We start from the raw sequence: 57,444 nt of genomic DNA, 5'->3' as shown, positions 1-57,444 counted from the left end.
ATAGTTCATCGGAACCAGTCGATGAAGACCAGCAAGAAGAGTTTGCGCCGCGCCGTGAAGTGAAGAGCTCGGCATTGGCTGCACGCGTTGAACGTTTAGAAGAAGACCTGGAGAATGCAGAAAATGACCCAATTCGAATTGGCGGTGCGGTTCGTACGCAATATGTTTGGGAAGACTATAACGATCCGATAAAAGATCGTGGCGGTGATTTCGATTTCGATTTAATTCGTCTCGATTACAGTGGCGAAATTGGTGATGTTGTTTTATCAGCTCAATATCGTTGGTTCCAATATATGGACGTAGTGCAGCACGCCTGGGTTGGCTACAACTTCACCGAAAACTGGCAGGGCCAACTTGGTGTCACCAAGGTGCCATTTGGCAATACGCCTTATAATTCGAACAGTTATTTCTTTAGTTCTAACTTCTATGTTGGGCTTGAGGATGACCACGATATGGGCGCCAAAATGCGGTATCGCGATGCCGACTGGGATTTCGATATAGCTTTTTTCAAGTCGGATGAACTTGGTGGTGCGGATGGCTTAGCTACCAATAAATCTGATCGTTATGCGTACGATGCCGTCGGGCTGAGAGTTGCCGGTGAGGGCACGTATGATAATCCAGCAGCACTGGCGGCAGAAACGAATAGCTGGGCAGTGCGTGGCGTTCGAAAGTGGACCATGGATGAACTTAGTTCGGCCGAGTTCGGCGCGTCATTGCAATGGGGCGACATGAACGATGGCATTGATAATGTTGGTGAACGTTCAGCTTGGGCAGTGCATGGGCTTTATAACTATGATCGCTGGACCTTTATGGGACAAGTGTCCCAGTATGACTACGACATGGACGTATCAGATATAGGTATTGTCGTTGGTGCCTACAACTACTTTGATACGATACCGAGCAAGGCAACACTCTATACGGCGAATATTGCATACAGCATGCCAGTAAAATGGGGGCCTGTGACCAACTTAACGTTTTACAACGATTTTAGTTTGATGACGGATAAGCGTTTATACACTGAAGACACCCTCATGAATGTGCTTGGTTTTGCGGTCGCTGCAGGTGGGTTATATACCTATTTTGATTTGGTAACCGCCAGAAATCAGCCGTTTGTAGGTGGCTCTATGAGTGGTGATGCGAAAGACACCAACACGCGATTCAACATCAATATAGGCTATTATTTTTAAGTAAAAATGAGTACAGTGGCCTTATTCAAACAGTTGTTTAAGTTGAGGTCACTGTGCCAATGAAATACCCCCATTTATTTCAGCCACTTGATTTAGGTTTTACCCAACTCAAGAACCGTGTGCTCATGGGTTCCATGCATACCGGTTTAGAAGAGGAAAAAAACGGTTTCGATAAGCTGGCGGCTTTTTATGCAGAACGTGCAAAAGGCGGTGTCGGGCTTATCGTTACGGGTGGCATTAGTCCGAATTTCCGCGGACGGGTGAGCCCTTTCGGTAGTGAACTCAGCAGACCTTGGCATGTCGCGAAGCATCGCAAAGTGACGGAGGCCGTGCATGCAAACGGCGGCAAAATATGTATGCAAATTCTGCATACTGGTCGGTACGCATACCACCCGTTTTCTGTCGCACCAAGTAAAATCAAGGCACCAATTAACCCTTTTAAACCGAAGGCAATGAGCGAACGCCAAATCCTCACAACCATTCGACATTTCACGCGTGCCGCAAAGTTGGCTCAAAAAGCAGGCTACGATGGCGTTGAAGTGATGGGTTCTGAGGGCTATTTAATCAATCAGTTTATTTGCCCAAGAACCAACAAGCGCACCGATAGATGGGGCGGTTCGTTTGAGAATCGCAGCCGTTTGGCGCTGGAAATCATTAAGGCAATTCGCGCTGCTGTTGGTGAAAAATTTATTATTGTTTACCGTTTATCTATGCTCGATTTGGTGCCAGAAGGCAACACGTATGATGAAGTGATCGCACTAGGTAAAGCAGTTGAAAAGGCGGGTGTGACTATTATAAATAGCGGTATTGGTTGGCACGAAGCGCGTGTACCGACCATCGTCACTTCAGTGCCACGCGCTGCATTTAGTTGGATTACGGCGAAAGTACGTAAAGAATTGTCGATTCCGGTGGTTGCAGTCAACCGGATTAACACACCAGAGGTTGCTGAAAAAATACTTGCCGATGAAGAAGCCGATATGGTTTCGATGGCTCGGCCGTTGCTGGCGGATGCCAACTTCGTTAATAAAGCTGAGCGCGACCAAGCGGATAGAATCAATACCTGTATTGCTTGTAATCAGGCTTGTCTTGACCATGTGTTTGAAAATAAACGTGCCAGCTGTTTGGTTAATCCACAGGCATGCTATGAAAGCGAGTTAGTATTTACTCCGGTGCCGCAACCGAAAAAGATTGCCGTGGTTGGTGCTGGGCCAGCAGGGCTAGAGTTTGCATGCCGTGCCGCAGAGCGCGGCCATGAAGTGCATTTATTTGATGCCGCCGCAGCTATTGGTGGCCAGTTTAACTATGCCAAGCAAATTCCAGGCAAAGAAGAGTTTCATGAAACCATTCGTTACTTCAAAAATCGCCTTGTGGACTGCGGTGTGACAGTTCACCTCAATACCCGACAGAGCGCAGCGAGCTTGGTTGCCGGTGGGTTTGACGAGGTGGTTCTGGCAACGGGTGTGGTACCGCGGCAACTTGACATTCCAGGAATAGATTCTGACAACGTGTTGGGCTATTTAGATGTGTTGCGTGACCATAAGCCGGTTGGTAAAAAAGTCGCACTTATCGGTGCCGGAGGTATTGGCTTTGATGTGGCTGAATACATAACCACAGAACAGTCGCCTACATTAAATGTTCAGGAATGGTCCGAGATTTGGGGTGTTGATGAAAGTTACGAAGCGCGTGGTGGTTTGAAGCCACAAGCCGAGGAACATAGCCCGCGTGAAGTTTGGTTGTTACAGCGAAAAACTTCAAAGGTAGGCGCCGGACTCGGTAAAACCTCAGGGTGGGTACACCGCGCCACATTGAAGAAAAAAGGCGTCGAAATGATAGCCGGCGTGAGCTACAAACGCGTTACCGATAACGGACTTTGGATAGAAATTGACGGTAAAGAACAGTTGTTAGAAGTGGATACAATTGTGGTTTGCGCAGGGCAGGTGCCACAACGTGAGTTGTTCCAGGCTCTTGAGCAGCAGGGCGTATCCGTCCACTTGATAGGTGGTGCTGATGTAGCAGCCGAGCTTGATGCCAAACGCGCGATTCGTCAGGGCGCAGAACTTGCAGCAGCTATTTGATATGACACAGCAATACGATTTACATTGCCACAGTTACTATTCCGACGGCGCACTAAGCCCAGCGGACTTGGTGAGCCGCGCGCACGAATTCGGTGTCAGCCATTTGGCGTTAACTGATCATGACTCAATTGCCGGATTAGCTGAAGCGCGCCAGGCGATCACTGCGCAAAACAGCCCGTTAAAGCTAATTTCTGGCACGGAAATAACTTGTCGCTGGGAGCAGTTCGAGGTGCACTTGGTGGCGCTCAACTTTGATGAACAGGCGCCGAGTATTGTTGAATTATTAAGTGTGCAACAGCAGCGTCGTCGTGAGCGTTATCAAGCGATGGTTGCGAAGCTTCACAACGCGGGCATTGACGTGCAGCCGCCGCTGGCGCAAGCGATGACTATGCCAACTCGAAAACATTTAGCCGATGCGTTAGTAGAAGGTGGCTGGGTGAGTTCGTTCGAGACGGCATTCCGGCGTTATCTCGGCAAAGGGCAGCAGGCTTACATTGCGACTGAGTGGGTTTCGTTAGCTGACGCTGCTGCAAGTGTAAAAGCTGCGGGAGGTGTAAGTGTTATTGCGCACCCGCATGCATATCAGTTGAGCAACAAGTGGCTGCGACGATTACTGCATGAGGCAAAAGCAGCGGGCGTTGATGGTGTTGAAGTTGCCATTGGTACACAAGCACCTGGCCAACGGGAAGCACTGGCGACCTTTGCTGAAGAAATCGGCTTGCTGGCCTCTGTAGGTTCCGATTTTCACTACCCAGCCCGCTGGCGTGAATTGGGTAAAAACCTTTGTCTACCTGAGCGCTGTGTGCCAATATGGACGAAATGGTCATAATAAGACTAGGTATAACGGGACATTACATAGCTTTATGAGCCAATATTTCAGTATACATTCAGAAAATCCGCAAAAGCGTTTAATTCAACAAGCAGCCGAGATTATTTTAAAGGGCGGCGTTGTCGTGTATCCGACAGATTCTGGTTATGCCATTGGCTGTCGTATTGGTGACAAAAATGCCATGGAGCTCATTTGTCGTATTCGAAATATCGATAAAGATCATAACTTTACACTGATGTGTCGCGATCTCTCTGAATTATCTATCTATGCGCGAGTCGACAATCCAGCCTTTCGATTATTAAAAAACAACACGCCTGGTGCATATACATTTATTCTAAAAGGTACCAAAGAGGTACCGCGTCGCTTGTTGAATCCTAAGCGCAAAACAATTGGTATTCGTGTGTCTGATGACCCGATTGTAATGGCCTTGCTCGAAGCTTTGGGAGAGCCATTAATGTCAACCAGCTTGATTCTGGATGACAATGAATTCGCAGAATCAGACCCTAACGAAATTCGCGAAAGATTAGAGCGCCAAGTCGATTTAATCATTGATGGCGAGCACCGTGCTGAAGAACAAACCACCGTCATCGACCTCGCGGATGATGTTGTAAAAGTAGCGCGCCAAGGGGCTGGGGACGTTTCACCTTTTGTGGATCAGTAACCTACATGAGCTCGGCTGACGCAAGCACCCCGCAACAACAATCACTGCCACTGGGCTTTGTTCGTGGTGAACCGGTTATTGATAAGCCGGAAGATCTTTATATTCCGCCTGACGCACTTGAACTTATCTTAGAGAGCTTTTCGGGGCCGATGGATCTGCTGCTGTATCTGATTCGTCGACAAAAACTCGATATTGTTGATTTGCCGATTCTACCGATTACTCGCCAGTACATGGAATACGTTGAGATGATGAAAGATCTCAAACTTGAGCTGGCGGCCGATTATCTGGTTATGGCGGCAATGTTAGCCGAAATAAAAAGTCGCATGTTATTACCACGCCCTCCTGCTGAAGATGAGGAAGAGCACGATCCGCGCGCAGAGTTGGTGCGACGGTTGCAAGAATATGAATCAATCAGACAGGGTGCCCAACATTTTGACGCGATGCCGCAAACAGGACGGGATAATTTCGTGGCACAAGCCATGACCGACGCGCAAGAGCTCATTGAACAACACTTACCTGAAGTGGCTTTAGCTGAGTTAGCATTGGCATTTAGCCAAGCTTTAGCACACGCTAAATTACAAAACCACCATCAAGTGCAACGGGAGAAATTATCCACACGTGAGCGCATGAGCCGCATCTTGGATTTATTGCAAAGCAACCAGCGGTTGCGATTCGCAGATATTTTTGAACCAAGTGAGGGTAAAGCGGGTGTTGTTGTTAGCTTTTTGGCTATTTTAGAACTGGTGAAAGAAGCGTTGATTGAGGTGGTTCAAGTTGACGCTTTTAGTGAGATTCATGTCACGAACCGTGAGCAAATTTATGCAGACTCCACAACTTAAGCAAGCTATTGAAGCACTCCTCTTTGTTGCTGAGCAGCCATTAACTGAAACGCAGTTATTTGAGCATTTTAGCGAAGAAAGCATTAGCCGCAAGCAACTCAAAGAAGTTCTGAGCGAGTTGCAAAGTGATTACCAAGAACGTGGTGTTCAATTAACCTTAGTTGCCTCAGGTTATCGATTTCAGACGCGCGCGGAATTGGGTGGTATAATAAGCCGTTTGTGGCAAGAAAAACCGCCACGTTATTCGCAGGCGTTACTTGAAACCCTGGCATTAATTGCCTATCGCCAGCCGATAACTCGGGGTGATATTGAAGAGATTCGTGGTGTAAGCGTAAGCTCGAACATTATGAAGACACTGCAAGAACGTGGTTGGATAAAAGTGGTTGGGCACCGTGAAGTACCAGGGCGCCCGCAGCTTTACGCGACAACAAATGAGTTTTTAGACTATTTTAGTTTACAAGATTTATCTGAATTACCGGCTATTCCTGAGGCGCCTGAAAAGGTTTCACCGAAAGGGGCTGCCGTTCAAACAACCGCTGAGACAGCGACAAATACAGAGTAATACCCATGAGTGAAAAGTTACAAAAAGTACTAGCCCGTTCAGGTCATGGCTCTCGCCGCGAACTTGAGACAATGATTGCGGCTGGTCGCGTGAGCGTGAATGGTCAAGTTGCCAGTTTAGGTGAGCGAATTGACAGTAATGCGGTGGTTCGAATTGACGGCCGCGAAGCCAGTATTAAACAGCCCGAAGATGTGGTGTGCAGAGTACTGATGTACCACAAACCGGAAGGTGAACTTTGCACTCGCAAAGACCCTGAAGGGCGGCCCACCGTTTATGATCGCTTGCCACGCATGCAAGGTTCACGATGGGTTGCTGTTGGTCGACTTGATGTGAACACATCAGGTTTGCTGTTGTTCACCACCGATGGTGAACTTGCCAACCGCTTAATGCACCCCGGGCATGAAATTGAGCGTGAATATTCGGTCCGCATATTTGGTGAAGTGACTGACGAAATGATGCGCAAACTCAAGCAGGGTGTGCAGCTCGAAGATGGTCCAGCATCATTTAAAGAAATTAAACGTGGCGGTGGCGAAGGCATGAACCAATGGTTTCGTGTCATGTTAACCGAGGGACGCAATCGAGAAGTTCGTCGTTTGTGGGAATCCCAAGGGGTTCAAGTTAGTCGTTTGATTCGCGTTCGTTACGGAAATATCAAGCTTGAGCAAGGTTTGCCGCAAAGTGGTTGGGGTGAACTGCCGATTAAAGAAATCAATTATCTACGCGAGCTTGTTGGCTTGCCGGCGGAAACGCGAACGTTCGTTGATCCGCGCCAAGGTGAATCACGGCAAAAGCGTTATTCACGTGCGCGTCGCGTGAACGCACAAAAACTGCAGCAACGTGGTCAAAGTGCGCCAACAGCAGATCAAGCACAGCCTGTAACAGGTAAACCTGATCCACGTAAGAAAAATGACCAATCGCGACCAAAGTCGCGTAAACCAGGTGATCGCGAGCGGCCTGATTCACGGTCCACGGACCAACGTAAACCGGATGGGCGTAAACCCAATGAACGTAAGCCGGCGACACGTAAACCGAAAGAACGCAAAGCAACTGGGCGCAAACGCACGCGCACATGAGCTTAATCGCTGACTGGCGCTTAGCCGGGCCGCTGCTTAGTTTATGGCCGTTTAGAGATGATGTTTGGCGTGAGCAGGGGAAACCTGCTCAACGCCAGCTAATTGCCTTTTGGGAGATGCTCTCACCGCACTATCCGATGCTTATCGGCGTTCATCCAGAGCAGTTCACGTCGGCGCGCAAGAAACTTCCTCACGCAGTAAAAACCCTCACGTTACCCTATAACGATGCATGGCCTCGTGATATCGGGCCGCTCTGGTGCCAAACAGAAAATGGGCAAGTTACAGCGCATAGTTTTGCTTTTTCAGCATGGCATGGGCTCTATCCTAATTGTGAGGATGACCAAGCTTTTGCGGCGAAATTAGCAGGGCGATTGCAAGTGCCATGTGCAACCCATAATTTTGTATTTGAAGGTGGTGCTATCGCTACGGACGGCCAGGGCACCGCAGTTGTTCACGGCGTGAGTGTCGCGCGAAATAATAGCTACCTGTCTCGCGTACAGCAGGGGCAACAGATAAGTCAGCCGCTAGGTATTGACCAAATTTATTGGCTTGATTTCGCGAACCCCGCAGATGAAACCGGCGGGCATACCGACAATCAGGTTCAATTTCTTAATGAAGATACGCTTGTCGTGAGTATGCCCAGTGCGCCAGGGGAGCTATTCGACGCATATCAGCGACAGCTTGAGCAAATCCGCGAGTGGCGCAACACACAAGGGCGCACATATAACGTGGTGGTGTTGCCGCAGCCAGCACCAATTGTTCCAGATATTAATGAATTTACTTCTGTGCGGCGGGTACACGGTGTTTTTGAGCGTGGAAAGGCACCGATGCTGGCAAGCTACGTTAATTTTGTGCGTGTTGGAGACTGCGTTGTGGTGCCTCAATTCCGTTTGGATAGCGATTACGAGGCAGTTCGAACTCTGCAAGTTGCGGCGCCCAAACTGCAAATAATTGCCGCACCCGCCGACGAATTTATGAAGGCCGGCGGTGCACTGCACTGTATGACTCTGCCGCTACCAGCTGCGGCCAACAACTTACTCTAGTTGATAGGTCACCTGCACCTGAGCTCGTATTTTATTGGTACCTGGCAAACTCACATCCGCAGCTTGTTGCATACGCATGGTCGCTTCATAACGCACAGGTGTTTGACTACTTTCCTGAATTTGTAGCACATCAACCACTGCGCTGTTGGCAGCACGTGCCATTTTGTCCGCTTTCGCCCGTGCATTGACAACGGCTTGTTCGAGCACTTGTTGGTATAGGGCTTCGGTTTCGCTCACCAAAAATTCAGAGTTAAGAATATGCGTAGCACCAACCTCTAGCGCTTGATTGATTATCGTATCGTAGTTCGACACTTGGCGAAGCAGCACGCTTACCTGACGGGTGGCGGTATAGCCGCGTTGAAGTCGTTCACCATCTTTATAATCGTAACGAGGCGATGCATTAATTTGATAGGACCTGATATCCCGATCATCAATTTGCTGTTCGCGCAAAAATGTTATGATTGCGGCCGTGGTGGTATCAATTTCTTGCTTGAGTAAGGTTAGATCTTGCCCCTCGCGATTGATACTTAAATTAATATTTACCTGGTCGGGTTCAACCTCAATGTCGGCATGACTCGAAACTGTCAGCGTGCGAGGTTCTTGAGTTATTGGTTGGCAAGCAGCTAGAGTTAAGCAACCGATTAGCAGAATTGACATTTTACGAGCAGTCATAACACCTCCATGGGGTGAATGTAAGTAGGTGCAAATGGAACATGAAAACAATATACAGCAAGCGGAGGAGGTTTTGATACGCCTCCTTGCGCGTCGCGAACACAGTGCTCGCGAATTGCACCAAAAACTAAAGCAACGAGGCTTTGACCACAGTACCATAGACTTGGTTCTTAAAAAGGCACAAGAACATGGTTGGCAGTCGGATGAACGCTTCGCCCATGTGTGGGTTCGAACGTGTATAGCACGCGGTGACGGGCTAAGGAAAATATCCGCTCAAGCGCCCCAAAAAGGTATTCCCGCGGATCTAATTGAGCTGGTTTTGAAGCACGAACAACCGGACTGGAATGAGGCTTGTTATCAACGGTTGATTAGAAAGTTCGGCGAAATGCCAGCAGTTGATAAGAAGCAACGCGATAAAATTATGCGCCATTTATTACAACGCGGGTTTAGTTTCGAAGTAATAAATCACGCCCTTGAACGCCAAGCTAAAGCCTTTGCAGACTAGTCGTCGTGAATCTTTCATGGTAGCATTTTGCCCTATCTTTAGTCATAAACTAACCCCAAACGTCGTAGGAAGTAGTCCATGCAAATGACCAGTGCGGAAATTCGTGAAGCGTTTCTCGCGTTCTTCGCTGAAAAGGGCCATCAACGGGTTCCATCAGCATCTTTAATCCCTGGCAATGATCCAACCTTGCTGTTTACCAATGCAGGTATGGTGCCGTTTAAAGATGTGTTTTTAGGTGATGAGCAACGTGATTACAGCCGTGCGACGTCATCGCAGCGCTGCTTGAGAGCCGGCGGAAAGCATAACGACCTTGAAAATGTAGGTTACACAGCTCGCCACCACACGTTTTTTGAAATGTTGGGTAATTTTAGTTTTGGCGATTACTTTAAGCGCGAAGCGATTCAATATGCGTGGGAATATCTGACGGATGTGTTGCAGTTACCGAAAGAAAAATTGTGGGTAACTGTGTTCACTGAAGATGACGAAGCATACGACATTTGGGCTAAAGAAATAGGCGTGCCGACCGATCGTATTTCACGTATTGGGGCAAAAGATAACTTTTGGGCAATGGGTGACACCGGGCCATGTGGGCCATGCTCTGAAATTTTCTATGATCACGGCGAAGAAATCTGGGGCGGCCCACCGGGAACGCCAGAAGAAGACGGTGATCGCTACATTGAAATCTGGAATTTAGTATTCATGCAATACAACCGTCAGGCAGATGGTACTTTGCTGCCATTACCAAAGCCTTCGGTTGATACCGGCATGGGGTTAGAGCGGATTGCTGCCGTATTGCAACATGTACACAGCAACTATGAAATTGACTTATTTCAAGCACTGATCAAATCAGCAGCAAGCATTATCGGTACCGATGATTTAGATAATAAGTCGCTACGCGTAATTGCTGATCATATTCGTTCATGCAGCTTCTTAATTGCTGACGGCGTACAACCTTCGAATGAGGGGCGCGGTTATGTATTGCGCCGCATTATCCGCCGTGCTGTGCGACATGGCAGCATGTTAGGTGCACGAGGCACTTTCTTTTATAAGCTTGTGGCGAGTTTGGTTGAGCAAATGGGCGACGCTTACCCTGAGCTGAAAGATAAACAGAAAGTTATTGAACAAGCGTTGCAACGCGAAGAAGAGCAGTTTGGTAAAACGCTTGAGCGCGGCCTGAATATTTTGAATGAAGCGCTCACTGAGCTTGACGGCACAGTGCTTCCAGGTGAATTGGTGTTTAAGCTGTATGACACCTTCGGATTTCCGATGGACCTTACCGCTGACATGGCACGCGAGAAAGGTTTAACCATTGACGAGGCTGGGTTTAATGAAGCAATGGAAGCGCAACGTCAACGTGCTCAACAAGCATCGAATTTTGGTGTTGATTACAACGAGCGTTTAAAGTCGAATCAGAAATCAGAATTTTTGGGATACACCGATGTTACGGGCGAAAGTGAAATTGTAGAGCTATTTGCCAATGGTGAAGCTGTTTCAGAATTACCGGCCGAAAGTAAAGGTATCGTGGTACTAACACGCACGCCATTCTATGCTGAAAGCGGCGGACAAATTGGTGATACCGGCAAGCTGATTGTGAATGGTGGCGAATTTCTAGTTGAAGACACCCAATATATCGGTAAGGCCATTGCCCACCATGGGCAAGCAGCTGCGACACTTAAAGTTGGTGACAAGGTGGCTGCTCATGTTGATTCTCACCGTCGTGAAGCCGTTAAGCGAAACCATTCAGCAACACACTTATTGCATGCTGCACTACGTAATCTTTTGGGGGAGCATGTTACTCAGAAGGGCTCACTGGTAACAGCCGAACGCTTGCGTTTTGACTTTTCACATTTCGAATCCGTAACAGCCGAGCAGCTTGATGCGATAGAGCGCCAAGTGAATGAAGAAATTTATAACAATCTTCAAGTAAGTGCGGCGGTAATGCCAATTGAGGAAGCGAAAAAAGCTGGCGCAATGGCGTTATTTGGAGAGAAATATGACGATGACGTTCGCGTGTTGCGTATGGGGGACTTCTCCATGGAGCTTTGTGGTGGTACGCATGTACGACAAACTGGCGATATTGGCGCGTTTCGCATAATTTCTGAAGCGGGTATTGCTTCAGGCGTGCGCCGAATTGAAGCCGTAACGGGCGCTGGTGCGGTTCAGTTTACCCTGCAACAACAGCAACAACTACGTCACGCAGCGAGCCTGCTTAAAACTGATGCAATGCACGTGGCTGAGCGGGTGCAACAACAAATTGATCGTAGTCGTCAGCTTGAACGTACTATAGATGAATTAAGTCAGAAAATTGCTGCACAAGCGGGTTCCGACTTAATTGGTAATGCGTTAGATATCCATGGTGTAAAAGTGGTAATCGCTGAGGTTGCTGGTGTTGAAGCCAAAGCTTTGCGAAGCATGGTTGATGATTTAAAAAATCAACTGCAGTCTGGCGTTGTTGTGTTAGGACTCGCCGCAGAAGATAAAGTCAGCTTGATTGTCGGTGTAACGAACGATCTTACCGGTCGCGTTAAGGCAGGTGAGGTTGTTAATGTAGCAGCGGCGGAAGTTGGCGGTAAAGGTGGTGGCCGACCTGATCTAGCGCAAGCCGGCGGCGCAGACCCAACCAAGTTGGACAATGCACTCAGTGCAGCTAAAACGAAGTTGGAAGCATTATTGCGATAGATAGCGCGATGATACGGATAGTTTGGATGATGTGCGGGTGTACTGACAGCAGTTCCTTGTTAGAATGTCCGTGCTTATTCGGGTTTCGGTGAATAAGTGCGCAATAAAGTAGTGATTGTTATAACAATTGTGATATATTCATTGAGGCGAAAAATAACAGGCTGATGGTGCGGGAATGATCTATACTGAACCGCATGGGACACAGAAGTAGGGAAGGAGTAGGCTAATGTTGATCTTAACCCGCAGAGTGGGTGAGACCTTGATGATAGGCGATGAGGTCACAGTCACTGTATTGGGTGTAAAAGGGAATCAGGTGCGTATCGGGGTAAATGCACCAAAAGATGTCTCTGTTCACCGTGAAGAAATTTACATGCGTATTCAAGCTGAGCACCAAGACAGCGAGAAACCAGAAGACAAAGAATGATTTTGCAAAAAAGCTGACCCGACGAGGTCGGCTTTTTTGATCTAAGCGTGCGTTAAGTGAAGTTACCGATTCCGCTTATTTATCTCAAAATGGACGGTTGTGCCGGAATTTTGTCCGAGATGTTTAAAATTCCCACAAACAAACACCAATTTCCAAAAAATCGTTTGACATATTTTTCAAGGTCGCTAGAATTCATCGCCACAAGTAAGCGGTGAGGTGGCCGAGAGGCTGAAGGCGCTCCCCTGCTAAGGGAGTATAGGGTTTGTAGCTCTATCGAGGGTTCGAATCCCTCCCTCACCGCCATTTGTCAACAACGCACTCGTAGCTCAATTGGATAGAGTACTCGGCTACGAACCGAGCGGTTGGAGGTTCAAGTCCTCCCGAGTGCGCCATTTGTTGACAATAACACCTGATATACGCACTCGTAGCTCAATTGGATAGAGTACTCGGCTACGAACCGAGCGGTTGGAGGTTCAAGTCCTCCCGAGTGCGCCATTTCTTGAAAATACCCCTGCAGTTCTATCGTTTTTATTTATACCCTCTATTTTTCAGCTAAACCCTCCAGCTAAATTAGTTGTGTTATCCTTATGTTCATTTAGGATTAAAAATAAACAACTACGAAGCAGGCGGTTTATGACAGATCTATTCTCAGAAGCCTTCACAATTATGGTAACCGGGATGGTTACCGTGTTCGTGTTTCTCTCTCTGTTGCTTGGTGCAATGGCATTGTTGCGGCTTATCGCCGATGCCCCTGAGCCAGCGGTTGGTGGCAGTTCATCGGCGCAGGAACCCACTCCTGCCCAACTCGCCGCTATAACCGCTGCAATTCATCAGTATCGCCGCAAATAAACCATTCAGAATTAAGTAAGGAGCGCTTGAATGACAAAGAAGCCACTGCAACTCACTGAACTCGTATTACGCGACGCCCATCAATCGTTATTAGCAACACGTATGCGGTTAGACGACATGCTACCGATTGCTGAGCAGCTTGATAACATGGGCTACTGGTCAATGGAGTCATGGGGCGGTGCGACCTTCGACGCCTGCATTCGTTATTTAGGGGAAGACCCTTGGGAGCGCATTCGAGAACTTAAAAAAGCGATGCCCAAAACGCCACAACAAATGCTCTTGCGGGGACAAAACTTATTAGGTTATCGTCATTATGGTGACGACGTGGTACGCCGGTTTGTGGAACGTGCAAAAGAGAATGGCGTGGATGTTTTTCGTATTTTCGATGCAATGAATGATGTCCGTAACCTTAAAACCGCAATTAAAGCCGCGAAAGACGTCGACGGCCATGCACAAGGCACGATGTCGTACACGGTGAGCCCAGTTCACACCTTAGACAAGTGGTTGGACATGGCGAAGGAACTCGAGGCGTTAGGCTGCGATTCACTGTGTATAAAAGACATGGCTGGCCTATTACGCCCCGAGCCGGCTTTTGAATTGATTAGCGCGTTAAAGAAAACCGTAGATATACCGATTGCCATGCAATGTCATGCAACCACAGGTTTAAGCACTGCCACGTATCAAAAAGCAATAGATGCCGGTATCGACATGCTCGATACCGCAATTTCGTCAATGAGCATGACTTATGGGCACTCAGCAACCGAAACCATTGTGGCAATGACTGAGGGAACGGAACGTGACACCGGGCTCGAGCTGGAAAAGTTAGAGAAAATTGCGAGTTATTTTCGTGAAGTTCGTAAAAAATATGCACAATTTGAAGGTTCACTGAAAGGTATTGATGCACGTATTCTGATTGCACAGGTGCCAGGCGGAATGTTGACCAATATGGAAGGGCAACTTAAGGAACAAGGTGCACTGGATAAGTTTGAAGAAGTTCTGAAAGAGATTCCGCGCGTGCGTGAAGATCTTGGCTTTATTCCGTTAGTTACCCCAACCTCGCAAATTGTAGGCACGCAAGCGGTGTTGAATGTGCTGAGTGGCGAGCGTTACAAATCTATTTCAAAAGAAACGCGTGGTGTATTGCGTGGTGAATACGGTGCTACCGCAGCACCGGTGAATAAAGAATTGCAGAAGCGCGTATTAGATGGTGACGAACCAATTACGGTACGCCCGGCTGACTTAATCGACAATGAACTGGATAGTCTGACTAAAGAGCTCAAACAAAAAGCGAAAGATGAAGGTATCAAATTAGCAAATAGCGAAGTCGATGACGTACTAACCTATGCATTGTTTCCGCAAATTGGTTTGAAATTTTTGAAAAATCGAGGAAACCCAGACGCCTTTGAGCCGGTTCCTACGGGTCAAGAAAATGAAACGAAAACATCATCAACCAATTCTTCTGGCACAAACGAGACGAATGGCTCGGGTGTATATGATGTGAAAGTAGATGGTAAATTATTTACTGTTGAAGTAGCTCCTTCCGGACAAATTGTTTCAGCAACAACTAACGCGTCAGCACCAAAGTCTTCGTCAGCTGGCGCAGTGCACGAAGTAAAGGCGCCGCTAGCGGGCAACGTTTTCAAGGTTCAGGTTAAGCAAGGTCAAGCGGTGAAAGCCGGGGATGTGCTAATTATTCTTGAGGCCATGAAGATGGAAACTGATATTAAAGCCGAACACGATGGAGTTGTCGCAGCGTTACAGACCAAAGAAGGTGATAGCGTGAATGTGGGTGACGTTTTGTTGAACTTGGAGTAGTTGCACATGGACCGTTTGATACTGCTTTGGGAGAGCACCGCCATTGCTGCCTTCACTTGGGGTGAGGCGGTAATGATGCTGGTTGGCGCGCTACTGCTCTATTTGGCTATTCACAAAAAATTCGAACCGTTATTGCTATTGCCGATTGGTTTCGGAGCGATTCTTGCGAACATTCCCCAAGCCGGCTTCACTGATCCCGGCGGGCTGCTCTATTACGTTTATTATGTTGGTATTGAAACGGGTGTTTTTCCGCTGCTGATATTTATGGGCGTTGGCGCCATGACGGATTTTGGGCCATTGCTTGCGAACCCTCGAACATTGTTACTGGGTGCGGCAGCACAATTCGGGATTTTTGCGACCTTGCTGGGCGCAATTGCCTTAAACTCCATACCAGGGTTTGAATTCAGCATGGCTGATGCTTCGGCAATCGCAATTATCGGCGGTGCCGATGGTCCGACAGCAATATTCCTTGCGTCAAAATTAAGCCCCGACTTACTCGGAGCCATTGCTGTTGCAGCCTATTCTTATATGGCGTTGGTGCCAATAATTCAGCCGCCAATCATGAAGCTGTTAACTACCAAAGCTGAACGCGGAATTCAAATGGAGCAATTGCGTCCAGTGGGGCGCAAGGAAAAAATTCTATTCCCGCTGGCGGTACTGTTTCTGACGCTACTGTTTTTACCGACAGCAACGCCGTTGGTTGGTATGTTTTGTCTTGGTAACTTGATGCGTGAAGCGGGTGTCGTTGACCGACTAAGTAAGACCGCACAGAACGAATTAATCAATATTGTAACGATATTTCTTGGTTTGGCGGTTGGCTCGAAGCTTTCTTCGGGCGAGTTTTTATCGTTACAAACATTGGGTATTCTTGGTTTAGGTGCTGTTGCGTTCGGTATTGGCACGGCATCGGGCGTATTAATGGCAAAAGTCATGGCCAAATTTAGCAAGCAACCCATCAATCCGCTGATTGGTGCTGCAGGCGTTTCTGCTGTGCCGATGGCTGCTCGTGTGGTGAATAAAGTTGGGCTGGAAGCTAATCCGCAAAACTTCCTATTAATGCATGCTATGGGGCCGAATGTGGCCGGTGTGTTGGGGAGTGCAGTTGCAGCTGGTATCCTATTAGCCTTAGTTGGCTAATTTTGCGCACGCAGCGAGTGGCTAATCGGGCTTAACGTCCGGTTAGCCAAAGCAGCACGGTGTAAGCAACAGCAATAAATACACTAAATACAGCAATGTAGATGAACCCCTTCAATCCTTGGCGCATACTCCAGCCGTTTAGCCGAAGATATACAAACCAGACAACGCTTAATATCAGCGGAATTAAAAATAGAAATCTCGTCATTATTGCTTCCCTGTGGTGTGTTGGCGTTGTTGCCAGAGAACAAGATCGGCGACAGCTTGCCGAGCCTGCTCCAGCATTGGGTCAAGTCGCGTAATATGGTCTGCGACTTCATCCACTGCGCCGCTAGCCATGCTTCTTTCGAGTTGTGCAGCGATATTTGATAACTTGATTAATCCCAAATTTGCCGCTGCACCCTTCAATGAGTGGAAGAAACGCTTTGCTTGGTCGTGCTGACCTTTTGAAAGAAACTCTACGATTTGCTGCGGTGCTTGGTGATAATCACTATACAAGCGTTCTATTAAGCTTTGATATAGCGCCACGTTGTGCCCAAGACGGTCCAGCGCATTATCGAAATCAATGTCACTATGATTGGGATAATTTCGAACCACGGCTGGTTTGTCGTGCACGGATACCGTGGAAGTTTGCTCACGTTGATAATCGCCACGAACACACCACTTCTCGAGCGCTTGAATGAGCACCTGTTCATCAATAGGTTTACTAATATGGTCTTGCATACCTGCACTGTGCGAACGCTCGATATCGTCACTACTGCTGTTTGCTGTCATCGCAATTATGGGTAATTGCTGGTAGGAATAATGCCCGCGTATCTTTTCGGCTGCAGTAAGTCCATCCATGACTGGCATCTGAATATCCATTAACACTAAGGCATAATTTTTTGCCAACACCATGGCGAGCGCTTCTTCGCCATTTCGAGCCACATCAACTTGCATGCCTGCATGTTGTAGCATTTCTCGTGCAATGATTTGATTGATGTCATTATCTTCAACCAATAACACTGGTGCACTGCAAATCTCTTTTAAGCGGTTATTACTTGGCATTGCTTGTCTATCAGTACTGATGGACAGCGCTGAGCATAGCACGCGTACCAACGCCGAGCTGGTATATGGCTTAACAATATAGTCAGCCACCCCAATCGACTGAGCCTGCTCAATCATGTCTTTAGCGTGATAATTGGTTGCGAGTATTAATTTCGGCGAACTTGTGTCATGTTTCGAAAGTACTTCCTGACAGAACTCCAATCCGCTGATGCCAGGTAGTTGCCAGTCTACAATGGCGGCATCAAAAGGTTGCTGATCAAGCTGTTTCAGGCCTTCCTCGGCAGTGCGGCAGGTTTGTATATCGACATTGTAGCTGCGTAACAATTCAGTCAGCATTTCGCGCGTAGTTAAGTTATCTTCAATGGCCAAAACTCGTTTGTTTTGTAAGCGTTTGATCAGTGCGTCGCGGTTCGACAAGTCCTGATTCTGTTGAATCGGTAACCGCAGTTCGAGAAAGAAAGTTGAGCCCTGTCCAACACTGCTGGTTACGCCTAAGCCATGCTTATTCATAATTTTCACAATGCGTTGACTGATGGCGAGACCTAAGCCGGTGCCGCCGAATTTCCGGGTGGTGGAGGTGTCAGCCTGAGTGAAAGCATCAAATAAACGAGCCCGTTGCGCTTCGTCCATACCGATACCCGTATCCGTTACTGAAAGACGCAGAAACACATCACCGTCATCGACATCCAATAATGTAACCGAAACAACAATTTCACCATCTTCAGTAAATTTGATGGCGTTGCTGACCAGGTTTACCAACACCTGATTAAGCCGCAGAGGATCACCAATTAATCGTGTTGGAATGTTGGTTGGTAAGTTAATAATAAATTCTAGGTTTTTATCGTATGCACGATAGGCAAACATGTCAGCAAGGTTGGCCAAAACCTCTTCAAGGTCAAACGGAATCGCCTCTATACTGAGCTTGCCAGCTTCTATCTTGGCAAAATCGAGCATGTCGTTGACAATTCCCAGTAAGATTCGCGATGAGCTCTCAATAGATTTTAAGTAGCTGCGTTGTTGTTCGTCGAGGTTGGTTTTTAGGGTGAGTTGCGTCATCCCTAAAATAGCATTGATTGGCGTACGAATTTCGTGACTTACATTGGCGAGAAATTCACTTTTTGTTTGATTTGCGGCAGCTGCAGCTTTAATTTCTTTTTCGCGAGCGGCCATAGTCATGGACTTAGCCGTGGCGATATCGTCTGGGTTCAACCGACGATATATTTTATAGAATAGTTCTGCCAAGCCTTTTCGCAGTTGCATGGATTGCCTCAAGACCAATATAAGATAGTCATTTAATTGTCTATCATGCCATGCAAGTAGTGTTTAGCCAATGCTAAACACTGATCGACTAACATGGACTAAAAGGTTATAAACCAGTAATATTTCGCGATAACTAATGGCTCGACGATATAAGGCAGGATCCCATTTTGCAGTCACAATTTGCCGATGTGTTGGCAGTACTCGCCAATTCCGAGCACGTTCATATTCTACGTGACATTCACCGCGGGGTTGAACGCGAAACCTTGCGTATTACAGAAGCGGGAAAGCTTGCACCCACTTCGCATCCAGAAAAGTTAGGCTCGGCGCTTAAGCATCCGTTAATTACGACCGACTATGCCGAAACTTTAATGGAATTCATCACGCCCGTAGCCAGTGATATCAAAGTCACCGTGCAACAGCTGATGGACATCCATAAAGTAACCTATCGCGAGTTAGGTGACGAGTTACTATGGCCATTAAGTATGCCGTGCTTTGTCGGCGCGGCAGAAGATATTGTGATTGCGCAGTATGGCAAATCCCATACCGGTAGAATGAAAACTTTGTATCGGCAAGGGCTTACCTATCGCTATGGCGGCAGTATGCAAATCATTGCTGGGGTGCATTACAACTTTTCATTGCCAGATACTTTCTGGCAATTGCTAGCTGAACGCGAACAAGTTGAACTCGACCAAGACTTTATTTCGGAGCGGTATTTTCACTTAATTCGAAACTATAAACGGGTGAGCTGGCTTATTCCGTACCTATTTGGTGCTTCGCCCGCCATTTGTAAGTCGTTTCTTAAGCATACCGAAGGCAATATGACCTTTGCCGAACTGGGTAAAGGCACCGTGTACCGGCCTTATGGAACTTCGTTGCGAATGAGTGATTTAGGCTACACGAATAAAGAGCAGGCGGACCTTAAGATAACGTATAACACGCTGGACGAGTACGTGACCGGCCTACGTAGAGCGATCACAACCCCATCTACACGGTTTAGCAAAATTGGTGTTAAAGTTGATGGTGAGTATCGCCAACTGAACACCAATATTCTACAAATTGAAAATGAATTCTATTCAACTATCCGACCGAAGCGGGTAGCCCGTTCAGGTGAAACGCCTACGCAGTCACTTGAACGCAGCGGAGTTGAATATATTGAAGTCAGGGCGTTAGATGTGAATCCATTTAGCCCTGTAGGTATTACTGCTGAGCAGATGCAGCTGCTTGATGTGCTGTTGGTTTATTGCGCACTTAAACCAAGCGCTAAGCTCAGTTGGGATGAGCAGGTGATAACTGACACCAATTTTAATCGAGTTGTCATGGATGGGCGTAACCCACGTTTAACGTTACAAGACAATGGCTATGAAAGGCCCATATCGGATTGGTTAGAAGAAATATTTGCTGATTTGCAGCAAATTGCCAAAGTGATGGACACTGCACATGGTCAGCAAGATTATGTCACCGCGATTAACGAACAATATCGGTGTGTACTTAATCCAGAACTGACGTTATCAGGGCGCGTCATGGCGTACTTGATTGAGCACAATATAGACAACAGCGAGTTTGGTATGCAGCTTGCTCGGGACTATAAAAAGCAACTCGATCAGCCTTTAAAGTATTTTACCGAGGCTGAATTTGACCGTTTGCGTGAAGCTTCATTGGTTGCGCAACACGAGCTTGAGGTGGCAGACGAACACACAAGCTTTGATGATTTTTTAGAGGAGTATTTCCGACGAGCGGCTTGCCAATCGCCGGATTGTTAAAAAATGAAGTTCAAGTTTACGATTATTGCGGCAACTCTTAGTTTAGTCGGCTGCGCATCAGCACCACCGAAAGAGCCGGAAAACCTCTGTGGTATTTTCATGGAAAAACGTGATTGGTACGATGCCGCTGCAGCCATGCGCGATAAGTGGGGCGTACCAATTCAAGTTCCCATGGCCATGATGTATCAAGAGAGTTCATTTAAGCACGATGCCGTGCCACCACGGGACTATTTATTGTGGATTATCCCATGGGGGCGGGTGAGTAGTGCCTATGGTTATTCGCAAGCCAAGACGCCAACATGGGATGACTACGTTCGTGAAACAGGGAACTCATGGTCATCACGTGACGACTTTGATGACGCGCTTGATTTTATGGGATGGTTTATCTCAAAAAGTCACAAAATAAACGGTGTTTCTAAATGGGACGCTTATGCGCAATATCTCAATTATCATGAAGGATGGGGCGGCTATCAGCGTCAAACCTATCGCAGCAAACGGTGGTTAATGAATACAGCAGAGCGGGTTAAACAACGTGCCAGTCGTTATGGTGCCCAGTTGCGCACCTGTGAAGATGATTTAGAGCGTGGCTGGTTGTGGCGTTTATTCTTTGGTTAGCCTAACCGCTGTTAAGATGAGCCTGCGAAGCGCTACCTATCGGGTAGCACTCGCACCAGTTTGACTAAGTTGTCACTGCTTTCAATAACTTCAATTGCATAGCCATTAATTCGTAAACATAACGGCCGCTGCGGAATATCGCCTAGTTGTTCGATGATTAAACCGCTGACCGTTTTGGGGCCATCGGTTGGTAAGTCCCAGTTCATTTCTTTATTTAAGTCACGAATATTCGCAACACCTTCGACATGTACCGAACCATCAATTTGAACTTGGGTTGATTCGCTTGGTGCTGGCGCAATACTGGTGGTGAAATCACCCACAATCTCTTCTAAAATGTCTTCTAAAGTGACTAACCCTTGAATATCGCCGTATTCATCCACGACTAAACCAATACGTTCTTTATTGCGCTGAAACTTCAATAATTGCACGTTTAGCGGTGTGCCTTCCGGGATGTAATAAATATCCCGAGCGGCGCGGACAATTTCAGATTTATCCAAATCATTATTGTTTTTTGTCATGATTTGCATGATGTCACGTGCGTGTAAAAAGCCAACCGCGTCGTCAATTTCATTCCGGTAGAGCAATATTCTGGTGTATTGGGCCTGGCTGAGTTGTTTAACAATTGATTTCACGTCGTCCTGCACATCAATACCAGATATATCAGCGCGCGGAATCATCACGTCTTCAACTGTAACCTTCTCAAGATCCAAGATACTAATCAGCATGTCTTGGTGACTTGAAGGAATCATTGAGTTTGCTTCATTGACCACCGTTCTCAGCTCTTCTGAGCTCAGTGCATCCTGGCCAGAGGAGCCTTTCGGATTAATACCAAGTAAACGCATGAAGCTATTCGTTATAAAGTTAACTGTTGCGACGAGAGGGTAGAGCACAGTCAGCATTGGCTTTAAAACAAATGAGCTAGGAAACGCAATGCGTTCTGGGTGCAATGCCGCAATTGTTTTAGGTGTTACTTCAGCAAAGATTAGCACAACCAAGGTTAAACCAAATGTTGCGATAACGATGCCGGCATCGCCGAACCAGCGTAAGCAAATGATTGTCGCGATTGCCGAAGCAGCGATATTAACTAAATTATTACCGATGAGAATAAGACCAATTAAACGATCAGGACGGTCGAGAAGATAGAGTACGCGGTTGGCTCCAGCATTACCTTGCTGCGCGAGGTGACGTAAGCGGTAACGATTGACCGACATCATGCCGGTTTCCGAGCCAGAGAAATACGCGGAAAGAAACAATAATACCCCAAGTATGATCAGTAGGGTCGAGGTGGATATCTCGTCCAAAAAAAAGTCCTATAATTTAAAACTGAACGCCTAATTTAGCCAGCTGGCGCTACAAGTCAAGTTCTTCGCATGCAAATGCGTGACGAACTACAGAGAAAGTAGAATATCTTTCACAAAACGACTGCCAAAATACGCTAATGACAGAATAATGCTAGCGATAACGCTCGTTATTACCAGAGCTCGTCCGCGCGCTCGTTTTACGCCGTGCATGTATAGCACAATTACGTAAAGCGTGAATGCAATAAGACTCAAAATTGTTTTGTGTGATTGCCCCTGTGCAAACATGTCATTAAGGAAAACGAATCCACTAATAATTGCGATCAATAGCAACGCAGTTCCGGTACTTAATAAACGGAAAAAGTAACGCTCCACAGTCATCAAGGGTGGTAAATAACCGGTGAACGCGTGCGTGCGGTGGTGCTTTAATAAATAGTTTAAATACAAGAGCTGGATTGCGTACAAAGTTGCTAAGCTCAACACTGCGTAGGCAATCAACGACAAGATAATATGGACGACTAAACCATGGGCTTCACTCAGTTGCGCGCCCCAGTTGGCCGGGCTGAGCACCATCAGCAAGACGCTCACTGCCGCGAACACATAAATGATTGGGCTTAACAGCAAACCACCGGCGCGGCGGCTTCGCATTAATGTGAATGCGGCTAACAGGAGCGCGACCGTACTTAAGCTGGTGGTGATGTTTAAATGATCAAAATGGTCTGCGTTGAGGTAATCCCATAACACTATCGCATGGGTCACAATTGCTGCCAGTGGTACGATTAGCAGTAGCCAAGATGCAGAGGTTGTTCGTGCGAGACTACGCCAAAGTAATACGGCGCTCAGTACGTACAACACGAGATTGATGGGTAGCAATAGGGTCATGGCAATTATCAGTCTGCTGCGCAATGGGTGAACAATGTAGCAAGTATATGCATAGTCACGCCTAAACCCAATAGGATCAGGAAACTTTGCTTGATTTAAGATATAATCGCCGCCATATCGACAAAATGGCAATAAGAAAGTGGGCAGATTCGCATGTTTGAGAATTTAAGCGAACGATTGTCGCAATCGTTGAAAAGTATTACCGGTCGCGGACGTTTAACCGAAGACAACATCAAAGATACCTTAAGAGAAGTGCGCATGGCGCTGCTCGAGGCCGATGTTGCCTTGCCGGTAGTGCGTGAATTTGTAAGCCGGGTAAAAGAGCAAGCCCTTGGTGAAGAAGTCAACAAGAGCCTGACCCCAGGTCAAGTGTTCTTAAAGATTGTGCAAAAAGAGCTTGAGCACGCAATGGGCGAGGGCAATGTGCCGCTCAACCTTGCCGCACAACCGCCCGCAGTGATACTGATGGCAGGTTTGCAAGGTGCTGGTAAAACGACCAGCGTCGGTAAATTAGCCCGCTACCTGCGTGAAAAACAGAAAAAGAAAGTGTTGGTGGTCAGTGCCGACGTGTACCGTCCGGCTGCTATTAAGCAATTGGAGACGTTAGCGAACGAAGTTGAAGTTGAATTTTTCCCATCAAACACAGACCAAAAACCTGTTGCTATTGCACAAGCCGCAATAGCTCACGCCCGGAAAAAATTCCTTGATGTAGTCTTAGTCGATACCGCCGGTCGCACAGCAATTGATGAAGCTATGATGGCCGAGATTCAAGCGCTGCACGAAGCAATCAACCCAGTAGAAACATTGTTTGTGGTTGATGCGATGACCGGGCAAGACGCCGCCAACACTGCAAAAGCTTTCAGCGAAGCGTTGCCGCTTACAGGCGTTATCTTAACCAAGACAGATGGTGATGCGCGCGGTGGTGCAGCGTTGTCGATACGTCATATTACTGGCCAACCAATTAAGTTTCTTGGTATTGGCGAAAAGAATACAGCGCTAGAGCCGTTCCACCCTGATCGTGTTGCTTCGCGGATTTTAGGTATGGGCGATGTGATGTCGCTTATCGATGAACTCGAATCTAAAGTTGATAAAGCGAAAGCCGAAAAAGTAGCAAAAAAGGTCATGAAAGACGGGAAGTTCTCACTTGAGGACTTTCGTGATCAGCTGGCTCAAATGCGTGATATGGGCGGCATGATGGGCTTAATGGATAAACTGCCCGGCATGGGACAAATGTCTGCACAAATGAAGGGCCAACTCGATGACAAGCTTACGGTTCGCATGGAAGCTATCATCAACTCAATGACTCGCAAAGAACGCGAACATCCCGATTTAATCAAAGGTTCGCGAAAACGTCGTATTGCTGCAGGCTCAGGTACTCAGGTACAAGACGTGAATAAAATGCTGAAGCAATTTATGCAGATGCAAAAAATGATGAAGAAAATGAAAGGCGGCGGTATGGCTAAGATGATGCGCGGCCTTGGCGGAATGGGTGGTAAAATGCCACCAGGAATGTTCCCGAAACGCTAGTAAAAACTTGCATTCGGACTAATTTTCGGGTAAATTCCACGACCTCTTCGACCCCGGTCGGAGACTTTTTTATTTACTTAACATTTGAAACTGTATCGAGGAACGTAATGGTAACCATTCGTTTACAACGTGGTGGCGCTAAAAAACGCCCATTCTACCAGATGGTAGTTACTGACAGTCGCAATGCCCGCGACGGTCGTTTTATTGAAAATGTAGGCTTCTTCAACCCAGTCGCTCGCGGCCAGGAAGAAAAGATCCGTATCGACTTAGCTCGTGTTGATCATTGGGTATCAAACGGTGCAGCATTGTCTGATCGTGTATCGAAGCTGGTAAAAGACGCGCGTAGCGCGGCTTAATAGAATTATATTTCTGAAGTTAGGTGGCTATGAATAATCCTGCTGAAACCGTCGTTGTGGGTCAACTTGGCGCAGTATATGGCGTAAAAGGCTGGATAAAAGTTCAAAGCTTCACTGATGATCAGGAAGCCATTTTTGATTACACCCCTTGGCAACTTGTTTTACAAGGCAAGGAGCAACCAGTTCAAGTCGAAGAATGGCGTCGACACAATAAAGGACTGATTGCGAAGTTAGCAGGCGTACAAGATCGCGAACAAGCACACTTATTAACAGGTGCGGAAATTGTGATTAGTGCGGCGCTACTACCTGAATTGCCAAAGGATGAGTTTTACTGGCGCGATTTGATTGGTATGACTGTCGTTAATACTGACGGTTATAACATGGGAGTCGTTGATCAGTTAATGGCCACTGCATCGAACGATGTGATGGTGGTGAAAGCGAACAGCAACGATGCATTTGGTCGCTCTGAGCGATTGATTCCGTTTATTCAGAGTCAATACATTCAGAAAGTCGACATGGAAAACAAAAGCATTGTTGTGGATTGGCCGTCGGACTTTTAATGGCTGATAAATTGCAGGTTGGGGTGATAAGCCTTTTTCCTGAAATGTTTCAGGCTATAACCGACAATGGTGTGACCGGCCGGGCCGTGCGAGATGGATTGCTGGATATTCAGCTGATAAATCCGCGCGATTTTACCCACGACCGTCATCGCACTGTTGACGACCGCCCTTATGGCGGAGGTCCAGGGATGTTGATGATGGTGCAACCGCTCACTGATGCGATTGCAGCAGCTAAACAACAACTCGGTGCTGATACCAAGGTGATTTATATGTCACCTCAAGGTCGCAAGCTTGATCATGCGGGCGCTCAAGAGTTGGCTCAGTATGACAAGCTCATTTTAATCGCCGGTCGCTATGAAGGCATCGATGAGCGTGTAATTGCGCGACATGTTGATGAAGAATGGTCGATTGGGGATTACGTGTTAAGTGGCGGCGAGTTGCCGGCCATGGTGATGATAGACACGGTGGCAAGATTGATTCCAGGTGTGCTTGGACATCAAGACTCGGCTAGCGAAGACTCATTTGCTGATGGTTTGCTAGATTGTCCGCACTATACACGACCAGAAATCTTAGATGGTGAGTCGGTTCCTGCTGTATTACTCAGTGGTAACCATGAAAAAATACGCAAGTGGCGCTTGCAACAGTCCCTCGGGAGAACTTGGTTGCGCCGCCCTGAATTATTGAAACACCTAGCTCTGACTGACGAGCAGAAGCAGTTACTGGATGATTTTATTCAGCAACATCAAGATGCTTCTGATACAGGTTCGGGTAGTTAATCTAGGCAAGTGAGGCTAACATGGCAAAAGTAAGTCAAAATTTGATCAAAGCGATCGAAGATGAACAATTAAAAACTGACCTTCCAGCGTACGCGCCGGGTGATACAGTGGTCATCAATGTTAAGGTTGTTGAAGGTAACCGTGAGCGTGTTCAGGCATTTGAAGGCGTGGTTATCGCAAAACGTAATCGTGGTCTACACAGTGCGTTAACTGTTCGTAAAATCTCGAACGGTGAAGGCGTTGAACGTACTTTCCAAGTACATAGCCCAATTATTGATAGTATTGTTGTGAAGCGTAAAGGTGCGGTTCGTCGTGCTAAGCTTTACTACCTTCGTGAGCGTTCAGGTAAATCTGCACGTATCCGCGAAAAGCTATCTTAATAAGCATCAAGCTTATTACGAAAAAACCCGCCGCTGGCGGGTTTTTTTATGGTACAAATGCGCTATATGAATCGAATATCTCGCTGTTGGAGCTGCTGCTATGTCTGATCCCGAAAAAGAACTCGAAATGCTGCGTCATCGCATCGATGAAACTGACAGCGAGTTGGTTCGTTTGTTATTGCAACGACGTGAACTCGCCGCCCAAGTTGGGGTAGTAAAACGGGATTTAGGGCAGCCACTTTATGTTCCAGAACGTGAAGCTATGATGCTGGAGCAGCGGCGTCAGCAAGCGGCAGGCATGGGGCTTTCGCCTGCACTTATTGAAGACGTTTTACGCCGCGTTATTCGGGAGTCTTATCAGCAGCAACAAGCCGCTGACGTTCACCTGCAAGATAAAAATGTCGTCGTTGTTGGTGGTGCTGGTGCCTTGGGTCGTTTGTTTGTGCGGTTATTTGAATCAGCCGGTGCAACGGTAAATGTCATCGACACCGGCGATTGGGCGTTAGCCGAAGCCTACTGTTCACAAGCAGATCTTGTTCTAGTATCGGTACCGGTGGCGGTAACAGTGGATGTCATCAGCCAATTACCCACGTTACCACCGAGTTGTGTCTTGGCGGATGTTACCAGTATTAAGCAGCAGCCACTGGAAGCAATGCTGGCCAAGCATAGTGGGCCTGTAGTTGGTCTGCACCCCATGTTTGGCCCTCAGCAAGCTACCTTAGCCAAACAGCTCATGGTGGCCTGCCATGGCCGTGATGAAGACAGTTATCAATGGCTGCTGCAAAGCATTCAACGCTGGGGGGCTCAGGTTAAACAAATCGATGCGCAAGAACACGATAAAGCCATGTCGTTCGTACAAGTTCTGCGCCATCTGTCTACGTTTGTTTATGGTGCCCATCTAGCGCAAGAGCGTGTTGATGTTCAACAGTTACTGGACCTTAGCTCGCCAATATATCGGTTGGAGTTAATGATGGTAGGGCGTCTGTTTGCACAAGATGCAAACTTGTATGCAGATATTATTTTATCAGACCCACACAACTTTCAAATGCTACGCCGCTACGTTCAACTTTTTGATACTTTACTTGAAGAGCTTGAGCAACGCGGGAAATCTGACTTCGTGCAGCGTTTTGCAGATGTGCGCGAGTACTTCGGTGAATTTGCACAACGCTTCTTAAGTGAGAGCCAACGGTTATTAGACACCGCTGGCGATGCGCAACAAATCAGCTAATTCTTGCGGTTTAACGGGTTTGTGCAGCTGGGTGTTTATTCCTGCAGCACTACAACGCTCAGCAAAATCATCATGTTGATGGCCAGTTACCATTGCGGTATTCGGGGTTTCGCTGCCTAATTTTTCTACGATTTTGCAATATACATCGATACCGTCAATATCGGGTAATTCATGATCAAGCAGAATGAGTGTTGGCCTGTGTTCGATTGCAGCGGTTATCGCTTCGTGGCCCGTTTGTGCGGTGATTATCTCAACAGGGTACTGTCTAACCATAGCTTTGAGTACTTCGAGTGAAATAAAATCGTCATCGACTATTAATACTTTGTTCGGAGTAGAGCTCATTTTAATATCCTATACTGGGCTTACATAGGCACCCATTTGAACAGAAGGAAGCAACAGAATGCAACGGGTAAAAATTTGGGATAGTTTTGTTCGTCTAAGTCACTGGCTGATGGTTATTCTAGTTGTGTTGATGTGGTTCACCGCCGAAGAAGGCTACATGGATAGACATTTACAACTGGCTGGTGTGCTTGGTGCTTTGGTTGTAACGCGTATCGTGTGGGGTTTTTTCGGTAGTGAATCAGCGCGGTTTTCCCGTTTCATAAAGGGCCCAAAAGCTGTTTCACACCATCTGCAAGAATTGAAGGCGGGCGACTATAAGCCATCAAATACGCACAACGCAGCTGGGGGGTGGGCGGTAGTTATTATACTAAGCTTGCTTGCGGTGCAATTTGGTACGGGGTTATTTTCAAGTGACGATATTTTCTATTCAGGCCCGTTAGCCGGTGTTGTGGGGGCTGACGCCAGCGAGGTATTCAGTGAGATTCACGAAATTAGTTTTAACGTACTGGTGATATTTATCGCGCTGCATGTCATTGCTATCGCACTGTATCGGCTGCGCGGTGTTAATTTAACGGCGGCGATGTTTCATGGCAAACGTGCTGGTGTGAAAGCGCCCAAACTTGTTCCGGGTATTATTGCGATAGCCGCGGCAGCCATTCTAGCTGCCGCGTTTTATACGTGGATTAATTAGTCTTTGTATTGGTCGTGGCAGCCTTTGCAGTTCTTAGCTGCGGTTAAAAAGGCGCCACGAATAGCACTTTCATCACCGCTGGCGGCTGCTTGTTGTAACGCTCGCGCATCCTTCTGAAGCTGGTCGGCACGTTCTACAAAGTCGTCCCAGCTATCCCAAATAGCTGGTAAGGCATCGGTATTATTGCCTGGCATTGCGCCTTCTTGACTGAAACCAATCCAAGGAATGCTGGCAAGTGCAGCAAAGTCATTGGCACGTTGACTAAAAATGACGTTATCAAAAGCAATATCACCTTTAACCATGTCATCCATAAGCGCAAAGTTATTTTGCATAATCGATAAGGCTTTTTGACGGTACTCGACAGCTTTGTCTGCATCATTGAATGCGTGCTGAGCTGTTGCATTTGCTGAGACAGCTAATATAACAACTGCGACTAAGTTGATTGCTAACTTCATGTTGTTCCCCTTATTGTGTTGTTTAACGACTGCAATACGCCTTTCATCCCTAAATGGATTGCGCAGTGTCATCGTTCCCCAGTAATGTGACCATGATAACCGTAAAAATCATAAAAGGGGAACCAGATGAACGGGACGAAGCATCTCAGTAAGCTGGCACTAGCCGTTTGCGCTGCACTACCATTGGTAGCAGCAGCCTCGCAAACGACGCCAGTGCGCGGATTACATGATAATTCATCAACATTTATAGCATTGCAAAATGCCACCATCGTGACAGAGCCAGGTAAAAAGCTGGAAAATGCAACGTTGGTTATTAATAACGGTAAAGTAATCTCTGTATCAAGCAATAATCGTGCCCCAGAAGGCGCGCGTGTTATTGATGCAAGTGGTCACACAATTTATCCGGGTTTTATTGATGCATATAGCAACTACGGGGTGCCGGCTGTAGAAAAGCCTGAGCGTGCGCCGTATCGCAGCACCACGCCGCAATATAATAATAAACGCGAAGGTGGTAACGCAGCTAACGACGCTATTCATTCACAAGTAAACTGGGTGGATAAGTTTGCAACTGATCAGAAGTCGGCTAAAGATTACATTGAACAGGGCTTTACAGCCGTACAAAGCGCTCGTTTAGACGGTATCTTCCAAGGGCAGGCTGTAACTGTGTCGCTGGCAGACACAATCGCAAATAATGCGGTTTATAATCCAACTGCGCGCCACTTTGGTTCATTTGATAAAGGCTCGTCTCTGCAACAATATCCGTCGTCACTGATGGGCTCAATTGCACTGATTCGCCAAACTTTATCCGATGCGAATTGGTACGAGCAAGCCTACGGCAAAGATACGTATAACGGCCCAGTAGAATACAATGCTGCACTGGCCGAACTTGGTGACATTGAGCAAACGGGTTTAGTGTTCAAAGTAACTGATGATCGTTCTTTGTTGCGGGCAAGCGACGTGCTGTCTAATTTCAATGTGCCAGTTACCTTTTTAGGTTCGGGCTATGAATATGCGCGTTTAGATGCAATTAAAAACACCAAGTCGTCAATTATCCTCCCGTTAGATTTTCCAGCAGCTCCAGAAGTAAATGGCGTGGATGATCATCTTGACGTTAGTCTTGCTGATTTACGTCACTGGGAGCGAGCGCCAGGAAATGCTGCAGCACTCGCGCAAGCTGACATCGATTTTTCATTCACCTTACATCAGTTGAAAAAGGCTGATGACTTTTGGCCCAACCTGCGTCGTGCAGTGCAACACGGGTTGAACGAAGATAAAGCACTTGCTGCCTTAACAACGGTGCCAGCAAGCATTGCAGGTGTTGCCGATAAAGCCGGCAAGTTAGTACCTGGTTATATGGCAGACTTCGTTATCGCCAAAGGCGATTTGTTTACCAATGGCACCATCAAATCAGTATGGCTACAGGGTAAGCAAGTTGAGCTAGAGCCAATGCATCAAGCTGATTTTGGTGGCACGCTTCAGGTTACGGTCGCCAATCAACAAGCTGAACTTGTGCTGAAAGACGGTAAAAAAGTATCGGGTGAATTTAACGGTACGAAAATCCGTGATGCGAACCGCAGCGAAGCAACGTTAGACTTTGTGGTTGACGCTGGTTTTGCTGGCCTGGATGGGGCTTGGCGGATGCGTATTGAGCAAGCGTCAGCAGACGGTTACACCGGGGTTGCAATTGCACCAGACGGTCGCGAGCTGCCACTGACAGCTCAGCGTACCGAAGCTGCGAGTGAGACCTCCGAGGACGCAAAAGCTAAAGAAGAGTATGTAAGCCGGTTAACTTTCCCGAACGTGGCCTATGGCCTTGATGGCTTGCCTGAGCGCGAAAATGTGCATATTAAAAATGCAACAGTTTGGACCGCAGACGAAGCTGGCGTGCTTGAAAATGCTGACGTGCTGATTCGCAACGGCGAGTTCTATAAAGTGGGTCAAGACTTGCGCACGCCATCAGGTTATACAGTAATTGATGGAACCGGTAAGCACGTAACACCAGGTATCATTGATGAGCATTCTCACATCGCTATTGAAGGCGGCGTGAACGAAGGTTCGGAAGCGATTACCTCTGAGGTACGTATTGGTGATGTGGTGAACCCAGATGACATTCACGTATACCGTTCACTCGCTGGTGGTACAACCATGGCACAGTTGTTACATGGCTCGGCTAACCCTGTTGGTGGCCAGGCGCAAGTAATTAAACTGCGTTGGGGTGGTGATGCGAACACCATGAAATTTGATGCGGCACCGCCAAGCATTAAATTTGCCTTGGGTGAAAACGTAAAACAAAGTAATTGGGGCACAACGTTTACGGTACGCTACCCGCAAACCCGTATGGGTGTTGAAGCCGTAATGCGCGATGGTTTTACCGCAGCACGTGAATACAAACAGCGGATGGACGCTTACAACAAGCTCAGTCGTAGTGAGAAAGCTAAAACAGCTGCGCCACGCCCTGACTATCGATTAACGACGTTGTTGGAAATTATTGAGCGTCAGCGTTTTGTGCATGCACATTCGTATGTGCAATCTGAAATCCTCATGTTAATTCGTTTAGCTGAAGAGTTTAATTTCACACTAACCACCTTTACGCACATTTTAGAAGGCTACAAAGTTGCTTCTGAAATGGCAAAACATGGTGCTGGTGCATCAACGTTTGCTGATTGGTGGGCATTTAAATTCGAGGTTTACGATGCGATTCCACAGAACGCCTGCTTAATGGCTGAAAAAGGTGTACTGACCAGTATTAACTCGGACAGTAATGACTTACAACGTCGCTTAAATACCGAAGCTGCGAAGTCTGTTACCTACTGTGGTATGTCAGAGCACGAAGCGTTGAAGATGATCACTTTGAATCCAGCTAAGCAACTGAAAGTTGATGAGTACGTTGGTAGCATCAAAGAGGGCAAACATGCTGACTTCGTAATCTGGAATGGACACCCTCTGAGTGCCTATTCGTCGGTTGAGCAAACCTGGATCAATGCGCGTAAATACTTTGATCGTGAGCGCGACATGCAGCTACGTGGGCAATTGGAAACTGAGAAGCAACAGTTAATTCAGAAGCTCCTGAGCAGCCCAGAGAGCGCTCGTAATGGTAACGGTGAAGGTTATAAGAAGCCGCAACCAACCTGGCATTGTGAAGACAACCATGACGTTTGGAGCGATCAATTTACTGTTCATGCTCACGCACATGAAGGAGAGCAGCTATGAAAAAGTTACTAACAGCCGTTGTTGCTGCCAGCCTAAGTGCAGCAGTCGTTGCGAACGACATGGTACCAGGCAAGGCACAAGAACAGCCGATACTGCTGCAGGGCGGTACCTTGCACACAGTAACAAACGGTGTGATGCAAGATACCGATTTGTTATTTGAAAACGGTAAAATCACTGCCATTGGCGCCAACTTGTTGGTACCCGAGAACGCTCGTGTTATCGACGTAAGTGGCAAACAGGTGTATCCGGGCTTAGTCGCTCTTGATACAACGCTTGGCTTGATTGAGCTTGGTGCTGTGCGTGCAACAAACGACACCAGCGAAGTGGGACAAATCACGCCAGAGGTAAGTGGGCATACGGCCTATAACCCAGACTCTGAAGTTATCCCAACCATTCGGTATAATGGGATTACCCATGCCGAAGTTGTGCCGCAAAATAATTTAATTGCGGGCCGTTCAAGTTTGCTGCAAACCGACGGTTGGACCTACGAGGATGCTGCCGAAGCGCTTAATGTTGGTGTGCATGTCAACTGGCCACGCGTTGGTTTGAACACTTCATGGTGGGAACGACGCTCACCAGAAGAGCAACGTAAAGAAAACGCTGAGAATCTAAGCAAACTTAAAGCAGCTTTTACAGATGCCAAGGCTTATTTCGATGCGAAACAAGCGAACAAGCTAAATGGTACTGATGTACGTTGGGAAGCCATGACCGGTTTATTTGATGGTTCAAGTAAGCTATTTGTTCATGCGAACGATAAACGTCAAATGGATGCTGCCATGGAGTTTGCAAGCGAGTGGGGCTTCGACCTTGTGCTTGTCGGCGCGCGTGATGCGTGGCGTATTGCAGATAAACTTGCAGCTAATGACGTTACTGTTGTTTATGGCGAACCCTATGGTTTACCAACCCGCCATGATGAAGCGTATGATCAAGCGTATTCAACACCAGCTGCACTAGCTGCTGCAGGCGTTGATTTCTCAATCGCTTATTCAACGGGCTGGTGGGACATCCGAAACCTAGCTTTTGCAGCGGGTAATGCTGTGGCTTTTGGTCTTGATAAAGATCAAGCATTGGCGGCTATTACGATTAAGCCTGCTGAAGTTATGGGTGTAGCGGATAAAATTGGCTCGCTTGATGTTGGTAAAAATGCGTCGCTATTTGTTTCGCAAGGCGATGTAATGGACCAATTAGGGCAAGACGTGCAGATGATGTTCATTGATGGCGCTGAAGTTGACCTTAACAATCGTCATAACCAGCTGTATCAGAAGTATCGTCAAAAACCTGAATAAAGTACCGATATAATCAGTCTTTATTGAAAGCCAGACAAATAGTCTGGCTTTTTTTTGTGTTTTCGCAAAAGTCGCAAAAGTAACTATTGTGTTAATGCTCAGCAATTGGCAGTATTTGAGGGTAACGAATCAACGAGGGAATTTACTATGCCACTACACCGCCAGTTTGCCAACGACGGCAAAGAGCTCATCATCGCTATAAAAGGGAAATTTGATTTTGGGCTAGTACAGGAGTTTCGACAGGCATACGGTAACGTAGGCGATCAACAACCAACGGTTTTTATTGATCTGCGTGAAACTGAGTACTTAGATAGTTCTGCACTCGGTATGTTGTTAAATATGCGCAAATCATTGGGTAAGTCGGTTAAAGGAATTCACATTATCAACTGTCGGCCTGAAGTAAGAAGTATTTTAGACATTTCCCGTTTTGATAAGCTATTTGTGATTGAATAAATAATATGGATACGTTCGTTGAACTGTCATCGTCAACAGCATCTCTATGCGTTGTTGGCGACGGTTCGGTATTTGCGCAAACAGTAGCAAACAAACTTGACCAGCATGGTGAATTTGAGGTGTCTTGGTACACACCGGAAACCTTTTTAGGGTTAGCCGAGCTGCCGCAACACCCCGTTCTGCTGCTTATCGATGGTGAAGCTGAACTTAGCTCGACAGTCGGGGCGTTGTTGCGTCGCAGCTACCCCGTAGCATTGCTGGTTAGTAACACAGCGAGTTTACTTGCTAAGTATGCTGGTCAGATGACGGATGTATTATTGTGGCCAGCTCCTGCGGAACTATTAAACGCACGTATTAATATTCTCCAGCGCCTGCAAGATACGCATGCGCAGCTTGATGCCATGAGACATTCTCTAGCGTGGCATAAAGCCCGGGTAGAACGTGAACATCAATTGGTCGAGCATATTTTCCAGAATGCTTTGAGTCGCAATTATCTCGACTTCAAACACGTACATACCTATTTAACCCCAGTATCAAAGTTCAATGGTGACCTCTGCCTCATATCACCGGGGCCGCTGGGTAATATTTATATGCTTATGGCAGACTTTACTGGGCATGGCTTAGCGCCAGCAACTGGCGCTTTGCCGCTTTCTCAGGCATTTTTTGCCATGGCCGACCGTGGTGTTTCAGTTGCAGAAATGGTTACTGAATTTAACTTTCGGATGAATCGTTTGTTGCCAAACGACATGTTTTGCGCCGCATTCTTGCTAGAACTTTCAGCGAATGGTGAACGCGTTACTTATTGGAATGGCGGCATGCCACCGGCATTGTTGTTTGATCAACAAGGAATTATTTTAAAGCGCCTGCCACCGGCGCACATGGCGCTGGGAGTTATTGATGACGATGAATTTGATAGCCGTGTGGGAACATTTCGCGCGCCACCGAACAGTTCAATTGCGCTATTCACAGACGGTGTTACCGAATTATTGGGCCATCAACAGAAATTTTTAGGCTCGGATGCATTAGAAGTACTGCTGAGTAAGTATCCCCGCACCGCCGATTTTTCAAGATTGGTTGAAGAGCTCGAGCACTTTAGGGGCGAAACGCCGCTGCATGATGACCTCTCGTTGGCGATTCTAACGTGCTTACCTACCGGACTTGGTGAAGCTACGCCGGAGCCGGATCAATTCGGACTCCCCTTCAGTTTTGACGTGCTGTTGAAGCCTGAGCACTTGAGCACAATTGACCCCGTGGGCCATATTCTTTCAGCACTAAGTCAGTTGCCATATTTACGGCGTCATCGAACTACGATTTATTTATTTTTAGCAGAAGCATTTAACAATGCCCTGGAGCATGGTTTATTGGGCTTAGACTCAACGCTAAAGCACGATCCCGATGGGTTTGCTGAATATTATCAGTTACGCCAAGAACGTCTGCTCGAGCTCACTGAAGGCGAAATTCGAATACACGTTACCTTTGATACCAAGCTCAAGCAGTTATCGGTTCAAGTATCGGATAGCGGAACCGGTGTCGCGCTCTTGGACGACAACCACGATTTAACCCAAAGCTATGGTCGCGGACTCGAATTACTGCGCCAAATGACAACTGATTTACACTGGGATCAAACTACGCGAACGGTTTCATTTAAGTATTCGTTTTAACCACCAGCGAATTTAGCCTTGAAACCACGTTGTTCTAGCCATTGCTTTGCTTTTTCGCGTTGGTCACCTTGCAATTCAATGGTTCCGTCTTTTACCGCCCCCCCGACACCACAAGTTTTTCTGAGTGCAGAAGCATATTCAGCGAGTAAGTCAGGGTTATCAGGCAAGTCAAAAATTACTGTAACTCCTTTCCCCTTGCGCCCTTTGGTTTGCCGCTGGATACGAACAGGTTGCGACGTATCGACCGAGTTGTCTGGTTGTTCGCTGGTCTCGTCGTCATGCTTTTCGGGTACGTTAAATCCCAGATTTTTCAATTGATCTTGTAGGCTGCTCACAATTACCTCAAATTCAACTTGGAATAAATAGGGTAGGTGTTATATATTTTTGGCATAAGTAATCAATGTTGGATAATTCAATGAAGTTGCAACAGCTGCGTTATATTGTCGAAGTATTAAATCATAATCTCAATGTTTCGGCGACCGCTGATAGTTTATATACGTCCCAACCGGGAATTAGTAAACAGGTGCGCATGCTGGAAGACGAACTGGGTGTGCAAATCTTCGAGCGTAGCGGCAAACACCTTACCAAGGTCACATTGGCGGGTCAGGAAGTTATTGGCATTGCGCGCCAAATCCTCTCGCAAGTTGAAGCAATCCGTTCAGTTGCGGGTGAGTATACGCAGCCTGATCAAGGTAAATTAAATATTGCGACAACACACACGCAAGCACGTTACGCATTACCAACCATGATCAAAGATTTTATGCAGCGCTACCCAAGTGTTACATTGCATATGCACCAAGGCTCACCGGAACAAATCAGTGAAGCAGCAGCAAAAGGTAAAGCTGACTTCGCAATTGCAACGGAAGCGCTGCACTTGTATCAAGATTTGATTATGTTGCCTTGCTATCACTGGAATCGCTCTATTATTTCTCCACCAGATCATCCATTGGGGAAACTTGATAACGTCAGTATTACTGATTTAGGGCAATACCCGATAGTTACCTATGTACACGGGTTTACGGGCCGTTCAGAGTTGGACCGTGCTTTCAATGAAGCGGGTATTAAACCTAATGTGGTATTCACAGCAACCGATGCTGATGTGATAAAAACCTATGTACGTATGGGATTGGGTGTTGGGGTTGTGGCGAGTATGGCGATTGACGCGAACTATGATGCTGACTTGAAAACTATCCCTGCCGAGCATCTGTTTGCGCCAAGCACCACTAAAATAGGTTTTCGCAAAGGCACCTTTTTAAGAAGTTATATGTATGATTTTCTTGAAGGGTTTGCACCGCACCTGACACGATCTCGTGTTGATGACGCGATAGCGAAGAAGTCACAAGAAGAAATAGATCAATTATTTAAGGGCATTGAACTGCCCACCCTATAAAAGGTGGGCAGTTGGAACAACCTCTAGCATTCGATAATGTTCACCGCGAGACCGCCACGAGCGGTTTCTTTGTACTTGGTTTTCATATCGTTACCGGTATCCCACATGGTTTTGATAACCTTATCGAGCGATACCTTATGATCACCGCTACCGCGTAATGCTAAGCGCGCGGCGTTAATGGCTTTAATCGAACCCATGGCGTTGCGTTCAATACATGGAACTTGAACGAGGCCGCCAACAGGGTCGCAGGTTAAGCCTAAATTATGCTCCATACCTATCTCAGCGGCGTTCTCAACTGAACTTACATTGCCGCCCATTAGTTCGGCTAGCGCACCGGCAGCCATTGAGCAAGCAACGCCCACTTCACCTTGGCAACCAACCTCAGCGCCTGAAATAGAAGCATTTTTCTTGTACAAAATGGCAATCGCCGCAGAAGTAAGTAAAAAGCGAACAATGGTTTCTTCATCAAGTGGCGCGATAAACTTATCGGCATACTTCATGACTGCAGGAATGATACCAGCAGCACCGTTGGTTGGTGCGGTAACCACGCGGCCACCCGCGGCATTCTCTTCGTTTACGGCGAGTGCAAATAAATCAACCCAGTCCATTGCTTGCATTGGGTCAGAAGTCCGCTCATTTTTAAGCCGTTGATAGAGCCCCGGTGCGCGGCGGCGAACTTTTAGACCGCCGGGTAAAATGCCTTCGGTACGAATACCGCAATCAATGCAGTCATCCATGGTTTTCCAGATGTGCATAAGGCCTTTGCGAATATCCGCTTCACTTCGGAAAACTTTCTCATTTGCCAACATGAGCGAGCTGACCCGCATGCCGTGTTCGTTGCAATGCTTGAGTAACTCATCACAACTATCAAACGGGTAGGGGATTGGCTTACTTGACTGCTCAATAACTTCTTCGAGCGTTTCTTCAAAGTCAGCATCGCGAACAATGAATCCACCACCAATTGAATAATAGAGGTCTTTATAAATAACCTCATCGCCTTGGTAGAGTCTTAATTCCATGGCATTTGCATGGCGTGGCATGGTTTTACGCCGATGGAAAACAATGGCCCCTTCGCGCGGGAAATTTACTTCGTGCTGACCTAGCAGGTTCAGCTTTTGGCTTTCATAAGTGCTTTTTAAGAAGTCATCGACAGTTGTCGTGTCAACGGTTTCAGGTAATTCGCCAGCCAAGCCTAAAATGACGGCTTTGCCAGTACCATGCCCTTTACCGGTTTGACCAAGCGAGCCAAATAATTCAATAGCAATACCGTCTGCTTTGCTTAAACCCACAGCTTTATCTGCCGCTTGCAGGAATTCATAAGCGGCGCGCATTGGGCCCACGGTATGCGAACTTGAAGGACCAATTCCAACTTTATATATATCAAAAACACTGATCATAAAATTTTTTCGTTTCCATTAGTCATTTAAAGGGCGATAGAGTAATTGCCTTTCAGGATACACGTGATCAGCCAGTTCACGCAAAATTCCTGCTGTGGCACCCCAAATATTTCGCTGCTGATATGGGATAAAGTATACCTGATCGTAAACAAAGCGCCGCAGTCGGTAAACATAATGTTTGTGTTGGTGCAGAACTTCGCGTAACGGCACGGTGAATATTTCAGCCACTTCACGCTGTTCGCGCACAAAAGGAGCACGCGGGTTGATCAGAACCACATAAGGGCGAATTAAAAAATTACTTATAACTGGGTAATCTTGCAGTTGTCCGACTAATTGAATGTCGTTCGGATTCAAGCCGATTTCTTCTTGGGCCTCGCGCACCGCAGTGTCATACAAATCGCGGTCATGGGGCTCTTGCCGACCACCGGGAAAGCTAATTTGGCCGGCATGATGCCGCAACTGAGCGCTACGCTGCGTAAGTACTACATGCAACTCCTTGTCGCGTTCTAGCAGTGCAATGAGCACCGCAGCAGGACGCAAACGTTTCATAAGCGGGCGCTTAACCAATGGCGCTGGATGCAACTGAAACCGATGTAAAAATTCATCACGCGTCATGCTTAGGCCCACCGAATTCGGGATCTGCCAAAACAGGTAATATACGTGCCACTTTATCGCGCGTTTCTTGCAGCTCTGCGGCGCATTCAGAATCAGCCACTAAACCGCCACCAGCCCAACAATGAATAGTGCCATGGTGGCTATCATCTTGGCTGGCAACAAGCGTTCGAATTGCAATATTAGTGTCGGCATTACCATGCTTGGAAAAATAACCAAAACTGCCGCAATAATAGCTACGACGATGCGGCTCCAGCTCGTCGATAATTTCCATCGCCCTAATTTTTGGCGCGCCAGTAATTGACCCACCTGGGAAGCACTCAGCAAGCAGTGCTATGCCTTGCTGTGCCGAGTTGAGTTGACCCACTACGGTACTGACTAAGTGATGTACTGCTGGGTATGATTCAATTGCAAATAGTTTAGGTACGTGAACCGAACCCGGCTGGCAAAGTCGACTTAGGTCATTGCGTAATAAGTCAACGATCATGACATTTTCAGCACGGTCCTTGCTCGAGTTGTGCAATGCACTGGCTAGGGCGGCATCCTCTTGCGCATCGTCTGCGCGAGGACGTGTGCCTTTAATCGGCTTGGTTTCTACCTTGCCCGATGCATCAATCGCCAAAAAACGTTCAGGTGATAAAGACAGGAGGGCACCTTGCTTGAGCTTGAAATAGGCTGAAAACGGTGCGTTATTATTTTCTCTTAAACGCTGATAGGCTTGCCAGGTACTCCCTTCAAACAGTGCGCTAAACCGTTGTGCCAAGTTTACTTGGTAGCAATCCCCCGCCAATAAATAGCTTTGAACGCGACTGAACTTATCGGCGTAATCAACCGCGGTCATATTACTTTGCCACGGGGTTAATAATTTAAAGTTTGGTAATTTGGTGCGTTGCGCAACGGGTTGTTGCCAAAAGTCCTGCAGGGCCGCCAGCTCCTGCTCAGGCGCGAGCAACCAAGTTTCACCGGTGTGCCGATTCTGCATTAATGCTTGGGTGTATACACCGACGGCAATTTCCGGCAGTTGAATATCGTCTGCTGCAATATCGGGCAACTTTTCCAGCGCCCGCCCGGCATCGTAGCTCCATGCTCCCGCAATGCCCCCCTGGAATGGCAAATGTTCAGGGCCTTTATAATCAGGCACTGACGCCATCGCTTGTTCGAGCTGTTGGGGCCAGTTTTCAGCACGAGTTACCGTAAACAGAGGTTGGCGGAAAACAAAATCCCACTGGGCCGCTGCGCTATTGCAACTATCAAGCAGCAACGCCCACGGTTCATTAGCACAACGCTCAAAAAGCTCAGCTAAGGGTGCTGAAATAGGTAACTTAACCGCAACTAAAGGCACAATAAATCTCCCCTGTGTATCTGCGTCTCAGCATATCATAAAGTACCTTTTTAAGGCGTGCAGGAAACTGGTCAGCACGACCACAAAACGCTATCATAGCGTCAACTTAACGTTACCCTCTGGAAATCGAACCCAGTCAAAACTCGAGGTATTCATGGCTATTATTCGTCAGGCTGATTTTATTGAAAGCATTGAAGATGCGCTGCAGTATATTTCTTATTACCACCCCTTAGATTTCGTGCAAGCGCTCGAAAAAGCTTACCATCGTGAGCAGAGTGAAGCCGCAAAAAATGCGATTGCGCAAGTACTGACGAATTCACGCATGTCAGCGCAAGGACACCGCCCAATCTGTCAGGATACGGGGATTGTGACGTGCTTTGTGAAAGTTGGCATGGGCGTGCAATGGGATAAAACCGACCTTACCGTGCAGCAAATGGTTGATGAAGGCACCCGTCGTGCTTATATGAATGCCGACAACCCATTGCGTGCATCCATTGTTGCTGACCCAGCCGGCAAACGCAAAAATACGGGCGATAACACGCCTGCCGTGGTTCATATCGATATGGTGCCGGGCGCGAACATTGAAGTCATGATTGCTGCAAAAGGTGGTGGCTCGGAGAATAAATCGAAGATGGCCATGCTCAATCCAAGTGACAATATTGCTGACTGGGTTGTTGAAACAATGCCAAAACTGGGTGCTGGTTGGTGTCCGCCTGGCATGATTGGATTAGGCATCGGTGGTACCGCCGAAAAATCAGCTGTTCTTGCGAAAGAAGCCTTGATGGATCCTGTCGATATACAAGAGCTACTCGACCGCGGTGCACAGAACGCTGAAGAAGAATTGCGTTTGGAAATTTATCACCGCGTGAATAAGCTGGGCATTGGTGCACAAGGGCTTGGTGGCGTGACCACGGTTATGGATGTGAAAATAAAAACCGCGCCAACGCATGCAGCCTCAAAGCCTGTTACTTTAATTCCAAACTGTGCAGCAACACGTCACGCGCACTTTGTGCTTGATGGTTCTGGGCCAGCCGATCTTCAGCCACCTAAATTGGACGATTGGCCAGATATTACCTTTGAGCTGGGTGATGATGCGCGCCGAGTAAACTTGGACACCGTAACCCAAGCAGATATCGAGACCTGGAAAACCGGTGAAACTGTGTTGTTGTCAGGTAAGATGTTAACCGGACGCGATGCTGCGCATAAACGCATCAAAGATATGCTTGATAATGGTGAATCATTACCGGTGGATTTCACTAACAAATTTATCTATTACGTCGGGCCTGTTGATCCTGTTGGTGATGAGGTTGTGGGGCCTGCTGGGCCGACAACCGCGACACGGATGGATAAATTCACCGACTTGATGCTGGATAAAACTGGTATTCTAGGCATGATCGGTAAAGCTGAACGCGGTCCTGAAACAGTTGAGAGCATTAAGCAACATAAAGCGGTTTATTTGATGGCCGTTGGTGGTGCAGCATACTTGGTTGCAAAAGCCATTAAAAAGGCACGCGTTGTTGCATTTGAAGATCTCGGCATGGAAGCGATTTATGAATTTGAAGTTGAAGATATGCCAGTCACCGTGGCAGTTGATAGCACTGGCGAAAACGCTCACGAAACCGGCCCAGCAATTTGGCGGGTAAAATTGGAAGCAGCAGATGCTTAATCTCGAATTGTGGCAGTTAGCGGCGGGTGCGGTAGCATCCGCTATAGTTGGGTTCGGCGTGGCGTGGCTATTAGTCACGCCACGTGTGAAAGCGAAACACCAAGAAGCTGAGCAACAACAAGCCTTTTTGGAGAGCCAACTGCAACAATTGCGTGAGCAAGCTGAGCTGGTGCGCGGTGATTATGAACAGCGTTTACAGCGAGCCGAGACGCAGCTACAGCAGACGCAACAGCAGCGTAGCGACTTGCAGGCAGAGCTCGCTGGCGCGCGCGCAGAACTGAGTGCAAAATTACAAAGCGCGGAAGAGAAACAAAAGCTTCTTGAAGCGAGCGAAGAGCGGTTAAAAAATGAGTTTGAGCGTTTGGCTCAGCAGATTTTTGAGCAAAAATCGGAGCGCTTGCAAGCCAATAGCAAGCAAACTTTAGAAACCACGTTAGCGCCCTTCAAACAGCAACTTGAAGCCTTTAAAAGCCAGGTAACGCAGCAGCATACCGAAGAGCTAAAGCAACGTTCGGAACTGACGACTCAGGTGAATACATTACGTGAGTTGAACAAACAAATGGCCGCGGAAGCTGAAGCGCTCACGCGGGCATTAAAAGGTGATACTAAAGCTCAAGGCAATTGGGGCGAAGTGGTTCTCGATAGAATCTTGAGTCAATCCGGTTTGCGTGAAGGAAACGAATATGAAACCCAATCGCACCACCGTGATGAAGACGGTAAAAGCTTTAAACCCGACGTTGTTGTCCACTTACCCAATGACAAAGATGTGGTAATTGATTCCAAAGTATCACTGGTGGCCTATGAGCGTTACTTTAATAGCGACGATGATGCTGCTCGAGAGGCAGCATTAGCTGAACACGTGAGTTCGTTACGTAATCACATAAAAGGGCTCGGAAAGAAGAACTATCAACAGCTAGAGAGCGTTCGTACCCTTGACTATGTATTAATGTTTATTCCCATTGAACCGGCATTTTTGTTGGCTGTTGATCGCGAGCCTGAATTAATTCGTTTGGCGCTAGACAACAACATTATGCTGGTGAGCCCAACCAATTTGCTGGTGGCGCTGCGTACAGTTAATAATATTTGGCAATATGAATACCAAAATCAAAACGCGCAGATTATTGCAACTGAGGCGACCAAACTTTATGACAAGTTTGTCGGTTTCATTGAAGATATGCAAAAAGTTGGTAACGCGATCGATAGCGTAAGAAAACACTATGACGGTGCGATGAATAAGTTATCGACAGGCCGAGGCAATTTAGTCGGGCGGGTTGAGAATTTCAGAAAGCTGGGTGTGCAATCGTCCAAACAAATTGATAGCAAATTACTCAATAATAACGAAACAGATAACGACGAAGAATAAGACGAAGAATAAGACAAAGAACAATAGGTGGCGCTGTATATCGCGCCACCTGTTTTCTACAGGCCTTATTAACGCACCACCGAGCCCCACAAGTCGTATTCATCAGCGTGTTCAATTGCAACTTCAACTGTATCGCCTGGCTGAACGTTTAATTCGCCATTTAAGTACACCAAACCGTCGATTTCCGGTGCATCTGCGTAGCTGCGACCAATTGCACCTTCTTCATCAACTTCGTCGATAAGCACGGTTAGTGTGCGGCCAATTTTTGCTTGCAGGCGAGCAGCACTAATCTCTTGTTGAACTTCCATAAAGCGCGCGTAGCGTGCTTGTTTAACCGCTTCTGGCACTGGGTCAGGCAGTTCATTCGCTTTTGCACCTTCAACGTCTGAATAGGTGAAGCAGCCAACCCGATCCAGTTGTGCTTCGCGTAAGAACTGCAACAACTCTTCAAATTCTTCTTCAGTTTCACCGGGGAAACCTACAATAAAGGTGCTGCGAATAGTTAAATCCGGGCAAACTTCGCGCCACTTTTGAATGCGTTCAAGCGTACGTTCGGCAGAGCCAGGACGTTTCATCATGCGCAGAATACGCTTGTTGGCATGCTGCAGTGGAATATCAAGATACGGCAACAATTTGCCGGCGGCCATCAATGGAATCACATCATCAACGCTTGGATACGGATACACGTAGTGCAGACGAACCCAAATACCCAGTTCGCCGAGCGCTTCACAAAGTGCCTGCATGCTTGTTTTAACCGGCTTGCCATCCCAGAATCCAGTTTTATGCTTCACATCCACACCATAGGCGCTGGTATCTTGAGATATTACTAGCAGTTCTTTAACGCCCGCATTTGCGAGGCGCTGTGCTTCACTCAACACATCACCGATAGGGCGGCTAACGAGGTCGCCGCGCATGGATGGAATAATACAGAAGGTACAACGGTGGTTGCAGCCTTCCGAGATTTTTAGGTACGCAAAGTGACGCGGAGTCAGTTTGACACCTGTGTCGGGAACCAGATTTTCGAACGGAATGTGTTGTGGCTGCGGCACATATTTATGAACGTGTCCCATAACTTCTTCGTAAGCATGCGGGCCAGTAATCGCCAGCACATTAGGATGAACTTCACGAATCTCGTCGTCTTTTGCACCAAGGCAGCCTGTGACGATAACTTTGCCATTTTCATTTAACGCTTCGCCAATCGCATCTAAAGACTCTTGCACCGCGGAGTCGATGAATCCACAGGTATTTACAATGACCATGTCGGCATTATCGTAGCTGTTAACGATATCGTAGCCCTCAGTACGCAGCTGGGTGAGGATTCGCTCAGAGTCGACCAAGTTTTTAGGGCAACCTAAACTAACAAAGCCAATACGTGCCGCTTCATTCGGGGCTTTAGAGGGTTGGAAATTTTCGACAGTCATTCGTGCGCTCGCAGTTTGCGTTAAAACGCGAATTATACCACGGCTGATTTAACGTTGCCTATTCTGGTTGCAACCAGGTTTGTTGGGCTTGCTGAAATTTAGGGTTGTTTTGCACTGCCGGGATTATTTGGTTAATGCGCTCAATGGTGTCTGCTCCCCAACTGTTGCGTGTACAAGCAACAGCACCAATGATCTCTTCACCGGCCAATTGTGCGATGGGTATAAAGGCGAGGGCACGACCTTCAGTTTCTTCATAAAAGCGCTTTAGCATCGGGTAATCAATAGTGAAATCAAGACGACTGCCCAAAATCATCGACATCATGCTGGTGTTGGCAGTTTCCCCCGAAAGGTCTGTATGTTTTGACGTACCAATTAAGTGTTCATCAAGAATAGGCTGCAATTTACCGTATAAACGGCCCACAGGTTGACCAAACCGATACGATTGATCGGAAAGCATTGCTTTTAAATCAACCGGATTACCATATTTTGACGTGAGCTCGCCAACGAGCTCAGGGCGGGTAATAATGCCATGTGATGGATACGCATAAGTCGGATCAGAATACTCAATGAGGCTCTGTTCTTCTTGCCGGTGAATCATGCATGGATAACAAAGGTTTTTTTCTTGCTCCCACAGCATGCCAATGCGCATTTGTGGCAAGTACTCAATTTTATGCTCTGATTCGGGCATCGCATCAATCAACGCATTCACAAATGCATCGCAAACACCCTGCTGTGCGAAGGGGCCGGTAACAATGTGAAAAGGTGGGGAAATGTTTGCGGCCCACGTTATTTCATGATCACCCGTCCGCTCTGATGCACTTCCGAACAGAGGAAGTAACAGGGCCAAACTAAGTAATCCTTTTTTTATCATAATGTTTAGTAAATGTTTCGTTGCATAATGTAAAAATAATAATCAGGTTAACGAATGATTACTAGCCCCATTCGTCGCGAATCTTATGTGATCGACCCACATTGCTGTTGCGCCGCAAACAGCAACAGGAATCATGACCAAATTTACCAATGGAATACTGGCAAGTACCGCAACAATACAACCAAAGGAAAGGCTTTTTCCAGAGCGCTGCCATAATTCAGCACGCATGGTTCGAAAAGGTACTTTGTGGTTATCAAAAGGATAATCTGCGTATTGAATAGTCATCATCCAACCGCCAAATAAGAACCACAATAGTTGCCCCAGCACCGGTACGAATATCAACAACAAACCGAAGCCTAAAATACGTGGTATGAAATACAGGATTTTTTGAAATTCGCGCCCAATGATACGCGGGATGTCGCGTATCATGCCCGAGACGCCGCCGTCCGCCGGACCGCTACCCGTTAATTGAAATTCTACTTTTTCGGCTAGCAAGCTGTTGAATGGCGAGGCGATAATGTTCGCTACACTGGTAAAAGTAAGTGCAAATATGAGTACGATACCAATAACAATTAATGGCCACAGCAACAGTTCCAACCAAGCTAAATAATCGGGCAACCAGGCCATTAACTGGCCAACCCACTGTGTGGTGTAGTGAAACGTTGCGTAGATAGCAAAGCTAAATAATAGGATGTTGATACTCAAAGGAATGAGTACATAACGGCGAACACCTTTTTGAAAAGCGAGCTCGAAACCGCGGGCGATATAACTACCGCCGAATTCACTGTAAACGGGCATATCTTTCCACCTAAATTCTAATGTTTACGTACATCTTTACGGTACTGAAGTATAGCGTGGTAAAGTGTTAAAATTTGCTTGAAAATGTAAGGCTTAGTTAACCATTCTAGAACGTGTAAAGCTATTACAAAATTTCCAATTATCTGCTAATGTCGAACGGACAGTAAAACACTGGATGTTTCTTCAACTGGTAGCGAACTCACAACGATTATAAATGCGCCTAAAACACATTAAATTGGTCGGTTTCAAATCGTTTGTCGACCCAACCAAAGTGCCATTCCCACACCAAATGACGTGTGTTGTTGGGCCGAACGGTTGTGGTAAGTCGAACGTCATAGATGCGGTACGCTGGGTTCTTGGTGAGAGCTCGGCGAAAAACCTCCGTGGCGATGCCATGACCGATGTCATTTTTAATGGTTCAAACTCGCGCAAGCCAGTTTCACAAGCCAGCGTTGAATTGGTTTTTGATAATTCTTCCGGCCGTATTCAGGGTGAATACGCAAATTATGCTGAAATATCAGTAAAACGACTCGTTACACGTGATGGCCGCTCCGACTACTTCCTTAATAATAGCAAATGCAGACGTCGGGATATCACCGATTTATTCCTAGGCACCGGGCTTGGGCCGCGTAGTTATGCCATTATTGAACAAGGCATGATTTCGCGACTTATTGAGTCTAAACCGCAAGAGCTGCGCGTTTTTCTTGAAGAAGCCGCTGGCATCTCAAAATATAAAGAGCGTCGCCGCGAAACCGAAAACCGCATGCAACATACCCGCGACAATCTTGATCGATTGAATGATGTGCGTGACGAATTAGGTACGCAGCTAGATAAGTTGCAGCGCCAGGCTTCAGCCGCCCGCCGTTATAAGGAACTTAAAGCTCAGGAACGCAAGTTCAAAGCCGAACTTCAAGCCTTGCGTTGGCTTGCACAAGAGCAACAGGCCGAAAGCATTCGAACCACCATTCGCGAATATGAAACAGAGCTTGAACGTTGGCTGGCTGAGCAGCGTGGCAGCGAGCGCGGTACCATTGAGTTGCGTGAATTGGCTGAAGAAACCAAGCAAAAGCTTGACCAAGTACAGCAACATTATTACCAGTTGGGCAACGACATTACGCGTACCGAGCATGAGCTGCAGTCTCACCGTCAGCAGCAACAGCAACGTGAGCAACGCCTGGGTCAACTGCAGGCGGAGCTGGCCCAACATGAACAAACATTGGCAGCTGATGACGAACAACGCCAAGAACTCGAAGCTCAGCGTCAACAGCTGCTGCCAGAACAAGAAATCGCAGAACATGCTTTAGAAGAAGCAACCGCACGGTTTGAAGCGGATGAAGCAGCTTGGTTGCAGTGGCAGGATGACTATCAGCGCCATTTAGATGCACAGCAACGTCAGCGTGAACAGTTTCAGCAGGTGCAATTGAAACAGCAGCGCATTGAGCATCAACAGCAACGCGTTCAGGACGACTTGCAGCGCACCGCCATTGAACTCGAAGAGATTAAGCAGCAACAAAATGAGCTGGTCAATACCGATTTGCGACAACAAGTTGAGCAATTGAAGTCGCAGCGTGAACGATTGCAGCACGAGATAACGGTAATAGAACAGGGGCTAGCCGAATCCCAATCGAAATTAAGTAACATGCAACAGCAGCGCGAAACCTTGCAAATGGAACAACAACGTCTAATTGGGCGGCAAAGTTCACTGGAGCACTTACTCCAAGCTGCCCAAGCCAAAGACTGGCCTCAGGCTGTAAAGACCTGGCTTGATCAGCAAGGTATCGAAACATTGGGGCAAGTTCGTGATCTACTGACGGTTGAGCCAAACTGGCAATATGCCGCCGAGCAGGTAGCCAGCAATTGGATGGACGCATGGGTTCTTGCGAGCCGCCCGAATGACTGGCCGCAACAACTTGGTGCGCAGTTGGTTGTTCTTGCCAATAAGGCTCCACCGGAGCGTAGTCTAGCGCGTTTTGTTGAAGGGTCTTTGCAACAATGGCCGGTGTTGCAGCAGCTTGAATGCATTGATGACGCGCTGCATGCTGCACACCCAACTGACGCAAATATGGCGCAGATTTCTGCAGCCGGACAGTTATGGACTGCAAAAGGTTATCAAGCCGCGAGTATTGATCCCGGCGATAGTCAATTGGCGCAGCAACATGAATTAACACAAACGCAGGAAACGCTTCGGCAGTTAGAGGTAAAACTGGCCGAATTAGTGGTTGAGCAAGACCAGTTAAAGCAAGCGATTTCAGAGCAGCAACTGAACCGTGACACAGTGCGTGAACAATTGAGCGATATTCAAGCACAGCACGCCAGCCTCACCGACAAACTTACATGGCACCAGCAGCAACGTGAAAAATTAACGGAAAAGCAGAATGCTATTGCGTTGCAGAGAACCGAATGGCAAGCGCAATTAGAGCAGTTACAGCTAGAAAGCGAAACATTGCATGCTCAAGCCGAAGCCATTGAATTGCGGCAAACCGATGATGATGAAAATGAATGGCAACAACGCCGCACGGGCCTGCGAACGTCACGGCAACACGCACGCGAATCAATGAACTCAGCACAGAATCAAGTGCAACAGTTTACGATGCAGCTTCAGCAAATAGAATCCCAGTTGACGCACCATCAAACGCTGGTAAGTCGTGTGCAACAGCAACGCCAGCAAGCGCTAGAGCAGTTAGCTCTGCTGGATGCACCTGATAGTGATGCACAGGAAGAACTCGAGGTGCTTGCTTTGCAGCTGGAGGAGCTTATTCAAAGTCGCGAGCAAGTAGATGAAGAGCGCCGAGAATGGGCCAATAAATTAAGCGAGCAAGAAGCACAGATTCGTGAGATAAGTTCAGGATCTCAAGGCGTTCAGGGGCAAATTGAAAAAGTAAGAGCAAAGCTTCAAAGTAGTCAGATGGAGCTAGCAGCACTGCAGGAACGCACGCGCAACGTGTTAGCGGTATTGCAAGAAATGCAGCAACCGCTGAAGCCAGTGCTGGAACAACTCTCTGAAGATGCAAATGAAAAAGCTTGGCAAGCCGAGCTAGAACGTTTACAAAATGCAATACAACGCCTTGGCGCAATAAATCTTGCCGCAATTGATGAAGCAGAAACGTTAGCGGAGCGGAAGCAGTATTTGGATCAGCAAAATGAAGACCTCTCGGCCTCATTAGAAACGCTTGAAAGCGCGATACGTAAGATTGACAAAGAAACACGGCAGCGTTTTAGAGCAACCTACGATGCGGTAAATACCGGGTTGCAGGAGCTGTTTCCTAAGGTGTTTGGCGGCGGCAGCGCGTATTTAGATCTTACCGATGATGATTTGCTGGAAACGGGGGTAACCATTATGGCTCGCCCGCCAGGTAAGAAAAACAGCACAATTCATCTGCTTTCGGGTGGTGAAAAAGCTTTAACGGCTTTATCATTAGTGTTTGCAATCTTTCGTTTGAATCCGGCACCATTTTGTTTACTTGATGAAGTGGATGCGCCATTGGATGATGCTAACGTTGGGCGTTTTTGCCGCTTGGTTGAAGAAATGTCGACCACGGTGCAATTTATTTACATTAGTCATAACAAAGTGGCTATGGAAATGGCATCGCACTTGGCAGGGGTGACCATGCAGGAGGCTGGGGTGTCGAGACTGGTCGCGGTTGATATCGATGAAGCTGTGGCGCTCACAGAAGCGTCCTAAAAATAATAACGAATTAGCAAGTGAGTAGCATGTTATGAGTACGATGCAGATTGTTTTTAGTATCATCGGGTTAGTGCTAATCGCCGCGATTGTGGGTCACGGTGTTTGGACCATTCGCCGCAATGAAAGGCTCCAGCGCGAACGTGTCGAGGCTATCGAGAAAAAGCGTCGGCAAGCGAGTTCGAATGGTTTCGATGATGATGGCGTAGGCACTGTGCGAGTGGTTAAACGAACCTCGCCGCAGCAGGCCGCGTCAGAGACTGCGCCAGCCGATTCAGACAAATCCGAGCAAAAGCAGCAACCCGAGCCACCAATTCGTGCAACTGCCGATGATTCTGATATTGAAATCCCTGAAATGAAAGTTGAGGCAGCAGAAGCTCCCGAGCGTAAGCCTGCGCCTCGGAAAACGGTTGCAGCTGCCGCACCAAAAACAGTAGAGGAGCCGTTGCAACCTGCGCAACAAAGTATGGATCTTCCGCTTGAACGCAGTGACGACGAGCCGATTCTTAATGAAGAACCCGAAGAAGTTATCGTATTGCATGTAACAGGTGACATACAAGGTGCGGTGTTGTTGCAGCAAATGACTGAGCTTGGCTTTAAATTTGGTGACTTTGATATTTTTCATCGCCATGTTGATACAGCGGGGAATGGCTCCGTGCTGTTTAGTCTTGCCAACATGTTTAATCCGGGCAGCTTTAACATCGATACTATCGAAACCTTCCAGACAGATGGTGTTGCACTATTTTTGGCATTACCGATTAAAAGCAACTCATTGCAAGCCTTTACTATGATGCACAATGCGGCCGTTAAGCTGGCCAATGCAATTGGGCGCGGACAGGTGCTCGATGAGCACCGAAACCCATTGACGCGTCAAGCCGTTCAGCATATTCACCAGCGCATCCGCGAATTTGAGCGTAAACGCCTAATAAAACATACCTAATCCTATGACCAAAGATTTATTTGACGATCAACCCGCATTGCAACCCAAAGCAGCGTTGCGGGTTGCAGAATTGCGCGAGTTATTAACCCGATACAATCGCGAATATTATGAACTCGATCAACCGTCCGTGCCTGATGCGGAGTATGATCGATTGTTTCGTGAGCTGGTGGATCTCGAACATGCGCATCCTGAGTTGAAAAGTGATGACTCGCCAACGCAAAAGGTTGGCGGTCAGGCACTTGATGCGTTTACTCAAGTTACCCATGAAACCCCCATGCTAAGCCTTGATAACGCTTTTGCTGAGACGGAATTTGATGCGTTTGTGCATCGTGTCACGGAGCGTCTCGATAGTGCATCTGACATTGCGTTCTGTTGTGAACCAAAGCTTGATGGTGCGGCAGTTAGTATTTTATATGAAGACGGTTCATTGGTGCGTGCAGCCACCCGTGGCGACGGGCAAACCGGTGAGGATATTACGGCAAACGTTCGTACTATTCGCAATGTACCGTTGCAACTTTCAGGCAACTTTCCGCGTCGGTTAGAAGTGCGCGGTGAAGTGTTTATGCCAACCCATGCTTTTGAGCAATACAATGAGCGTGCGTTAGCAGCAGGCGAGAAGGTTTTTGCAAACCCGCGCAATGCAGCGGCCGGTAGTTTACGACAACTCGATTCACATATTACGGCAAAACGGCCGTTGCATTTTTACGCTTATAGTATGGGTGTGGTGAGCGATGATTGTGATTTGGCAGCGACACATTTTGACCGCTTACAGCAGCTAACGACGTGGGGCTTACCAATTAGCAACGAAGTAAAAGTAGTAAGCAAGCCAACCGACTGTAAAGCCTATTATGAAGACATATTGAACCGTCGAAACAGCCTGCGTTACGAAATTGACGGCATAGTATTGAAAGTTAATTCTATTGCGCAGCAGGATGACCTTGGCTTCGTGTCGCGCGCACCAAGGTGGGCTATCGCTTGGAAGTTTCCCGCTCAAGAAGAATTAACCATTATTCGTGGCGTTGATTTTCAAGTTGGCAGAACTGGCGCAATCACGCCGGTAGCTCGACTTGAACCTGTTGCAGTTGGCGGCGTGGTCGTTTCAAACGCAACGCTGCATAACGCCGATGAAATTGAACGTTTGGACATTCGTATTGGCGATACAGTTATTGTTCGCCGAGCGGGAGATGTGATTCCACAGGTCGTACAGGTTGTTCATGAACGCCGGTTAGAGCAAAACCAGAAGATTGAATTCCCGCAAAGATGTCCAATTTGCGATTCTCACATAGAGCGTGTTGAAGGTGAGGCTGTAGCCCGCTGTACAGGGGGGCTCATCTGCGCCGCGCAGCGTCGCGAAGCAATCAAACATTTTGCTTCACGCAAAGCCATGGATATAGATGGGCTAGGTGACAAGCTTATTGAGCAATTGGTTGAGCGCGAATGGATTAAGTCGCCTGCTGACTTATACCGATTGCGTTCGCGCGAGCTGGCTCACTTGCCTCGAATGGGTGAGAAGTCAGCTGAAAAAATTATTGCTGCAATTGCAGTAAGTAAAAATACCACGTTACCGCGCTTCCTATTTGGCCTTGGTATTCGTGAGGTGGGTGAGGCAACTGCGGCGAATCTAGCTGCTCATTTTGGTGACTTGTCGGCAATTGCTAGCGCGACTATGGACGAACTTGTACAAGTCAGTGATGTTGGTGAGATTGTTGCCAGCCATATTTTCCAATTTTTCCGTGAGCCCCATAACCAACAAGTTATCGATCAACTGATTGAATTGGGAATTACATGGCCTGCGGTTGAGAAGTTGGCGGCCAGCGAGGCAACACTGGCCGGTAATACCTATGTATTGACCGGAACATTGAGCCAAATGACGCGTGATGATGCAAAGCAGGCTTTGCAGGCGCGCGGGGCCAAAGTATCAGGAAGTGTGTCGGCAAAAACGACTGCGGTGATTGCTGGCGACAATGCGGGTTCAAAACTCACGAAAGCAGAGCAACTGGGTGTACCAGTATTGAGCGAGGCCGAATTGCTCGACCTGCTCAATTAATAGATTGGCTTACGACTGCGTATTCAACCGGGTTACATCAACATAAAGCTTAAGTTGTTGGCCCGGTTGTAAATAGTTCTGACGGCTTATTTGGTTCCACTTTTCAATATCGGTAATGGTTACACTAAACCGCGATGCAATAAGTGCTAGGGAGTCGCCAGAGCGTACTTTGTAATTGAGGCTACGCACAACGCCCGAAGGCTTTTCTGATTGCGGCAGCCAAACCACAAGTGTCTTGCCAGGTCGCAATGGATCAGTCGGTGCCATGCCATTCCAGCTTGCTAGACTGCGCAGGTTGACGTTATATTCACGACTGATATCCCACAACGTATCACCACGAACCACATCATGCTCAACTTTATATGCGCCGCGCGATTGCGATTGTTTAGAGACCAAACGTTGTTCCGCCGATAAGTTGTAATCATCCAGATCTCGGGTTGCTACCGGAACCAAGAGGAAATCGCCGGCACGAATAATGTGCCCATTGATATTGTTGGCGCGCTGTATGGCTGTCGCCGTTGTGTGATACTGCTTGGCAATAACCAACAAACTTTCACCAGACTTCACCTTGTGGCGCGTCCATTGAACCAGCTCTTTGCTGTCTGCTGTTTCTAGCCAAGCTTGTAGCTTTTCGGCATGTTCTATCGGTAACAACAAACGGTGCGGACCAACAGGATCTGTCGCCCATCGGTTATATGCCGAATTAAAGTGATGCAGGGTATCCAGATCAAGCTCGGCCATTTCCGCAGCTTTGGCCAAATCGATCTGGCTGTGTGCATTAACAACCGCTAAATACGGTTTGTTTTCGATAGGTAGCCAATGTTTTGCGTAGTCTTCACGATTTTTTAAGATATCAGCTAAGGCAAGTAATTTCGGTACATAAGCGCGGGTTTCACGGGGTAGGTCGAGTGACCAGAAGTCGGTTGGTTTACCAGCTCGCTTGTTCTTTCGAATCGCGTTTGCAACCCGTCCCTCGCCTGAGTTGTATGCGGCTAACGCATGCAACCAGTCGCCATTAAAACGTTTTTGTAGTGCATCTAAATAATCGAGAGCAGCATGAGTTGCCGCGTAGACGTCACGACGGCCGTCATACCACCAATTGATTTCTAAGCCATAATGGCGTGCTGTTCCAGGAATAAACTGCCATACACCAGCAGCTCGGCCGTGCGAATATGCGAATGGGTCAAACGCACTTTCTACAATCGGCAACAATGCCAACTCAAGTGGCATACCACGCCGTTCAATTTCGTCAACAATCAGATACATGAAAGGTTGGGCACGGGTGGCAACACGTTCCATGTAGCGGGGGTTTTTCATGTACCAATTGCGCTGACTGACCAAACGAGGTAGCTCGGGTGCGTTAAAGGTTAGCTGGCGGCGAATGCGCTGCCACAGATCAGCTTCTTGCTGCGGCGTAAGCTCAATGACAGCAACTTCCTCTTCAATCTGCGTCTCGGCGTCTGTTGGTTCGCTCGCAACGTCCTCCGGTTCTGCGACTGGATTTTCGGGCACGGTGATAACCGCAACGTCGGCATCTGCTGGCGCGTCGTTCCAAGGTGTTAAAGAACAGCCGGTAATCAGACTGGTAGAGATTGCTAGTGCTAACCATTTTTTCATGTACTTCATTCCAAAACTCGAAAGTGCCTGCAGTTTACGGGATTAAAATTGGTCTTTCCACTGCCGTAACCTAGCAAATTGCTCGGTTGAGGCGGCCCGTAAAAATGGATTTATTTGTTTTTCTAACCCAATAGTACTTGGTAAGGTTTTCAGCCCATGAGCTCGTAGTTGCTTAACCTGTTCACTGTATTGGCTTATAGCGGCATTATCTGGTTCTGCTGTTAAGGCAAACTCGATATTTGCAGCTGTGTACTCATGAGCACAATAGACGTTGGTATTGTCAGGTAGTTCAGCTAAGCACTGTAAAGAATTGTGAAATTGCTCTGGGGTGCCTTCAAACATGCGGCCGCAACCGGCTGAGAATAATGTATCGCCAACAAATGCGTGACCCTGTGTGTAAAAACAAATGTGGTCAAGCGTATGTCCCGGGGTTTCAAATACGGTGAATTCGCGTTCACCGCCAATAGGGGTAAAACGTTCAAGATGCCCTAATCGGTGAGTAACGCCTTGAATATCGTTACCGCGCGGACCATACACTGATACAGGATAATCTTTCAGTAAAGGAAGTAAGCCGTTAGTATGGTCCCAATGATGATGGGTAATAAAAAACGCTGAAATTTTTACATCATGTTGACGTAGCCATTCACGCACGGGTTGGTCGTCACCTGGGTCAACAATGATGGCATCGCTACCATTGTACATTTGGATAGCCCAAATATAGTTATCATCAAATGCAGGAATTGCTGAAATATGCATGGGATCACCAGTTTGCTTTTAAGTACGATTCATTACACCTTTATAGGTGCTGATTATAATGGGAGCAAGCAATGATGTTAACGCCTGCGCGTCGAGAAAGCGCGAATGATGGCCCTGCAAGCTGGCAACAGCTGCCTCATGGCGTCTGGATGCAACAGCAATTGAGTCATGTTTTCGGGCCCTACAGTGCAAAAATATTTGGTTATTACTTAGCTCGCGTTGGGCACTTAGCGAAAGAATTAGAGCTACCTGAATTGCGAGTCCGCCATCAATTCTCTGCAGCCCAACATGGTGAGAGTAACATTCTTGCTGAACTTGAGTACTGGCCATTTGCAGAGAATGCTCTTGATGCTGTAGTGATGATTGGGCAGCTCGAGTTTGAACGCGACCCGCATCAAGTGCTAAGGGAAATGAGCCGTAGCCTTATCGCTGATGGTTATCTACTTATTGCTGGTTTCAACCCTTTTAGCCCGTCGGTATTAACGGGATGCTGGCCCGGAAACACAAAGCAACCGCCATGGAGTGGTCGCTATTTTAGTAAAGCCCGTATTACCGACTGGTTGTCGCTGCTTAATTTTGAGATTATTGACGCAGGGTATGTTGCACCCACACTCTTGATAGCAAGAACTGCCCGCGCTGATTTTGGGTTAGCGGGCATTACACGGTTTATCCCACAACTTAATAGCATGTATTACATTGTTGCGAGAAAACGGGAGTTTCCACTAACCGTAATGCGTGTTAAGAAGCGAATGAAACCGCAGATGAATGGTCTACCTATTGCTAATCGCGTAAAGTAACTCATGTATTGAACAAAAAATAGGAGTTGTTGATGTTAAGTTCACAAGAATTGTGCGCGCAAGCGCGGAGTAACGTTAGCGAAGTTGATGTGCATGAATTGCAGCAAAAAATTGCCGAAGGTGCACGTGTAATTGATGTGCGCGAGCCAGGTGAATTCGCAGCAGGGCACATTCGTCAGGCCGTCAACATGCCGCGTGGCGTGTTAGAAATGCAGATTAATCAACACCCAGCCGTAGCTGGCTATGATGATGCGCTGCAGCGTATTGCTGCAGAACCACTTTATTTGATTTGTCGTTCTGGGGGACGCTCAGCGTTAGCTGCAGAATCATTGGCACGCATGGGGTTTGATAAGGCGAAAGTTATTTCTGTTGTTGGCGGAATGCAGGCTTGGGAAGAAGCCAAATACCCGCAAGTTGCCGGCGAATAATTAAGCATCTGGATTAAAGCCTGTATCCTCAAGTAAGTCTTTTCCACTTGCAGCGATACGGGCTAATTCATCACAACGCTCATTTTGCGGGTGTCCCGCATGACCCTTTACCCAGTCCCAACGTATTGTATGCCGTTGTGTGGCAGCATCGAGTGCTTGCCAGAGGTCTGCGTTTTTCACCGG

52 protein-coding genes and 3 tRNA genes (2 of these 55 only partly in view) are annotated in these 57,444 nt (G+C 47.4%); 38 read left to right on the top strand and 17 right to left on the bottom strand.

The annotated features are described in order from the left end of the window. The 8 genes in view from EGC76_RS05560 to EGC76_RS05525 are tightly spaced (at most 59 nt apart) and all read left to right on the top strand, a layout consistent with a single transcriptional unit that may run on beyond the window. Positions 1 to 1,187 carry the 3' portion of a carbohydrate porin gene (locus tag EGC76_RS05560; RefSeq protein ID WP_128352013.1) on the top strand. 169 nt of this gene lie to the left of the window's left edge, so 1,187 of the gene's 1,356 nt are visible here — the last part of the coding sequence; its start codon lies beyond the left edge, outside the window; the stop codon is at positions 1,185 to 1,187. Between the two features lie 59 nt (positions 1,188 to 1,246). Then, on the top strand, positions 1,247 to 3,262 hold the full coding sequence (locus EGC76_RS05555) for an NADPH-dependent 2,4-dienoyl-CoA reductase (RefSeq protein ID WP_128352012.1): 2,016 nt from the start codon (positions 1,247 to 1,249) through the stop codon (positions 3,260 to 3,262). After that, positions 3,246 to 4,091 (top strand): PHP domain-containing protein, encoded by an 846-nt coding sequence (locus EGC76_RS05550; protein ID WP_246013909.1) that lies wholly within the window; start codon positions 3,246 to 3,248, stop codon positions 4,089 to 4,091. The genes EGC76_RS05555 and EGC76_RS05550 overlap by 17 nt, the downstream gene beginning before the upstream one ends. Positions 4,092 to 4,125: 34 nt before the next feature. Then, on the top strand, positions 4,126 to 4,752 hold the full coding sequence (locus tag EGC76_RS05545) for an L-threonylcarbamoyladenylate synthase (protein WP_128352011.1): 627 nt from the start codon (positions 4,126 to 4,128) through the stop codon (positions 4,750 to 4,752). Between the two features lie 5 nt (positions 4,753 to 4,757). Further along, positions 4,758 to 5,591 carry a segregation and condensation protein A gene (locus EGC76_RS05540; RefSeq protein ID WP_128352010.1) on the top strand — a complete coding sequence of 278 codons (834 nt, stop codon included), beginning with the start codon at positions 4,758 to 4,760 and terminating at the stop codon, positions 5,589 to 5,591. Then, positions 5,572 to 6,153, top strand: coding sequence for an SMC-Scp complex subunit ScpB (gene scpB, locus EGC76_RS05535; protein WP_128352009.1), 582 nt, complete (start codon positions 5,572 to 5,574; stop codon positions 6,151 to 6,153). The genes EGC76_RS05540 and scpB overlap by 20 nt, the downstream gene beginning before the upstream one ends. 5 nt (positions 6,154 to 6,158) lie before the next feature. Next, on the top strand, positions 6,159 to 7,226 hold the full coding sequence (gene rluB / locus EGC76_RS05530) for a 23S rRNA pseudouridine(2605) synthase RluB (protein ID WP_128352008.1): 1,068 nt from the start codon (positions 6,159 to 6,161) through the stop codon (positions 7,224 to 7,226). Beyond that, on the top strand, positions 7,223 to 8,269 hold the full coding sequence (locus tag EGC76_RS05525) for an agmatine deiminase family protein (RefSeq protein ID WP_128352007.1): 1,047 nt from the start codon (positions 7,223 to 7,225) through the stop codon (positions 8,267 to 8,269). Before rluB ends, EGC76_RS05525 begins: the two co-directional genes overlap by 4 nt. Here the strand turns inward: EGC76_RS05525 and EGC76_RS05520 are convergent. Further along, positions 8,261 to 8,941 (bottom strand): SIMPL domain-containing protein, encoded by a 681-nt coding sequence (locus EGC76_RS05520; protein ID WP_164876802.1) that lies wholly within the window; start codon positions 8,939 to 8,941, stop codon positions 8,261 to 8,263. The two genes, EGC76_RS05525 and EGC76_RS05520, sit on opposite strands and share 9 nt — an antisense overlap. Before the next feature lie 73 nt (positions 8,942 to 9,014). Here EGC76_RS05520 and EGC76_RS05515 point away from each other — a divergent pair, with 73 nt between their 5' ends. The 9 genes from EGC76_RS05515 (at position 9,015) to EGC76_RS05475 (ending at position 16,350) form a co-directional block, all read left to right on the top strand. Next, positions 9,015 to 9,446, top strand: a complete 432-nt coding sequence (locus tag EGC76_RS05515; protein ID WP_164876801.1) for a regulatory protein RecX — start codon at positions 9,015 to 9,017, stop codon at positions 9,444 to 9,446. Positions 9,447 to 9,524: 78 nt separating this feature from the next. Further along, positions 9,525 to 12,125, top strand: coding sequence for an alanine--tRNA ligase (gene alaS, locus EGC76_RS05510; protein ID WP_128352004.1), 2,601 nt, complete (start codon positions 9,525 to 9,527; stop codon positions 12,123 to 12,125). Between the two features lie 226 nt (positions 12,126 to 12,351). Next, entirely contained in the window at positions 12,352 to 12,549 is a 198-nt protein-coding gene (gene csrA / locus EGC76_RS05505; RefSeq protein WP_128352003.1) for a carbon storage regulator CsrA, read from the top strand. Positions 12,550 to 12,759: 210 nt separating this feature from the next. Beyond that, positions 12,760 to 12,852 (top strand) — tRNA-Ser (locus tag EGC76_RS05500). A gap of 12 nt (positions 12,853 to 12,864) precedes the next feature. Next, positions 12,865 to 12,941: transfer RNA gene (locus EGC76_RS05495), tRNA-Arg, on the top strand. Between the two features lie 26 nt (positions 12,942 to 12,967). Beyond that, positions 12,968 to 13,044: transfer RNA gene (locus EGC76_RS05490), tRNA-Arg, on the top strand. A gap of 138 nt (positions 13,045 to 13,182) precedes the next feature. Continuing rightward, complete coding sequence (locus EGC76_RS05485; RefSeq protein WP_128352002.1) at positions 13,183 to 13,398, top strand: OadG family protein; 216 nt, start codon at positions 13,183 to 13,185, stop codon at positions 13,396 to 13,398. Between the two features lie 30 nt (positions 13,399 to 13,428). Next, positions 13,429 to 15,213, top strand: coding sequence for a sodium-extruding oxaloacetate decarboxylase subunit alpha (oadA, locus tag EGC76_RS05480; protein WP_128352001.1), 1,785 nt, complete (start codon positions 13,429 to 13,431; stop codon positions 15,211 to 15,213). A gap of 6 nt (positions 15,214 to 15,219) precedes the next feature. Continuing rightward, a complete protein-coding gene (locus EGC76_RS05475; protein WP_128352000.1) occupies positions 15,220 to 16,350 on the top strand; it encodes a sodium ion-translocating decarboxylase subunit beta in 1,131 nt (376 codons plus the stop codon). 31 nt (positions 16,351 to 16,381) lie between these two features. Here EGC76_RS05475 and EGC76_RS11895 read toward each other — a convergent pair whose 3' ends face one another. Both EGC76_RS11895 and EGC76_RS05470 read right to left on the bottom strand, forming a co-directional pair. After that, complete coding sequence (locus EGC76_RS11895; RefSeq protein ID WP_164876800.1) at positions 16,382 to 16,555, bottom strand: hypothetical protein; 174 nt, start codon at positions 16,553 to 16,555, stop codon at positions 16,382 to 16,384. Then, positions 16,555 to 18,654, bottom strand: coding sequence for a response regulator (locus EGC76_RS05470; protein ID WP_128351999.1), 2,100 nt, complete (start codon positions 18,652 to 18,654; stop codon positions 16,555 to 16,557). The genes EGC76_RS11895 and EGC76_RS05470 overlap by 1 nt, the downstream gene beginning before the upstream one ends. Positions 18,655 to 18,821: 167 nt before the next feature. Here EGC76_RS05470 and gshA point away from each other — a divergent pair, with 167 nt between their 5' ends. Both gshA and EGC76_RS05460 read left to right on the top strand, forming a co-directional pair. Next, complete coding sequence (gene gshA, locus EGC76_RS05465; protein WP_128351998.1) at positions 18,822 to 20,414, top strand: glutamate--cysteine ligase; 1,593 nt, start codon at positions 18,822 to 18,824, stop codon at positions 20,412 to 20,414. 3 nt (positions 20,415 to 20,417) lie between these two features. After that, on the top strand, positions 20,418 to 21,029 hold the full coding sequence (locus EGC76_RS05460) for a transglycosylase SLT domain-containing protein (RefSeq protein WP_128351997.1): 612 nt from the start codon (positions 20,418 to 20,420) through the stop codon (positions 21,027 to 21,029). A 32-nt stretch (positions 21,030 to 21,061) separates the two neighbouring features. Here EGC76_RS05460 and EGC76_RS05455 read toward each other — a convergent pair whose 3' ends face one another. Both EGC76_RS05455 and EGC76_RS05450 read right to left on the bottom strand, forming a co-directional pair. Further along, the gene (locus tag EGC76_RS05455; RefSeq protein WP_128351996.1) at positions 21,062 to 22,330 is read right to left on the bottom strand and encodes an HlyC/CorC family transporter; all 1,269 of its coding nucleotides are present in this window, start codon (positions 22,328 to 22,330) and stop codon (positions 21,062 to 21,064) included. An 87-nt stretch (positions 22,331 to 22,417) separates the two neighbouring features. Next, on the bottom strand, positions 22,418 to 23,209 hold the full coding sequence (locus tag EGC76_RS05450) for a cytochrome C assembly family protein (protein WP_128351995.1): 792 nt from the start codon (positions 23,207 to 23,209) through the stop codon (positions 22,418 to 22,420). Between the two features lie 153 nt (positions 23,210 to 23,362). On the opposite strand from EGC76_RS05450, the gene ffh reads away from it, so the two are divergent. From ffh to tyrA, 6 genes are all read left to right on the top strand, one after another. Next, positions 23,363 to 24,736: a signal recognition particle protein gene (ffh, locus tag EGC76_RS05445; protein ID WP_128351994.1), complete on the top strand. Its 1,374-nt coding sequence runs from the start codon at positions 23,363 to 23,365 to the stop codon at positions 24,734 to 24,736. Positions 24,737 to 24,843: 107 nt separating this feature from the next. After that, positions 24,844 to 25,092: a 30S ribosomal protein S16 gene (gene rpsP / locus EGC76_RS05440; protein ID WP_128351993.1), complete on the top strand. Its 249-nt coding sequence runs from the start codon at positions 24,844 to 24,846 to the stop codon at positions 25,090 to 25,092. A gap of 29 nt (positions 25,093 to 25,121) precedes the next feature. Further along, on the top strand, positions 25,122 to 25,652 hold the full coding sequence (gene rimM / locus EGC76_RS05435) for a ribosome maturation factor RimM (protein ID WP_128351992.1): 531 nt from the start codon (positions 25,122 to 25,124) through the stop codon (positions 25,650 to 25,652). Next, the gene (gene trmD / locus EGC76_RS05430; protein ID WP_220445661.1) at positions 25,652 to 26,428 is read left to right on the top strand and encodes a tRNA (guanosine(37)-N1)-methyltransferase TrmD; all 777 of its coding nucleotides are present in this window, start codon (positions 25,652 to 25,654) and stop codon (positions 26,426 to 26,428) included. The genes rimM and trmD overlap by 1 nt, the downstream gene beginning before the upstream one ends. Positions 26,429 to 26,448: 20 nt before the next feature. After that, entirely contained in the window at positions 26,449 to 26,808 is a 360-nt protein-coding gene (rplS, locus tag EGC76_RS05425) for a 50S ribosomal protein L19 (RefSeq protein WP_128351991.1), read from the top strand. A gap of 100 nt (positions 26,809 to 26,908) precedes the next feature. Further along, on the top strand, positions 26,909 to 28,036 hold the full coding sequence (gene tyrA, locus EGC76_RS05420) for a bifunctional chorismate mutase/prephenate dehydrogenase (RefSeq protein WP_128351990.1): 1,128 nt from the start codon (positions 26,909 to 26,911) through the stop codon (positions 28,034 to 28,036). Here tyrA and EGC76_RS05415 read toward each other — a convergent pair. Next, positions 28,001 to 28,378 carry a response regulator gene (locus EGC76_RS05415; protein WP_128351989.1) on the bottom strand — a complete coding sequence of 126 codons (378 nt, stop codon included), beginning with the start codon at positions 28,376 to 28,378 and terminating at the stop codon, positions 28,001 to 28,003. The two genes, tyrA and EGC76_RS05415, sit on opposite strands and share 36 nt — an antisense overlap. Before the next feature lie 58 nt (positions 28,379 to 28,436). Between EGC76_RS05415 and EGC76_RS05410 the strand changes: the two genes are divergently transcribed. Then, entirely contained in the window at positions 28,437 to 29,069 is a 633-nt protein-coding gene (locus EGC76_RS05410) for a cytochrome b/b6 domain-containing protein (protein ID WP_128351988.1), read from the top strand. Here the strand turns inward: EGC76_RS05410 and EGC76_RS05405 are convergent. Further along, entirely contained in the window at positions 29,066 to 29,524 is a 459-nt protein-coding gene (locus tag EGC76_RS05405; protein WP_128351987.1) for a c-type cytochrome, read from the bottom strand. The two genes, EGC76_RS05410 and EGC76_RS05405, sit on opposite strands and share 4 nt — an antisense overlap. Before the next feature lie 126 nt (positions 29,525 to 29,650). On the opposite strand from EGC76_RS05405, the gene EGC76_RS05400 reads away from it, so the two are divergent. The 4 genes from EGC76_RS05400 to EGC76_RS05385 all read left to right on the top strand — a co-directional run bounded on the left by EGC76_RS05400 (position 29,651) and on the right by EGC76_RS05385 (position 36,134). Continuing rightward, the gene (locus EGC76_RS05400; RefSeq protein ID WP_128351986.1) at positions 29,651 to 32,734 is read left to right on the top strand and encodes an amidohydrolase family protein; all 3,084 of its coding nucleotides are present in this window, start codon (positions 29,651 to 29,653) and stop codon (positions 32,732 to 32,734) included. Then, the gene (locus tag EGC76_RS05395; protein ID WP_128351985.1) at positions 32,731 to 34,020 is read left to right on the top strand and encodes an amidohydrolase family protein; all 1,290 of its coding nucleotides are present in this window, start codon (positions 32,731 to 32,733) and stop codon (positions 34,018 to 34,020) included. Before EGC76_RS05400 ends, EGC76_RS05395 begins: the two co-directional genes overlap by 4 nt. 147 nt (positions 34,021 to 34,167) lie before the next feature. Further along, entirely contained in the window at positions 34,168 to 34,473 is a 306-nt protein-coding gene (locus EGC76_RS05390; RefSeq protein WP_128351984.1) for an STAS domain-containing protein, read from the top strand. Positions 34,474 to 34,478: 5 nt separating this feature from the next. Then, a complete protein-coding gene (locus EGC76_RS05385; protein ID WP_128351983.1) occupies positions 34,479 to 36,134 on the top strand; it encodes an ATP-binding SpoIIE family protein phosphatase in 1,656 nt (551 codons plus the stop codon). Here the strand turns inward: EGC76_RS05385 and EGC76_RS05380 are convergent. After that, positions 36,131 to 36,469: a translation initiation factor gene (locus EGC76_RS05380; RefSeq protein ID WP_128351982.1), complete on the bottom strand. Its 339-nt coding sequence runs from the start codon at positions 36,467 to 36,469 to the stop codon at positions 36,131 to 36,133. The two genes, EGC76_RS05385 and EGC76_RS05380, sit on opposite strands and share 4 nt — an antisense overlap. 80 nt (positions 36,470 to 36,549) lie before the next feature. On the opposite strand from EGC76_RS05380, the gene cysB reads away from it, so the two are divergent. Next, positions 36,550 to 37,524, top strand: a complete 975-nt coding sequence (gene cysB, locus EGC76_RS05375) for an HTH-type transcriptional regulator CysB (RefSeq protein ID WP_128351981.1) — start codon at positions 36,550 to 36,552, stop codon at positions 37,522 to 37,524. Between the two features lie 23 nt (positions 37,525 to 37,547). Here the strand turns inward: cysB and EGC76_RS05370 are convergent, their stop codons facing one another. The 3 genes from EGC76_RS05370 to pabB are packed head-to-tail and all read right to left on the bottom strand — an operon-like array spanning position 37,548 to position 40,875. Further along, entirely contained in the window at positions 37,548 to 38,921 is a 1,374-nt protein-coding gene (locus tag EGC76_RS05370) for an L-serine ammonia-lyase (protein WP_128351980.1), read from the bottom strand. Positions 38,922 to 38,939: 18 nt separating this feature from the next. Further along, positions 38,940 to 39,536, bottom strand: a complete 597-nt coding sequence (locus tag EGC76_RS05365; protein WP_128351979.1) for a CoA pyrophosphatase — start codon at positions 39,534 to 39,536, stop codon at positions 38,940 to 38,942. Next, on the bottom strand, positions 39,526 to 40,875 hold the full coding sequence (gene pabB / locus EGC76_RS05360) for an aminodeoxychorismate synthase component I (protein WP_246013908.1): 1,350 nt from the start codon (positions 40,873 to 40,875) through the stop codon (positions 39,526 to 39,528). Before pabB ends, EGC76_RS05365 begins: the two co-directional genes overlap by 11 nt. A gap of 154 nt (positions 40,876 to 41,029) precedes the next feature. On the opposite strand from pabB, the gene EGC76_RS05355 reads away from it, so the two are divergent. Together EGC76_RS05355 and rmuC are read left to right on the top strand one after the other, a co-directional pair. Further along, entirely contained in the window at positions 41,030 to 42,541 is a 1,512-nt protein-coding gene (locus EGC76_RS05355) for a fumarate hydratase (RefSeq protein ID WP_128351977.1), read from the top strand. Beyond that, complete coding sequence (gene rmuC / locus EGC76_RS05350; protein WP_128351976.1) at positions 42,534 to 43,904, top strand: DNA recombination protein RmuC; 1,371 nt, start codon at positions 42,534 to 42,536, stop codon at positions 43,902 to 43,904. Before EGC76_RS05355 ends, rmuC begins: the two co-directional genes overlap by 8 nt. A 68-nt stretch (positions 43,905 to 43,972) precedes the next feature. Here the strand turns inward: rmuC and rimO are convergent, their stop codons facing one another. The 3 genes from rimO to cysZ are packed head-to-tail and all read right to left on the bottom strand — an operon-like array spanning position 43,973 to position 46,994. Further along, complete coding sequence (rimO, locus tag EGC76_RS05345) at positions 43,973 to 45,325, bottom strand: 30S ribosomal protein S12 methylthiotransferase RimO (protein WP_128351975.1); 1,353 nt, start codon at positions 45,323 to 45,325, stop codon at positions 43,973 to 43,975. Positions 45,326 to 45,383: 58 nt separating this feature from the next. Beyond that, positions 45,384 to 46,196, bottom strand: a complete 813-nt coding sequence (locus EGC76_RS05340) for a hypothetical protein (RefSeq protein ID WP_164876799.1) — start codon at positions 46,194 to 46,196, stop codon at positions 45,384 to 45,386. A gap of 42 nt (positions 46,197 to 46,238) precedes the next feature. Then, positions 46,239 to 46,994, bottom strand: a complete 756-nt coding sequence (gene cysZ / locus EGC76_RS05335; protein ID WP_128351973.1) for a sulfate transporter CysZ — start codon at positions 46,992 to 46,994, stop codon at positions 46,239 to 46,241. Positions 46,995 to 47,208: 214 nt separating this feature from the next. Between cysZ and smc the strand changes: the two genes are divergently transcribed. Genes smc through ligA form a run of 3 tightly spaced genes read left to right on the top strand, consistent with a single transcriptional unit; the run spans position 47,209 to position 53,663 of the window. After that, positions 47,209 to 50,676: a chromosome segregation protein SMC gene (smc, locus tag EGC76_RS05330; protein ID WP_128351972.1), complete on the top strand. Its 3,468-nt coding sequence runs from the start codon at positions 47,209 to 47,211 to the stop codon at positions 50,674 to 50,676. 34 nt (positions 50,677 to 50,710) lie between these two features. Beyond that, a complete protein-coding gene (zipA, locus tag EGC76_RS05325; RefSeq protein ID WP_128351971.1) occupies positions 50,711 to 51,616 on the top strand; it encodes a cell division protein ZipA in 906 nt (301 codons plus the stop codon). 4 nt (positions 51,617 to 51,620) lie between these two features. Continuing rightward, positions 51,621 to 53,663: an NAD-dependent DNA ligase LigA gene (ligA, locus tag EGC76_RS05320; protein ID WP_128351970.1), complete on the top strand. Its 2,043-nt coding sequence runs from the start codon at positions 51,621 to 51,623 to the stop codon at positions 53,661 to 53,663. A gap of 9 nt (positions 53,664 to 53,672) precedes the next feature. Here ligA and EGC76_RS05315 read toward each other — a convergent pair whose 3' ends face one another. Together EGC76_RS05315 and gloB are read right to left on the bottom strand one after the other, a co-directional pair. After that, a complete protein-coding gene (locus tag EGC76_RS05315; protein WP_128351969.1) occupies positions 53,673 to 55,280 on the bottom strand; it encodes a LysM peptidoglycan-binding domain-containing protein in 1,608 nt (535 codons plus the stop codon). A gap of 42 nt (positions 55,281 to 55,322) precedes the next feature. After that, positions 55,323 to 56,036, bottom strand: a complete 714-nt coding sequence (gene gloB / locus EGC76_RS05310) for a hydroxyacylglutathione hydrolase (protein ID WP_128351968.1) — start codon at positions 56,034 to 56,036, stop codon at positions 55,323 to 55,325. 71 nt (positions 56,037 to 56,107) lie between these two features. Between gloB and EGC76_RS05305 the strand changes: the two genes are divergently transcribed. Both EGC76_RS05305 and EGC76_RS05300 read left to right on the top strand, forming a co-directional pair. Then, positions 56,108 to 56,833, top strand: a complete 726-nt coding sequence (locus EGC76_RS05305) for a methyltransferase domain-containing protein (protein WP_128351967.1) — start codon at positions 56,108 to 56,110, stop codon at positions 56,831 to 56,833. 32 nt (positions 56,834 to 56,865) lie between these two features. Beyond that, positions 56,866 to 57,261 carry a rhodanese-like domain-containing protein gene (locus EGC76_RS05300; RefSeq protein ID WP_128351966.1) on the top strand — a complete coding sequence of 132 codons (396 nt, stop codon included), beginning with the start codon at positions 56,866 to 56,868 and terminating at the stop codon, positions 57,259 to 57,261. On the opposite strand, the gene rnhA is transcribed toward EGC76_RS05300, so the two are convergent. Continuing rightward, a protein-coding gene (rnhA, locus tag EGC76_RS05295; RefSeq protein ID WP_128351965.1) for a ribonuclease HI crosses the window boundary here: on the bottom strand, positions 57,262 to 57,444 show its 3' end. The gene runs 285 nt beyond the window's last position; only the last 183 of its 468 coding nucleotides appear in the window; its start codon lies off the right edge, out of view — the gene reads right to left on this strand; its stop codon occupies positions 57,262 to 57,264.

Source organism: Pseudidiomarina gelatinasegens (assembly GCF_004025325.1).
Classification (GTDB): domain Bacteria; phylum Pseudomonadota; class Gammaproteobacteria; order Enterobacterales; family Alteromonadaceae; genus Pseudidiomarina; species Pseudidiomarina gelatinasegens.
Note: the sequence above shows the minus strand (reverse complement) of the source record. Positions and strands in the feature narration are given on the sequence as shown.

What these genes read in the sequence shown, in the direction of transcription:
- EGC76_RS05555 (WP_128352012.1), top strand. Translation starts at nt 1,247, where the DNA reads ATGAAATACCCCCATTTATTTCAGCCACTTGATTTAGGTTTTACCCAA.
- EGC76_RS05545 (WP_128352011.1), top strand. Translation starts at nt 4,126, where the DNA reads ATGAGCCAATATTTCAGTATACATTCAGAAAATCCGCAAAAGCGTTTA.
- EGC76_RS05540 (WP_128352010.1), top strand. Translation starts at nt 4,758, where the DNA reads ATGAGCTCGGCTGACGCAAGCACCCCGCAACAACAATCACTGCCACTG.
- scpB (WP_128352009.1), top strand. Translation starts at nt 5,572, where the DNA reads ATGCAGACTCCACAACTTAAGCAAGCTATTGAAGCACTCCTCTTTGTT.
- rluB (WP_128352008.1), top strand. Translation starts at nt 6,159, where the DNA reads ATGAGTGAAAAGTTACAAAAAGTACTAGCCCGTTCAGGTCATGGCTCT.
- EGC76_RS05525 (WP_128352007.1), top strand. Translation starts at nt 7,223, where the DNA reads ATGAGCTTAATCGCTGACTGGCGCTTAGCCGGGCCGCTGCTTAGTTTA.
- EGC76_RS05520 (WP_164876802.1), bottom strand. Translation starts at nt 8,941, where the DNA reads ATGACTGCTCGTAAAATGTCAATTCTGCTAATCGGTTGCTTAACTCTA.
- alaS (WP_128352004.1), top strand. Translation starts at nt 9,525, where the DNA reads ATGCAAATGACCAGTGCGGAAATTCGTGAAGCGTTTCTCGCGTTCTTC.
- csrA (WP_128352003.1), top strand. Translation starts at nt 12,352, where the DNA reads ATGTTGATCTTAACCCGCAGAGTGGGTGAGACCTTGATGATAGGCGAT.
- EGC76_RS05485 (WP_128352002.1), top strand. Translation starts at nt 13,183, where the DNA reads ATGACAGATCTATTCTCAGAAGCCTTCACAATTATGGTAACCGGGATG.
- oadA (WP_128352001.1), top strand. Translation starts at nt 13,429, where the DNA reads ATGACAAAGAAGCCACTGCAACTCACTGAACTCGTATTACGCGACGCC.
- EGC76_RS05475 (WP_128352000.1), top strand. Translation starts at nt 15,220, where the DNA reads ATGGACCGTTTGATACTGCTTTGGGAGAGCACCGCCATTGCTGCCTTC.
- EGC76_RS11895 (WP_164876800.1), bottom strand. Translation starts at nt 16,555, where the DNA reads ATGACGAGATTTCTATTTTTAATTCCGCTGATATTAAGCGTTGTCTGG.
- EGC76_RS05470 (WP_128351999.1), bottom strand. Translation starts at nt 18,654, where the DNA reads ATGCAACTGCGAAAAGGCTTGGCAGAACTATTCTATAAAATATATCGT.
- EGC76_RS05460 (WP_128351997.1), top strand. Translation starts at nt 20,418, where the DNA reads ATGAAGTTCAAGTTTACGATTATTGCGGCAACTCTTAGTTTAGTCGGC.
- EGC76_RS05450 (WP_128351995.1), bottom strand. Translation starts at nt 23,209, where the DNA reads ATGACCCTATTGCTACCCATCAATCTCGTGTTGTACGTACTGAGCGCC.
- ffh (WP_128351994.1), top strand. Translation starts at nt 23,363, where the DNA reads ATGTTTGAGAATTTAAGCGAACGATTGTCGCAATCGTTGAAAAGTATT.
- rpsP (WP_128351993.1), top strand. Translation starts at nt 24,844, where the DNA reads ATGGTAACCATTCGTTTACAACGTGGTGGCGCTAAAAAACGCCCATTC.
- rimM (WP_128351992.1), top strand. Translation starts at nt 25,122, where the DNA reads ATGAATAATCCTGCTGAAACCGTCGTTGTGGGTCAACTTGGCGCAGTA.
- trmD (WP_220445661.1), top strand. Translation starts at nt 25,652, where the DNA reads ATGGCTGATAAATTGCAGGTTGGGGTGATAAGCCTTTTTCCTGAAATG.
- rplS (WP_128351991.1), top strand. Translation starts at nt 26,449, where the DNA reads ATGGCAAAAGTAAGTCAAAATTTGATCAAAGCGATCGAAGATGAACAA.
- tyrA (WP_128351990.1), top strand. Translation starts at nt 26,909, where the DNA reads ATGTCTGATCCCGAAAAAGAACTCGAAATGCTGCGTCATCGCATCGAT.
- EGC76_RS05415 (WP_128351989.1), bottom strand. Translation starts at nt 28,378, where the DNA reads ATGAGCTCTACTCCGAACAAAGTATTAATAGTCGATGACGATTTTATT.
- EGC76_RS05410 (WP_128351988.1), top strand. Translation starts at nt 28,437, where the DNA reads ATGCAACGGGTAAAAATTTGGGATAGTTTTGTTCGTCTAAGTCACTGG.
- EGC76_RS05405 (WP_128351987.1), bottom strand. Translation starts at nt 29,524, where the DNA reads ATGAAGTTAGCAATCAACTTAGTCGCAGTTGTTATATTAGCTGTCTCA.
- EGC76_RS05400 (WP_128351986.1), top strand. Translation starts at nt 29,651, where the DNA reads ATGAACGGGACGAAGCATCTCAGTAAGCTGGCACTAGCCGTTTGCGCT.
- EGC76_RS05395 (WP_128351985.1), top strand. Translation starts at nt 32,731, where the DNA reads ATGAAAAAGTTACTAACAGCCGTTGTTGCTGCCAGCCTAAGTGCAGCA.
- EGC76_RS05390 (WP_128351984.1), top strand. Translation starts at nt 34,168, where the DNA reads ATGCCACTACACCGCCAGTTTGCCAACGACGGCAAAGAGCTCATCATC.
- EGC76_RS05385 (WP_128351983.1), top strand. Translation starts at nt 34,479, where the DNA reads ATGGATACGTTCGTTGAACTGTCATCGTCAACAGCATCTCTATGCGTT.
- cysB (WP_128351981.1), top strand. Translation starts at nt 36,550, where the DNA reads ATGAAGTTGCAACAGCTGCGTTATATTGTCGAAGTATTAAATCATAAT.
- EGC76_RS05370 (WP_128351980.1), bottom strand. Translation starts at nt 38,921, where the DNA reads ATGATCAGTGTTTTTGATATATATAAAGTTGGAATTGGTCCTTCAAGT.
- EGC76_RS05365 (WP_128351979.1), bottom strand. Translation starts at nt 39,536, where the DNA reads ATGACGCGTGATGAATTTTTACATCGGTTTCAGTTGCATCCAGCGCCA.
- EGC76_RS05355 (WP_128351977.1), top strand. Translation starts at nt 41,030, where the DNA reads ATGGCTATTATTCGTCAGGCTGATTTTATTGAAAGCATTGAAGATGCG.
- rmuC (WP_128351976.1), top strand. Translation starts at nt 42,534, where the DNA reads ATGCTTAATCTCGAATTGTGGCAGTTAGCGGCGGGTGCGGTAGCATCC.
- rimO (WP_128351975.1), bottom strand. Translation starts at nt 45,325, where the DNA reads ATGACTGTCGAAAATTTCCAACCCTCTAAAGCCCCGAATGAAGCGGCA.
- EGC76_RS05340 (WP_164876799.1), bottom strand. Translation starts at nt 46,196, where the DNA reads ATGATAAAAAAAGGATTACTTAGTTTGGCCCTGTTACTTCCTCTGTTC.
- cysZ (WP_128351973.1), bottom strand. Translation starts at nt 46,994, where the DNA reads ATGCCCGTTTACAGTGAATTCGGCGGTAGTTATATCGCCCGCGGTTTC.
- smc (WP_128351972.1), top strand. Translation starts at nt 47,209, where the DNA reads ATGCGCCTAAAACACATTAAATTGGTCGGTTTCAAATCGTTTGTCGAC.
- zipA (WP_128351971.1), top strand. Translation starts at nt 50,711, where the DNA reads ATGAGTACGATGCAGATTGTTTTTAGTATCATCGGGTTAGTGCTAATC.
- ligA (WP_128351970.1), top strand. Translation starts at nt 51,621, where the DNA reads ATGACCAAAGATTTATTTGACGATCAACCCGCATTGCAACCCAAAGCA.
- EGC76_RS05315 (WP_128351969.1), bottom strand. Translation starts at nt 55,280, where the DNA reads ATGAAAAAATGGTTAGCACTAGCAATCTCTACCAGTCTGATTACCGGC.
- gloB (WP_128351968.1), bottom strand. Translation starts at nt 56,036, where the DNA reads ATGCATATTTCAGCAATTCCTGCATTTGATGATAACTATATTTGGGCT.
- EGC76_RS05305 (WP_128351967.1), top strand. Translation starts at nt 56,108, where the DNA reads ATGATGTTAACGCCTGCGCGTCGAGAAAGCGCGAATGATGGCCCTGCA.
- EGC76_RS05300 (WP_128351966.1), top strand. Translation starts at nt 56,866, where the DNA reads ATGTTAAGTTCACAAGAATTGTGCGCGCAAGCGCGGAGTAACGTTAGC.